The 57,177-nt window shown below is 61.0% G+C and carries 50 protein-coding genes and 2 pseudogenes (1 of these 52 only partly in view); 20 read left to right on the top strand and 32 right to left on the bottom strand.

What is annotated here, in order from left to right:
- From ggt to SM763_RS15035, 6 genes are all read left to right on the top strand, one after another.
- Window positions 1-1,011, top strand: partial view of a gamma-glutamyltransferase gene (gene ggt / locus SM763_RS15060; protein ID WP_368999029.1) — the 3' portion only. Its footprint begins 780 nt before the window's first position; 1,011 of the gene's 1,791 nt are visible here — the last part of the coding sequence; its start codon lies beyond the left edge, outside the window; its stop codon occupies window positions 1,009-1,011.
- Between the two features lie 130 nt (window positions 1,012-1,141).
- Window positions 1,142-2,545, top strand: coding sequence for an FAD-binding oxidoreductase (locus SM763_RS15055; protein WP_065271106.1), 1,404 nt, complete (start codon window positions 1,142-1,144; stop codon window positions 2,543-2,545).
- A 228-nt stretch (window positions 2,546-2,773) separates the two neighbouring features.
- Window positions 2,774-5,281 carry a GcvT family protein gene (locus SM763_RS15050; protein ID WP_368999028.1) on the top strand — a complete coding sequence of 836 codons (2,508 nt, stop codon included), beginning with the start codon at window positions 2,774-2,776 and terminating at the stop codon, window positions 5,279-5,281.
- 171 nt (window positions 5,282-5,452) lie between these two features.
- The gene (locus tag SM763_RS15045; protein ID WP_368999027.1) at window positions 5,453-6,691 is read left to right on the top strand and encodes a PQQ-dependent sugar dehydrogenase; all 1,239 of its coding nucleotides are present in this window, start codon (window positions 5,453-5,455) and stop codon (window positions 6,689-6,691) included.
- 95 nt (window positions 6,692-6,786) lie between these two features.
- Complete coding sequence (locus SM763_RS15040; protein WP_274830849.1) at window positions 6,787-7,134, top strand: CidA/LrgA family protein; 348 nt, start codon at window positions 6,787-6,789, stop codon at window positions 7,132-7,134.
- Complete coding sequence (locus SM763_RS15035; RefSeq protein WP_368999026.1) at window positions 7,127-7,858, top strand: LrgB family protein; 732 nt, start codon at window positions 7,127-7,129, stop codon at window positions 7,856-7,858. Before SM763_RS15040 ends, SM763_RS15035 begins: the two co-directional genes overlap by 8 nt.
- Window positions 7,859-7,864: 6 nt before the next feature.
- On the opposite strand, the gene SM763_RS15030 is transcribed toward SM763_RS15035, so the two are convergent.
- The 5 genes from SM763_RS15030 to SM763_RS15010 all read right to left on the bottom strand — a co-directional run bounded on the left by SM763_RS15030 (window position 7,865) and on the right by SM763_RS15010 (window position 11,638).
- On the bottom strand, window positions 7,865-8,455 hold the full coding sequence (locus SM763_RS15030; RefSeq protein ID WP_065271101.1) for an HD domain-containing protein: 591 nt from the start codon (window positions 8,453-8,455) through the stop codon (window positions 7,865-7,867).
- Window positions 8,456-8,540: 85 nt separating this feature from the next.
- Window positions 8,541-8,879 carry a carboxymuconolactone decarboxylase family protein gene (locus tag SM763_RS15025; RefSeq protein WP_368999025.1) on the bottom strand — a complete coding sequence of 113 codons (339 nt, stop codon included), beginning with the start codon at window positions 8,877-8,879 and terminating at the stop codon, window positions 8,541-8,543.
- 73 nt (window positions 8,880-8,952) lie between these two features.
- Window positions 8,953-9,609, bottom strand: a complete 657-nt coding sequence (locus tag SM763_RS15020) for a DUF938 domain-containing protein (protein WP_368999024.1) — start codon at window positions 9,607-9,609, stop codon at window positions 8,953-8,955.
- Window positions 9,609-10,685, bottom strand: coding sequence for an NAD(P)/FAD-dependent oxidoreductase (locus SM763_RS15015; RefSeq protein ID WP_368999023.1), 1,077 nt, complete (start codon window positions 10,683-10,685; stop codon window positions 9,609-9,611). The genes SM763_RS15020 and SM763_RS15015 overlap by 1 nt, the downstream gene beginning before the upstream one ends.
- Complete coding sequence (locus SM763_RS15010) at window positions 10,682-11,638, bottom strand: aldo/keto reductase (protein ID WP_368999022.1); 957 nt, start codon at window positions 11,636-11,638, stop codon at window positions 10,682-10,684. The genes SM763_RS15015 and SM763_RS15010 overlap by 4 nt, the downstream gene beginning before the upstream one ends.
- 129 nt (window positions 11,639-11,767) lie before the next feature.
- Here SM763_RS15010 and SM763_RS15005 point away from each other — a divergent pair, with 129 nt between their 5' ends.
- A complete protein-coding gene (locus SM763_RS15005) occupies window positions 11,768-12,382 on the top strand; it encodes a CDP-alcohol phosphatidyltransferase family protein (RefSeq protein ID WP_368999021.1) in 615 nt (204 codons plus the stop codon).
- Window positions 12,383-12,426: 44 nt separating this feature from the next.
- On the opposite strand, the gene SM763_RS15000 is transcribed toward SM763_RS15005, so the two are convergent.
- The 8 genes from SM763_RS15000 to xdhA form a co-directional block, all read right to left on the bottom strand.
- Window positions 12,427-12,744, bottom strand: coding sequence for a hypothetical protein (locus SM763_RS15000; protein ID WP_274832286.1), 318 nt, complete (start codon window positions 12,742-12,744; stop codon window positions 12,427-12,429).
- A 211-nt stretch (window positions 12,745-12,955) separates the two neighbouring features.
- Window positions 12,956-14,029: a BMP family ABC transporter substrate-binding protein gene (locus SM763_RS14995; RefSeq protein ID WP_065271094.1), complete on the bottom strand. Its 1,074-nt coding sequence runs from the start codon at window positions 14,027-14,029 to the stop codon at window positions 12,956-12,958.
- A gap of 71 nt (window positions 14,030-14,100) precedes the next feature.
- Window positions 14,101-15,021, bottom strand: a complete 921-nt coding sequence (locus SM763_RS14990) for an ABC transporter permease (protein ID WP_274832287.1) — start codon at window positions 15,019-15,021, stop codon at window positions 14,101-14,103.
- A gap of 1 nt (window position 15,022) precedes the next feature.
- Window positions 15,023-16,105 carry an ABC transporter permease gene (locus tag SM763_RS14985; protein ID WP_274837480.1) on the bottom strand — a complete coding sequence of 361 codons (1,083 nt, stop codon included), beginning with the start codon at window positions 16,103-16,105 and terminating at the stop codon, window positions 15,023-15,025.
- 39 nt (window positions 16,106-16,144) lie between these two features.
- Window positions 16,145-17,662 carry an ABC transporter ATP-binding protein gene (locus SM763_RS14980; protein ID WP_065271091.1) on the bottom strand — a complete coding sequence of 506 codons (1,518 nt, stop codon included), beginning with the start codon at window positions 17,660-17,662 and terminating at the stop codon, window positions 16,145-16,147.
- Window positions 17,659-18,621 (bottom strand): xanthine dehydrogenase accessory protein XdhC, encoded by a 963-nt coding sequence (xdhC, locus tag SM763_RS14975; RefSeq protein WP_368999020.1) that lies wholly within the window; start codon window positions 18,619-18,621, stop codon window positions 17,659-17,661. Before xdhC ends, SM763_RS14980 begins: the two co-directional genes overlap by 4 nt.
- Window positions 18,611-20,908: a xanthine dehydrogenase molybdopterin binding subunit gene (gene xdhB, locus SM763_RS14970; protein ID WP_368999019.1), complete on the bottom strand. Its 2,298-nt coding sequence runs from the start codon at window positions 20,906-20,908 to the stop codon at window positions 18,611-18,613. Before xdhB ends, xdhC begins: the two co-directional genes overlap by 11 nt.
- Complete coding sequence (xdhA, locus tag SM763_RS14965; protein WP_368999018.1) at window positions 20,905-22,266, bottom strand: xanthine dehydrogenase small subunit; 1,362 nt, start codon at window positions 22,264-22,266, stop codon at window positions 20,905-20,907. The genes xdhB and xdhA overlap by 4 nt, the downstream gene beginning before the upstream one ends.
- A 393-nt stretch (window positions 22,267-22,659) precedes the next feature.
- Between xdhA and dnaE the strand changes: the two genes are divergently transcribed.
- Complete coding sequence (dnaE, locus tag SM763_RS14960) at window positions 22,660-26,172, top strand: DNA polymerase III subunit alpha (protein ID WP_368999017.1); 3,513 nt, start codon at window positions 22,660-22,662, stop codon at window positions 26,170-26,172.
- Window positions 26,173-26,314: 142 nt separating this feature from the next.
- Window positions 26,315-27,913 (top strand): putative bifunctional diguanylate cyclase/phosphodiesterase, encoded by a 1,599-nt coding sequence (locus SM763_RS14955; RefSeq protein ID WP_368999016.1) that lies wholly within the window; start codon window positions 26,315-26,317, stop codon window positions 27,911-27,913.
- A gap of 95 nt (window positions 27,914-28,008) precedes the next feature.
- On the opposite strand, the gene SM763_RS14950 is transcribed toward SM763_RS14955, so the two are convergent.
- The gene (locus SM763_RS14950) at window positions 28,009-28,203 is read right to left on the bottom strand and encodes a SlyX family protein (protein ID WP_065271085.1); all 195 of its coding nucleotides are present in this window, start codon (window positions 28,201-28,203) and stop codon (window positions 28,009-28,011) included.
- Between the two features lie 132 nt (window positions 28,204-28,335).
- Between SM763_RS14950 and SM763_RS14945 the strand changes: the two genes are divergently transcribed.
- From SM763_RS14945 to hisG, 4 genes are all read left to right on the top strand, one after another.
- Window positions 28,336-29,139, top strand: coding sequence for a crotonase/enoyl-CoA hydratase family protein (locus SM763_RS14945; protein ID WP_368999015.1), 804 nt, complete (start codon window positions 28,336-28,338; stop codon window positions 29,137-29,139).
- A 140-nt stretch (window positions 29,140-29,279) separates the two neighbouring features.
- Window positions 29,280-30,767 carry a histidine--tRNA ligase gene (hisS, locus tag SM763_RS14940; protein WP_368999014.1) on the top strand — a complete coding sequence of 496 codons (1,488 nt, stop codon included), beginning with the start codon at window positions 29,280-29,282 and terminating at the stop codon, window positions 30,765-30,767.
- 4 nt (window positions 30,768-30,771) lie between these two features.
- A complete protein-coding gene (locus tag SM763_RS14935) occupies window positions 30,772-31,860 on the top strand; it encodes an ATP phosphoribosyltransferase regulatory subunit (RefSeq protein ID WP_368999013.1) in 1,089 nt (362 codons plus the stop codon).
- Window positions 31,857-32,546, top strand: coding sequence for an ATP phosphoribosyltransferase (gene hisG / locus SM763_RS14930; RefSeq protein ID WP_274830833.1), 690 nt, complete (start codon window positions 31,857-31,859; stop codon window positions 32,544-32,546). The genes SM763_RS14935 and hisG overlap by 4 nt, the downstream gene beginning before the upstream one ends.
- A 60-nt stretch (window positions 32,547-32,606) precedes the next feature.
- Here hisG and SM763_RS14925 read toward each other — a convergent pair whose 3' ends face one another.
- Window positions 32,607-33,038, bottom strand: a complete 432-nt coding sequence (locus SM763_RS14925) for a DUF1489 family protein (protein WP_065271080.1) — start codon at window positions 33,036-33,038, stop codon at window positions 32,607-32,609.
- Window positions 33,039-33,388: 350 nt separating this feature from the next.
- On the opposite strand from SM763_RS14925, the gene SM763_RS14920 reads away from it, so the two are divergent.
- The 4 genes from SM763_RS14920 (at window position 33,389) to SM763_RS14905 (ending at window position 37,989) form a co-directional block, all read left to right on the top strand.
- A complete protein-coding gene (locus SM763_RS14920) occupies window positions 33,389-35,683 on the top strand; it encodes an adenosylcobalamin-dependent ribonucleoside-diphosphate reductase (RefSeq protein ID WP_368999012.1) in 2,295 nt (764 codons plus the stop codon).
- 319 nt (window positions 35,684-36,002) lie between these two features.
- Entirely contained in the window at window positions 36,003-37,100 is a 1,098-nt protein-coding gene (locus tag SM763_RS14915) for an AAA family ATPase (protein ID WP_368999011.1), read from the top strand.
- Window positions 37,097-37,285, top strand: a complete 189-nt coding sequence (locus tag SM763_RS14910) for a hypothetical protein (RefSeq protein ID WP_368999010.1) — start codon at window positions 37,097-37,099, stop codon at window positions 37,283-37,285. The genes SM763_RS14915 and SM763_RS14910 overlap by 4 nt, the downstream gene beginning before the upstream one ends.
- 107 nt (window positions 37,286-37,392) lie before the next feature.
- Window positions 37,393-37,989, top strand: a complete 597-nt coding sequence (locus SM763_RS14905) for an RNA 2'-phosphotransferase (RefSeq protein WP_368999009.1) — start codon at window positions 37,393-37,395, stop codon at window positions 37,987-37,989.
- Window positions 37,990-38,030: 41 nt separating this feature from the next.
- Here the strand turns inward: SM763_RS14905 and SM763_RS14900 are convergent, their stop codons facing one another.
- From SM763_RS14900 to SM763_RS14890, 3 genes are all read right to left on the bottom strand, one after another.
- A complete protein-coding gene (locus SM763_RS14900) occupies window positions 38,031-38,207 on the bottom strand; it encodes a hypothetical protein (RefSeq protein WP_274831099.1) in 177 nt (58 codons plus the stop codon).
- Window positions 38,208-38,338: 131 nt separating this feature from the next.
- A complete protein-coding gene (locus tag SM763_RS14895) occupies window positions 38,339-38,569 on the bottom strand; it encodes a DUF982 domain-containing protein (protein WP_116560341.1) in 231 nt (76 codons plus the stop codon).
- 140 nt (window positions 38,570-38,709) lie between these two features.
- Window positions 38,710-38,916: a cold-shock protein gene (locus tag SM763_RS14890; protein WP_274831098.1), complete on the bottom strand. Its 207-nt coding sequence runs from the start codon at window positions 38,914-38,916 to the stop codon at window positions 38,710-38,712.
- 370 nt (window positions 38,917-39,286) lie between these two features.
- Here SM763_RS14890 and SM763_RS14885 point away from each other — a divergent pair, with 370 nt between their 5' ends.
- Window positions 39,287-40,027: an NYN domain-containing protein gene (locus SM763_RS14885; RefSeq protein ID WP_368999008.1), complete on the top strand. Its 741-nt coding sequence runs from the start codon at window positions 39,287-39,289 to the stop codon at window positions 40,025-40,027.
- A gap of 646 nt (window positions 40,028-40,673) precedes the next feature.
- Here SM763_RS14885 and istB read toward each other — a convergent pair.
- The 10 genes and pseudogenes from istB to SM763_RS14835 form a co-directional block, all read right to left on the bottom strand.
- On the bottom strand, window positions 40,674-41,402 hold the full coding sequence (gene istB, locus SM763_RS14880; protein ID WP_027244506.1) for an IS21-like element ISPkr1 family helper ATPase IstB: 729 nt from the start codon (window positions 41,400-41,402) through the stop codon (window positions 40,674-40,676).
- Entirely contained in the window at window positions 41,332-42,900 is a 1,569-nt protein-coding gene (gene istA / locus SM763_RS14875; RefSeq protein ID WP_368999007.1) for an IS21 family transposase, read from the bottom strand. The genes istB and istA overlap by 71 nt, the downstream gene beginning before the upstream one ends.
- Before the next feature lie 338 nt (window positions 42,901-43,238).
- A pseudogene (locus tag SM763_RS14870) lies at window positions 43,239-43,439 on the bottom strand (IS5/IS1182 family transposase); the annotation flags it as partial.
- Between the two features lie 69 nt (window positions 43,440-43,508).
- Window positions 43,509-44,792 (bottom strand): MSMEG_0569 family flavin-dependent oxidoreductase, encoded by a 1,284-nt coding sequence (locus tag SM763_RS14865; protein ID WP_368999006.1) that lies wholly within the window; start codon window positions 44,790-44,792, stop codon window positions 43,509-43,511.
- Window positions 44,793-44,803: 11 nt separating this feature from the next.
- Window positions 44,804-45,091, bottom strand: coding sequence for an MSMEG_0570 family nitrogen starvation response protein (locus tag SM763_RS14860; protein WP_368999005.1), 288 nt, complete (start codon window positions 45,089-45,091; stop codon window positions 44,804-44,806).
- The gene (locus SM763_RS14855; RefSeq protein ID WP_368999004.1) at window positions 45,084-46,046 is read right to left on the bottom strand and encodes a sll0787 family AIR synthase-like protein; all 963 of its coding nucleotides are present in this window, start codon (window positions 46,044-46,046) and stop codon (window positions 45,084-45,086) included. The genes SM763_RS14860 and SM763_RS14855 overlap by 8 nt, the downstream gene beginning before the upstream one ends.
- Window positions 46,043-46,594, bottom strand: coding sequence for an MSMEG_0567/Sll0786 family nitrogen starvation N-acetyltransferase (locus SM763_RS14850; RefSeq protein WP_368999003.1), 552 nt, complete (start codon window positions 46,592-46,594; stop codon window positions 46,043-46,045). The genes SM763_RS14855 and SM763_RS14850 overlap by 4 nt, the downstream gene beginning before the upstream one ends.
- Window positions 46,591-47,712: an MSMEG_0568 family radical SAM protein gene (locus tag SM763_RS14845; RefSeq protein WP_368999002.1), complete on the bottom strand. Its 1,122-nt coding sequence runs from the start codon at window positions 47,710-47,712 to the stop codon at window positions 46,591-46,593. The genes SM763_RS14850 and SM763_RS14845 overlap by 4 nt, the downstream gene beginning before the upstream one ends.
- On the bottom strand, window positions 47,705-48,673 hold the full coding sequence (locus SM763_RS14840; RefSeq protein WP_368999001.1) for a Nit6803 family nitrilase: 969 nt from the start codon (window positions 48,671-48,673) through the stop codon (window positions 47,705-47,707). Before SM763_RS14840 ends, SM763_RS14845 begins: the two co-directional genes overlap by 8 nt.
- An 89-nt stretch (window positions 48,674-48,762) precedes the next feature.
- Window positions 48,763-49,245, bottom strand: coding sequence for an MSMEG_0572/Sll0783 family nitrogen starvation response protein (locus tag SM763_RS14835; RefSeq protein WP_274830929.1), 483 nt, complete (start codon window positions 49,243-49,245; stop codon window positions 48,763-48,765).
- A gap of 292 nt (window positions 49,246-49,537) precedes the next feature.
- Between SM763_RS14835 and SM763_RS14830 the strand changes: the two genes are divergently transcribed.
- Window positions 49,538-50,905, top strand: coding sequence for an aminotransferase-like domain-containing protein (locus SM763_RS14830; RefSeq protein WP_368999000.1), 1,368 nt, complete (start codon window positions 49,538-49,540; stop codon window positions 50,903-50,905).
- 134 nt (window positions 50,906-51,039) lie between these two features.
- Here the strand turns inward: SM763_RS14830 and SM763_RS14825 are convergent.
- A pseudogene (locus SM763_RS14825) lies at window positions 51,040-51,387 on the bottom strand (transposase); the annotation flags it as partial.
- A 763-nt stretch (window positions 51,388-52,150) separates the two neighbouring features.
- Window positions 52,151-52,534 (bottom strand): hypothetical protein, encoded by a 384-nt coding sequence (locus tag SM763_RS14820; RefSeq protein ID WP_368998999.1) that lies wholly within the window; start codon window positions 52,532-52,534, stop codon window positions 52,151-52,153.
- 359 nt (window positions 52,535-52,893) lie between these two features.
- Here SM763_RS14820 and SM763_RS14815 point away from each other — a divergent pair, with 359 nt between their 5' ends.
- Window positions 52,894-53,718, top strand: coding sequence for a flagellin N-terminal helical domain-containing protein (locus SM763_RS14815; RefSeq protein ID WP_065271064.1), 825 nt, complete (start codon window positions 52,894-52,896; stop codon window positions 53,716-53,718).
- 449 nt (window positions 53,719-54,167) lie between these two features.
- Here SM763_RS14815 and SM763_RS14810 read toward each other — a convergent pair whose 3' ends face one another.
- Together SM763_RS14810 and SM763_RS14805 are read right to left on the bottom strand one after the other, a co-directional pair.
- Entirely contained in the window at window positions 54,168-55,691 is a 1,524-nt protein-coding gene (locus tag SM763_RS14810; protein ID WP_368998998.1) for an amidohydrolase family protein, read from the bottom strand.
- Window positions 55,692-56,068: 377 nt separating this feature from the next.
- Window positions 56,069-56,995 (bottom strand): ABC transporter transmembrane domain-containing protein, encoded by a 927-nt coding sequence (locus SM763_RS14805; RefSeq protein WP_368998997.1) that lies wholly within the window; start codon window positions 56,993-56,995, stop codon window positions 56,069-56,071.
- Between the last annotated feature and the right edge of the window lie 182 nt (window positions 56,996-57,177).

Raw genomic sequence — 57,177 nt, 5'->3', positions numbered from 1 at the left:
GCGGATATCGTGCGCACGGTGACCGGAGCCGTTGGCAATCCCGGCGTTCTCTCCGCTGTCGATCTGGCGCTTTATCAGGTCAAGGAACGCCCGGCGGTCTGCGCCGAATACCGCGCGTTTGAGGTCTGCGGCATGGGGCCACCGTCTTCTGGGGCGCTGACCGTGGGGCAGATCCTTGGCATGCTGGGGCAATACGATCTGGCGGCGCTGGGTGCCGAAAGCCCCGAGGCCTGGCGGTTGATCGGCGATGCCTCGCGTCTCGCCTTTGCCGACCGGGGACGCTACATGGCGGATAGTGATTTCGTGCCGATGCCCACCAAAGGTCTGGTCGATGCCGATTATCTGGCAGAGCGGGCGAAACTGCTGGCGGGAGACGATGCCTTGCCCGAGGTGGCGCCCGGCGCGCCCGCATTCGATCACGCGGGCCTGCCGCCGCAGTTGGCCGATGATGCCTCGATCGAGTTTCCCTCGACCTCGCATATCTCGATCGTGGATGGCTATGGCAATGTGCTGTCGATGACCACCACCATCGAAAACGGCTTTGGCTCGCGGCTGATGACCAACGGCTTCCTGCTCAACAATGAGCTGACCGATTTTTCCTTCCGCACCCACCGGGATGGTGTGCCGATTGCCAACCGGCTGGAGCCGGGCAAACGGCCGCGCTCCTCAATGGCGCCGACCATCGTGACCAAGGATGGCGCACCGGTGCTGGCCATCGGATCGCCGGGCGGCAGCCGGATCATTGGCTATGTCGCTTCCTCGATCATTGCCTGGGCTGATTGGGGCATGGATGTTCAAAAATCCGTGTCCCTGCCGCATGCCGTGAACCGGTTCGGCACCTATGATCTGGAAGAGGGCTCGGCAGCGGTTGGATTGGAAGCACCGCTCACGGACATGGGATATAAGGTCAATATCCGGGGGCTGAATTCAGGCCTGCACGCGATTGAGATCGGTGAACGCCTGAAAGGCGCTGCCGATCCCCGCCGCGAAGGCATTGCCCTGGGGGAGTAAATAATGCGGACCGGGGCGCGATTGGTCCATCACCGCGCCCCTTCAGCCCCACTTGCGTCTGCAGGTGTTGAGACTATATTGCCGCTCGTGTTGACGTGACAACACGAGCATGGAGGAGAAAGGACGACCCATGGTGCAAGCCACTTCACTGCCGCGGAACGAGCCGGGGATCAAAGCCGCCATAGGCGTTCTGAAACAGACATTCGGTGACCGGCTTCAGACCGGGCAGGCCATCCGTGAACAGCATGGCCACACCACCACCTGGATCGAAACCCAGGCGCCGGATGCGGTTGTCTTTCCCACCTCGACCGAAGAGGTCGCCGCCATCGTAAAGACCTGCGCCGAATATGGCGTGCCGGTCATTCCCTTTGGCACCGGCACCTCGCTGGAGGGCCATGTGAACGCTCCTGCAGGTGGCATTTCCGTGGATATGGCGCGTATGGACAAGATTTTGGCCGTGCATGCCGAGGATCTGGATGTGGTGGTGCAGCCGGGGGTGACGCGCGAGCAGCTCAACACCTTTCTGCGCGATCAGGGTCTGTTCTTTCCCATCGACCCCGGCGCCAATGCCTCGCTTGGCGGGATGGCTGCGACGCGGGCCTCGGGAACCAACGCGGTGCGCTATGGCACGATGAAAGACAACGTGCTCGCGCTTGAGGTCGTCATGGCTGACGGCGAGGTGATCCGTACCGCCCAGCGGGCCAAGAAATCCTCTGCCGGATACGATATGACCCGGCTGATGGTTGGCTCCGAAGGCACCCTTGGCCTGATCACCGAAATCACCCTGCGCCTGCAGGGCATCCCAGAGGCGATCCGCTCTGCCCGCTGCGCCTTCCGCTCGGTGGATGATGCCTGTCGCGCGGTGATGATGACCATCCAATACGGCATTCCCGTCGCCCGGATCGAAATGCTGGACGCGATGAGCGTCAAGGCCGCAAATACCTATTCCAAGCTGGACCTGCCCGAAGTGCCGCTGCTGCTGCTGGAATTCCACGGCTCCGAAGCGGGCGTAGTGGAGCAGGCCGAGATGTTCAGTTCCATCGCCGAAGAGTTCGGTGGTTTCGATTTCGAGGCGACCTCCACCGCGGAAGAGCGCAACAAGCTCTGGCAGGCGCGCCACGATATGTACTGGGCCTGCCTCGGCCTGCGCCCCGGTGCCAAGGGGATTTCAACCGATGTCTGCGTGCCGATCTCGCGGCTGGCCGAATGCGTCTCTACCGCCCGCGAAAAGGCAGAGGAAATGGGACTGATGGCGCCCATGGTCGGCCATGTAGGCGACGGCAACTTTCACGCGCTGCTGCTGATCGACATGGACAGCGCTGAGGAACGGGCCAAGGCGGATGAATACGTCGGCTGGCTCAACGATCTGGCGATTTCCATGGATGGCACCTGCACAGGTGAACATGGCATCGGGCAGGGTAAACGCCCCTATCTGACCAAGGAACTTGGCGCCGCGACCCGCTATATGGCGGCGGTCAAGGCAGCACTGGATCCGGACAATATCCTGAACCCGGGCAAGATCATTTCCGATTGATCAAAGGGATTAAAATCACGACCCTTGAAGGGCGGTGCGGGCGTGAACCTGCGCCGCCCTTTTGTGTTCGGCGCGGGGCAGGGATTCTGTCGCGTAGCGAAGATTCCGCACGGCAGGGCGCGAAAGGTCGGTTTTGTCGACTTTTGCGTCGGATGGATTTCGCGGTGATTTCCGGAATTCCGGCATACCATTGCCAAACCCTAGTCATTTCTTCCGGAGAAGCGGAATATGAAAACCCAAGTCAAAGCACTGGTTGTCGGCGGTGGCGCCGTCGGGACCTCGATCGCCTATCATCTGGCCAAGGCGGGCTGGGACGATGTGATGCTGATCGAACGGGACGAGCTGACCTCGGGCTCTACCTGGCACGCGGCCGGCCTGTTGCCGCTGTTCAACATGTCCTATGCGACCACCCACATCCACAAGTACTCGGTCGATTTTTACAAGACGCTGGAAGAAGAAACCGGGCTCAACGCCGGGTTTGCTGTGGTGGGCAACCTGCGTATGGCGCAGACGCAGGAGCGTATGGATGAATACATGCTCTATGCCTCGACCGCCGAGACCTGCGACGTCGATTACGAATGGCTGACCCCGGAGCAGATCAAGAAACGCTGGCCGCTGATCGAGACCGGCGACCTGAAGGGCGCGATCTACCACACTGAGGACGGTTACATTAACCCTGCCGATGTGACCCAGGCGATGGCCAAGGGCGCCCGGCAGCGCGGTGTCGAGATCGTGCGCAAACTGCAGGCCGATGCCTTCCACTGGAATGGCACCCACTGGGAAGTCACCTGCACCAAGATGGTCGAAAAGGGCGGCAACCTCGTCGAGAGCGACGAGCAGGTGGTGATCACAGCCGAGCACGTGGTGACCGCCTCCGGCAACCACGCGCAGCGCACCGCCAAGATGCTGGGCATCAAGATGCCCGCGATCCCGGTCGAGCACACCTTCATCGTCATGGACAAGGACCCCGAGCTGGTCAAATGGCGTGAAGCGGGCAACCCGGAGCACCCCGTCGTGCGTGATGCCGACAATGAATCCTACGCGCGTGAAGAGCGTGGCGGCTGGATCCTCGGCATCTATGAACATGGCGCGCCCGCGCGGTTCGAGCATGGCGTGCCGGATAGCTTCCGCGCTGATCTGTTCCCGTTGGATCTGGACCGGATCGCCGATCAATACATGGCGATGGCAGAGCGCGTGCCCTCCTGCGCCGAAAGCGGCCTCAAGGACGATTTCAACGGCCCGATCTGCTATACGCCCGACGGCAACCCGCTGGTCGGTCCGGCGCCCGGTCTGCGCAACATGTGGCTGGCCGAAGGCTTCTCCTTCGGCATCACTGCTGCGGGCGGCACCGGCTATTACCTGGCGCAGATGATGGTCGATGGCGAGGCCGAGATCGACATGGCGTCGCTCGACCCCAAGCGGTACTCCTCCAACTGGATGACGACCGAGTTCGCCGCGCGCAAGAACGAGGAAGCCTACGAGCACGTCTACATCCTGCACCACCCGGACGAAGAGCGCCCGGCCTGCCGCCCCCTGCGGACTTCGCCGGCCTATGACCGCCAGGCGGCCCGCGGTGCGCAATTCGGCTGGGTCAACGGCTGGGAACGCCCGAACTATTTCGGCCCGCTGGACGCGCCGGAGAACTTTGATCACGATGCACGTTCGTTCCGCCGTGGTGGCTGGTGGCAATACGCGGTCGAAGAGGCCAAGGCGATCCGTGAAGGCGTCGGCCTGATCGACGCGACCGCCTTTACCAAACACGTGGTCAAGGGCCCCGGTGCCACTCAGTTCCTCGACTGGTTCACCTGCAACAAGCTGCCCAAGGTAGGCCGTATCAACCTGACCTATGCGCTGACCTCGGCCGGGACCACCCGCACCGAATACACCATCGTGCGCAACGGCGAGAACAACTACTACCTCGTCTCTGCTGGCGCCTGGACCGAATATGACGCGGATTACCTGCGCAAGGCGGCCGAGGACAAGATGGAGGAGTTCGGCTATATCGAGATCCAGGACGTGACCACCCAGTGGGGCGTCTTCGCCATCGCCGGGCCGAAGTCCCGTGATGTGCTGAAAGAGGTGATCAAGGACGCTGATCCGGAGACCGCGCTCAGCAACAAACGTTTCCCCTGGCTGTCGGCCAAGCAGATCGAGCTGGGCATGTGCCCGGTGAACGCGATCCGCGTGGCCTATACGGGTGAGCTGGGCTGGGAGCTGCACCACCCGATCGAGATGCAGAACTACCTGTTCGACCTCTTGGAGAAGGCAGGCGAGAAACACGGTATGAAGCTGGTCGGCGCCCGCGCCCAGAACTGGCTGCGTCAGGAGAAGAGCTACCGCGCCTTTGGGCACGAGCTGGGCCGCGACGCGACCCCGCTTGAGGCAGACCTGCCGCGCTTTGTCGATTTGGAGAAGGACTTCTACGGCAAGGACGAAATGGTCGCCAAGGGCATCCGCTCCAAGTGCTGCACCATTCTGATCGACGGTCCGTCCGACACCGATCCCTGGGGCCGCGAGGCGCTTTATGCCGAGGATGGCACCCGCGTCGGGCGCCTGACCACAGGCGGCTATTCGGTGGCCTTTGAGAAGAGCATCGGTATGGGCTATGTGAAACCGGAATACGCGGTGGAAGGGACCAAGCTGAAGGTCAAGATGCTGGACCAGCTGTGGGATGCGGTCGTGACCTGCGACAGCCCCTATGATCCCAAGAACGAAAAGATCCGTGTGAACGGATAAAACAGCAAAGCCCCGGCCACCGTGCTGGGGCTTTTTTGTTGGAATGACGGACCGGTCGCGCTTTGCTGCCGGTTGTCCTGCTTCATTTTCCGACTACCCTTGGCGAGGTGCCGTGCATGGCTGTGGCGTCTGCGGGTTGTTGATCGAATTTGCGGTTTCAGGGAGAAGAGGATGAGACAGGTCTTTGGCAGTGCAGCTTTGTGCCTGATCTTTGCTGCGTCTGCACCTGCGCAGTCCGCCCCCGGAGATCCGGACGCGATCAGGATCACAGGATCCGCCGAACACACCTATATCGACCAAGACACGGCAGATGCCGATGCGTTGCGGCGCGTGTTGGAGGGCATCCGTTTGCCGACGGGGTTCAGGATCGAACTCTATGCGCTGGTTCCCGGTGCCCGCCACATGGCGCTTTCCCCTGGTGGCACAGTTCTGTTTGTCGGCACACGGCGGGACAAGGTTTGGGCAGTTCTGGACCCTGACCGCGACGGAGCTGTTGAGGAGGTCAAGAATTTCGCGCCCTCCCTGAGCCTTGATATCCCCAATGGCGTGGAGGTTTCTCCGGACGGTAATCTGTTCATCGCCGAACGCAACCGGGTGCTGATGGTTCCCGAGGCGGAGACCTTTGACCAGAACGCTGACATGGTCGCGGTGCCAATCGTGGCGCAGGGCAGCCTGATCCCCGTGGGGGAGGAAAGCTCTTATCACACGGCGCGGGTCATCAAGCTGGGGCCGGACAACAAGCTGTATATCTCGCTGGGGCAGCCCTATAACGTGGCGCCGCCAGAAAAGCTGGCGCTTTACAATGAGACGGGGATTGGCGGGATCATCCGCATGAACCGTGATGGCAGTGGGCGCGAAGTTTATACCTATGGCGCGCGAAATTCCGTGGGGCATGACTTTCATCCGGTAACCGGAGAGCTGTGGTGGACCGACAATCAGGTTGATGGCATGGGCGACGACATTCCACCCGGCGAAATTAACCGCCAGACCGAGAAGGGTCAGCATTTCGGCTTTCCCTGGTACGGTGGCGGCTCCACCCGGACGCGCGAGTATGCGGGGCAGGAGGTTCCGGTCGAGGTTGTCATGCCTGCGGTCGAAACCATCGCCCATGCGGCTGATCTGGGTATGAGTTTCTACACCGGGGACATGTTCCCCGAAAAATACCGCAACGCGATCTTTTCGGCCCAACATGGGTCCTGGAACCGCTCCGAGCGGGTCGGCGCACGGGTGATGGTAACCTTCATCGACGCGCAGGGGAACGCGGCCATCGAACCCTTTGCCGAAGGCTGGCTGAACCAAGACGGTGAATATGATGGTCGCCCGGTGGATGTTATCCAGCACCCGGATGGCTCCATTCTGGTGTCGGATGATTTTGCCGGTGCCGTCTACCGGATTTCCTATTCCCCGTAGGCCTGCTGCCTTGTCCGACCCGATGAGAGGGCACGCCGCTTGTTTGGATGCCAGAGGGATGCCACAGTCACCTCATCAGGTGCAGGAGGGATAAGATGTTGGGTTTCCTTACGCTTATACTGGTGTGTCAGCTGGCTGGGGAGTTCATCACCGGCGCCTTGGCGCTGCCCATACCGGGGCCGGTGCTGGGCATGGTGTTTCTGTTCATCATTCTGATGTTGCTGGGCCGGGTGCCCGCGCAGCTGGATCAGACGGCAAACGGCCTGTTGCGGTCGATGTCGCTGCTGTTCGTGCCGGCCGGGACCGGGGTGATCCTGCATTTCCAGCTGCTGGGACAGGCGCTGTTGCCGCTGGGGCTGGCGCTGGTGGTCTCGACTTTGGCGACCATCGCGGTGACCGGGCTGTTGATGCAGTGGCTGGGGGCGGGGTCTGCCGATGGATAACCTGCAGGACACCTGGGTCTATCTCAGCGCATCGCCGCTGTTTCATCTCACCCTGACGCTGGTTGCCTTTCAGGCGGCCAGTCTTCTCTTTGAGAAAACCGGCAGAAACCCTCTGCTGAACCCGGTGCTGGGGGCGGTGCTAATCGTCGTGGCGGTGCTGATGCTGACCGGGACGGATTATGGCAGTTATTTCGAGGGCGCCCAGTTCGTGCATTTCCTGCTGGGGCCTGCCACGGTTGCCCTTGCGGTGCCGCTCTATCGGCAATGGTACCGGGTGCGCCGGTCGGCCCTGGCCATCGTGGTGAGCCTTGTGGCCGGATCGCTGACCGCCATCCTGTCCGCTGTGGCGGTGGCCTGGCTTGCAGGCAGTTCCGAGGCAGTTCTTGCATCGGTGGCGCCGAAATCGGTGACGGCGCCCGTGGCAATGGGCATTGCCGAGAAACTGGGCGGCCTGCCGTCGCTGACCGCGGTTCTGGTGATCGTGACCGGGATCCTTGGCGCCATGCTGGGGCCGAAGGTTCTGGACGTGACCGGCGTGGTCGACTGGCGCGCGCGGGGGCTGGCGATTGGCACCGCCAGCCACGGGATCGGTACCGCCCGGGCGCTGCAGGTGAATGAAACCGCAGGCGCCTTTTCCGGCCTTGCAATGGGCCTCAACGCGCTCGCAACAGCGCTGCTGCTACCGATCGTCTGGAGCGGCATCCTGTGGATCATGGGCGGCTGAGCCGGATCAGCTGTCGCTGGTCTCGTTCAGCTCCATGTGGCCTTCGCCGCGCGCGAGCACCCGGCGCAGGATCGGTTCGAAGAATTCCAGCGGTTTCGTCGGGTAATCCGGGTCAAAGGCGCATTGATCATAGTCGTGACAGAACTTGCGGCAGTCCTCCCAATAGGGGCTGTCGCGGTATTTGTCCCGTGCGTGACGGTCGCCGCCAAGGTGGTGATTGTAGTAATACCCCTGAAAGACGCAGTGGTGTTTCAGGATCCACCAGGTGCGTTCGCTGACATAGGGTTTCATCATCGCGGCGGCCAGTTCGCCGTGGTTATAGGGCGACAGGATATCGCCCACATCATGCACCAGCGCCGCAACGACGATTTCGTCATCGGCGCCATCGGCATGGGCGCGGGTGGCGGCCTGAAGACAATGCTGGAAGCGGTTCACCGGGTAGGGCGTCCAGTCCTCGTCAAGCGAGCGGATCGCGTCCAGAATACGGTCGGGCAGGGCGGCGTTATAGGCCTCCTCATACTCCATGACCGCATCCCAGTCTGCCTTCCCAGCCTCTTCAAAGCTGGTCCAGGTGGGGGTGTGACGTTGATCTTTCATGGCAGGCTCCCGGTTGATCTTTTCCGGAAGCCTAGCCGCTGTTTTTCGAATGGAACAGGCCATTCTGTGTGTAGTGATCCACGCCTCAGGCGGCGGTCAGCTCGTCAAAGCAGGTCATCGCCTTGGCTGCGTACATCATCGCGGGTCCGCCGCCCATCTGGATCGACATCGCCAGTACGTCGGCCACTTCTTCGCGGGTGGCGCCGGCCTTGATCAGGGTTTCCACGTGCAGCCCGATACAGTCCTCACACCGCAGGGCGACCGCGATGCCAAGCGCCACGAATTCCTTCTGCTTGAACTCCAGCGTGCCACCCTGTTTCACCGCCTTGCCAAGGGCGCCAAAGGCCTGCGCGGTCTCGGGGGTCGCCCGGTTCAGATTGCGCAGCCCGTTGCGGGTTCCGTCCAGTTTCTCGTGCCAGCCCATGATCTGTCCTTCATCATCATATTCATTTTCCTGAAGGAGTAGGTTGGCTGCAGTACTGCGGCTTTGATCTGGGTCAGAAATCCGGTTTTTGCGCCACCAGGGCCAGATTGTTTGCTGGCATTTCGATCACCTCGGCCAGATCAAGGCCCGCCTCCTGCAGCCAGTCGATGGTGTCGAAATCGTCCTTGTAGCCGATGAGCGGATCATGGCCCGTCAGAGAGGCGTGGAACCTCTGATCGCCTTCGCTTGTCAGCTCACCAGCGCGCATAAAGGGTCCATAGATCGCGATCCTTCCGGCCGGGGCCAGCGCGCGTGCGGCTTCGCGGATCAGGGTCTTGGCGTCTTCCTCGGTGATAAGGTGCAGAAGATTCGACAGGATGATGAAATCGACTGGCCCGACCGTTGCGGCCCAGCCCGGCGCCGTCGCATCCAGTTCTGCGGCGGGGCGCAGGTTATCAAGGCCCGCCTCTGCGACATAGGCGTCGATGCTGGCGCGCCGGGCTGCGTCCACCTCGGTCGGTTGCCAGATCAACCCAGGCAGGCGCCGTGCATAGGCCACCACATGCTGGCCGGTGCCGCTGGCGACCTCCAGCGCGCTGCCGGTTTCAGGTGCGATGTCGGCCAAGAGATCGCACAGGGGATCGATATTGCGCTCGGCAGAGGGGGCGAAGAGCTTGCCATCCTGCGCAGCGGCGACAGAGGCGGTGCCGGGAACAGAGCGAACGGGCATCAGCGCAGCCTTTCCGGTGACAGGGCGGCGATGATATCACGGTCCAGTTCAGGCGTATTGCCGCCGATCAGATCGCGCAGCAGGCGCGATGCGGCTGGTGCGGTCTGAAAGCCATAGCCGCCCTGCGCCGCGCACCAGATGAAATCGGGGCGGTCAGGGGCCGCGCCCAGCACCAGCGCGCCATCGCTCACGAAACTGCGCAGACCGGCCCAGTTGCTTTCGACCCGTGTGACGGGTTCGGTCACCTTTTCCTCATAACGCGCCAGCCCCTCGGCCAGCACCATATCATCGGCAAAGGCATCGTGCGGCTCAACCGGGTCGGCATCCGCAGGGGAGACCAGCAGCTTGCCTGCATCGGGTTTGGCGTACCAACATTCCCCGACCCCCATCATCATCGGCCATTTTGTGACATCGTGACCGCCCGGCGCGGGCAGCCGTGCCATGGAGCGGCGTTTGGGAGTGATCCCGATGGGCGCAACCCCGGCAAGGGTGGCGATCCGATCAACCCAGGCCCCGGCGGCATTGATTAGTTGCTTGCCTTCATAGGCCCGACCGCCTGCCGTCACCTGCCAGCCTGACCCGCTATGCTGGATCGCGGTGACCTCGGCCCGTGTGATCACCTGTCCGCCTGCACCGCGCACCACGCGGGCAAAATCCTGGATCATCCGGTCGGTATCCAGATCCTGCGCGTCCTCGTGCAGGGCGGCCATGGTGACGGAGGCCGGATTTAGGATCGGCACCCGGGCATAGGCATCGTCGATATGGATCTTGTGCAGGTCCAGCTCAGCCACATCTGCTGCAAAACCGCCTTCTTCGCCGGGGCCTGCCACCAGCATGAAACCGCGCGGTGTCAGGTAACCGCCATTGGCATTGTAATGGTAGTCGGCGCTGGCCTTGTTGAGCGCGACAACCGCCGGGTTTCCATAGCTTTCCTCGAACATGGCGGCCGAGCGCCCGGAGGCGTGGTAGCCAAGCGCCTCTTCCGCCTCCAGTACCGTGACGCTGCCGAGCTCCGACAGCCGTGCGGCGGCGCTGATCCCTGCGATGCCGCCGCCAATGACGATAAAATCACTCATGCCGAAATACCTTCGTCCTGTTCTTCCAGCCGGTCTGTCGCCGGCGCCGGGCGCGGGCTGAGCGCTGAAATCCGCGCATAAAGATCGGCACTCACGTCAAAATCCATCGCCGCGAGCGACGGCGCAAGCTGTTCTGCGGTGCGCCCCGAGATGATCGGCATCGGACCGCTGGAATGGGCCGCCACCCAGGCCACGGCAAGGGTCGCCGTATCGGTGCCAAGCTCCTGCGCCAGCGCGGCCAGATCTGCGGCGGCGCGGTGCATCCAGTCCTGCCCATAGCGGCTTTTGTAGCGGGGATCTTCCTGCAGGCGCCCTTCGCCACTGCCCGCGGCGTATTTGCCGGTCAGCAGCCCGCCGCCTAGCGGAGAGTAGGGCGCGATGGCGATGTCCTGATCGGCGCACATAGGCAGGATCTCGACCTCGGCCTGGCGTTTCACCAGCGAATACATCGGCTGCAGGATATCAATCGACAGATCGAATTTGGCGCCGATCATCTGCGCCTTGACCACCTGCCAGGCGGCGAAATTCGACAGGCCCACATAGCGGATCAGCCCCTGTTGTTTCAGGGATGCAAAACATTCCAGCGTTTCGGTGAGGTCGGTTTCGGGATCGAACCGGTGCAGGTAAAGGACATCGACCATATCCAGATCCAGCCGCGCTCGGCAGGTGTCGAACTGCGCCCGCATGTTGGCTTCCCCTGCGCCGCCGGTATAGCCCACCTTGGTCGCGATCAGCAGCTTGTCGCGCTCCCCCTTGATCAGGCGGCCGAGGATCTTCTCGCTTTCGCCCTCGTTATAGACCCAGGCGGTGTCGAAATGGGTGATCCCGGCTGCGCGGCAGGCGTCATACATTTCGGCAGATTGCGTTTCGTTGGCGCGGCCTCCGAACTGCATGGTGCCAAAGGCAAAGCGGCTGACGGGGGCGTGGTCGGGGGTGGTCAGGATGCGTGTCATGGCGGCAACCTGCCACGTCGCGGGAACAGGGAAAAGAGCGAAGATGACGCAACAACAGGCTTCTGCCAAAAACGCCGCCGCGCGCAATTGTGACTGGAGCGCGCAGCGTTTGCAGGGCACAACAGAGCCATGTTTGATGCCCGTATCCGCCCGTTGATCGACCCTGCGTTGAACGCGCAGGGCAGGGTCATTGCGCGCTGGGGGATCAGTGCCAATCAGGTGACGCTGTTAGGGCTGGCGCTGGGGCTTCTGTCGGCTGCGCTGATTGCTCTCGGGATGTTTGGCTGGGCGCTGCTGCCGTTGTTACTGTCACGCCTTGCCGATGGGCTGGATGGGGCGGTGGCGCGGGCCAGCGCGCCGACGGGGTTTGGCGGTTATCTCGATATCACCTGCGATTTCCTGTTCTATGGCGCGGTGCCCTTGGCATTCGTGCTGGCGAACCCTGGGGCCAATGGCGCGGCAGGTGCCTTTCTGCTCATGTCTTTCTACGTGAACGGTGCCAGCTTCCTTGGTTATTCCGTCCTGGCCGAGCGGCACCAGATGTCCAGCACCGCGCGCGGCGTCAAAACGCTCTACTTTACCGGGGGGCTGCTGGAAGGGGCGGAGACGATCGGGTTCTTCGTGGCGCTGTGCCTGTTTCCGGGGGCCTTTGCCCTGATGGGCTGGGTGTTCGGCGCTTTGTGCTTCGTGACGGCTGCGTCGCGTGTGCTGTTGGCCTATCGGGTGTTCTCGCAGAAGCGCTAGGCCCCCAGTGATTACTGTCGAGGCTGCGCTGTCTATGCGCCAGCTTATCGGCGTCTGATCCGATCCCGTCGCGCGATAATGTGAGTGACCGCACAGACCGGAAGCCAGATCTGAGCAAGCAGACCCGCGCCCAGTACGTTCCAGAACAGCGCCTCGGCGCCGCCCGAAAAACCGAACCTGGTTCCGGAGAGCAGGAACGCCACGCAAAAGGCGATCAGGCAGGACAGGAAAAATGCGCGCCATGGCTGGTTCGGCAGACGCCGGATCGTGAGAATAGACGCTGCGCAAGCAACCACGGCAAGGGCGATGGAGTAGGGAAGCCAGTCGCCCGCCAAGAGATAGCCGTAATCGAAAAACTCCATCCTTTTCTAGGCCTCCCGGTCTAGCGCCCGCCGATGCTGGTGCGATGAGAATATTAGGAGAGTTGGTCGTGGTCTGCAAAAGGTTGCTTTACTGCAGAAGTTGGGGTCGCCCAAGATTTGCGGAGTGGCTGTGCAGAGGAGAACTGCAGCCACCAAAAGAAAAGGCCCGCCAATCTGGCGGGCCTTTCCGTAACTCGTCCGGGCAAGGCGCTTACTGCGGGATGTCGCCTTCGATGCCTTCAACAAAGAAGTTCATGCCGGCCAGGGTGCCGTCATCGGCGGTTTCACCCTCTGCCAGCCACGCCGAACCGTCCTGCTTGTTCAGCGGGCCGGTGAACGGGTGGTAGGAACCGTCCGCGATCGAGGCTTTCAGCGCCAGCGCGGCTTCTTTTACGTCGGCGGGAACCGCGTCGGAGATTTCACCGATGCCCACCATGCCCGGGCCGATGCCGTCCCAGGTGTCAACCGAGGTCCAGGTGCCGTCCATCACGGCCTTGGTACGGGCGATGTAATAGGGCGCCCAGTTGTCGATGATCGAGGAGACGCGCGGTTTCGGCGCATACTCGGCCATGTCGGAAGCCTGACCAAAGGTGATCACGTTGCCTGCGGCCTGTGCGGCCGCCTGCGGTGCGGTGGAGTCGGTGTGCTGCAGGATCACGTCGGCGCCCTGTTCGATCAGAACCTTGGCGGCGTCGGCCTCTTTCGCCGGGTCGAACCAGGTGAAGGCCCAGACGATCTTGAAGGTGACGTCGGGGTTCACTTTCTTGGCGTGGATATAGGCAGAGTTGATGCCGCGGATCACTTCGGGGATCGGGTAGGACCCGATGTAGCCGACGATGTTGCTCTCGGTCATGTTGCCCGCGATGGTGCCCTGAACGGCGCGGCCTTCATAAAAACGTGCGGAATAGGTCGAGACGTTGTCGGCTCGCTTGTAGCCGGTGGCGTGCTCGAACTTCACGTTCGGGAATTTCTTGGCGACGTTGATCGTGGGATCCATATAGCCAAAGGAGGTGGTGAAGATCAGGTCGGCGCCCTGCAGCGCCATCTGGGTAATCACGCGCTCGGCGTCGGGGCCTTCTGCGACGTTTTCAACATAGACGGTTTCGACCTTGTCGCCGAATTCCTCTTCTACGGCCAGGCGGCCCTGATTGTGCTCATAGGTCCAGCCACCGTCGCCGACGGGACCGACATAGACAAAGCCTACCTTGGTCTTGTCTTCGGCCATAGCGCCGGTCGCAAGGCCAAGCGCCATGGCGGCGCTGGTCAGAAGTGTCGTCAGTTTCATCAAAGGGATCCCCCGTGTTGTTTATAATATGCCCGGATGCCCGGGCAGGGTGTTTGGCCTGCCGTCAGATCCTAACGGGAGGCATGGAAATTGCGGCCAAGGGCAGCGGGTGCGCTGCTCTTATCCGCTGATAGAATGACAAGCACCACAATGGTGATCAGATAGGGCGACATTGCCAGATACTCGACCGGGATGGCAACGCCTGCTGCCTGAAGATTAAGCTGCACCACGGTAACACCGCCGAAAAGATAGGCGCCCAGCAGCACCCGCCAGGGTTTCCAGCTGGCAAAGACCACCAGCGCAAGGGCGATCCAGCCGATGCCGGCGGTCATGCCTTCGGTCCACTGGGGGACCCGGATCAGGCTGATATAGGCACCGCCCATGCCAGCGCAGGCGCCGCCGAACAGGATCGCCAGCACCCGGATGCGCAGCACCTTGTAGCCAAGCGCATGGGCCGCATCGTGGTTTTCCCCGACCGCGCGCAGGATCAGACCCACACGGGTGTATTTCAGTACCACCCAGACCACTGCCGTTAGGACAATGCCGAAATAGAGGATGATGTCATGGCCAAACAGGATCGGGCCGACAACGGGAAGATCGCTCAGCACCGGGATGTGGATGTCCTGCATCTGCGGCGGTTTGATGCCGACATAGCTTTGTCCCATCAGCGCCGAGATTCCGAGCCCGAAGAGCGTGAGTGACAGGCCCGATGCGACCTGGTTGGCCTTGGCAAACTGGGTGAGGATGGCGAAGAGGGTGGACAGCGTCGCCCCCGCCACTGCGGCGATGACAAAGCCGAAGAGCGGTGAGCCGCTTTCGACGGCGGTGGCAAAGCCGGCGATGGCGCCGGTGATCATCATGCCTTCGACGCCAAGGTTCAGAACGCCTGCCTTTTCCACCACCAGTTCGCCCACGGCGGCCAGCAGCAGCGGCGTAGCCGCCACCATGAGGGAGGCGATCAGCAGGACCGGGTTGATTGCGGATAGATCCATCTTACGCCACCTCCGGCTTGCCGATTGCGATACGGAAATTGGTGAGCAGGTCAAAGGCCAAGAGGAAGAAGAGTAGCATCCCCTGGAAGACCTGGATCGCTGCCGAGGGCAGGCCCATGTTCGATTGCGCGATATCGCCGCCAATATACGTCAGCGCCATCAGCCCTCCTGCCAGCAGGATCCCGACGGGATGCAGGCGACCAAGAAAGGCCACGATAATTGCGGTGAAGCCATAGCCTACGTTGAAATCGATCGAAACCTGACCCGACGGGCCGGAGACCTCGAACAGGCCCGCAAGGCCGGCCAGCATGCCGGAGGTGCCAAGGCAGAACAGCACCAGCCGCGCCGGGTTCACGCCGGCAAAACGCGCGGCGCGCGGGGCTTCGCCGGTCAGGCGGATCTGATAGCCCAGCATGTGCCGGTTCAGCAGCACATAGGCAAAGATCACCGCGATCAATGCTGCCACAACGCCCCAGTGCATACCGGTTCCGGCGATCAGATCGGCGTTATGGGCGCTTTCGTATTGCTGCAGGTTGCGGCTGCCCGGAAAGCCAAAGCCTTCGGGGTTCTTGAGCAATCCCAGCGACATGGAGGCAAGGAACTGCTCGGCCACATAGACCAGCATCAGGGAGACAAGGATTTCATTGGTGCCGAAGCGAACCTTCAGAAAGGCCGGGATCATCGCCCAGATCCAGCCGCCAAAGGCGCCTGCGAGGACCATGAGCGGGAAGATGTACCAGGCCTCGAGTGGGTAAAAGGCCAGCCCCATCCCGGCGCCGAACAGCGCGCCCATGATATACTGTCCCTCGGCACCGATGTTCCAGATCCCGGCGCGAAAGCCCAAGGACAGGCCGATGGCGATCAAGACCAGCGGCGCGCCTTTGATCAGCAGCTGCGGGCGGTAGTAGAAGGCGAACTCGCCAAACAGCGGTTCCCAGAAGATGGTGCGGATCGCCTCGACCGGGTCCTTGCCCAGGATGGCGAACAACAGCCCGCCCGCGATCATCGTTGCCAGCACCGCCACCAGCGGCGTGGCCATCGACCAGGCGCGCGACGGCTGTGGCCGTTTCTCAAGCCGGATCATGCGTCGGCTCCTTCATTGATAGTCAAATACTGGCAGGGATCAGACATGCGCCACCTCCATGCCGTGGGCGCCGCCCATCATCAGGCCGATTTCATCCACCGTCAGCCCCGCAGCCGGGCGCGGCGCGCTCAGGCGGCCTTCGTTGAGAGCGGCGAAACTGTCGGAAATCTCCATCAGCTCGTCCAGATCCTGACTGATGCAGATGACGGCGGTGCCACCTGCGGCCAGATCCAGCAGCGATTGCCGGATCGCGGCGGCGGCAGAGGCATCGACGCCCCATGTGGGCTGGTTCACCACCAGCACCTCGGGGCGTTGCAGCACCTCGCGGCCGATGACGAATTTCTGCAGGTTGCCCCCGGACAGGGAGCGCGCCGCGTTTTCCGGTCCCGGCGTGCGCACGTCGAATTCGGAAATCACGCGTTTGGCAAACGCCTTGGCAGCGGGCCAATTGAGGAACCCACGGCTGACCAGACCTTCGCGTACGGCGGCGGTCAGCATGGCATTTTCCGTGAGGCTCATGTCCGGCGCTGCCGCATGGCCAAGGCGTTCTTCGGGGGCCGACAGCAGCCCAAGGCGGCGCCGCGCAACCGGACCCAGCTTGCCGATGGGCTTCCCGTGAAGTTTCACAGCATCCGGAACCGACAGGGTCTCGCCCGACAGAACTGCAAGGAGTTCATCCTGCCCGTTGCCGGCCACACCGCCGATGCCAAGGATCTCTCCCTTGCGCACGCTCAGGTGGACATTTTTCAGCGCGGTGCCAAAGGCCGAAGGTGCGGGAACCGACAAGCCGCTGATGTCCATCGCCACGTCGCCGAGATCACGGCCAGCGCGTTCCGGGGTCTTGAGTGCGGTACCCACCATCATCTCGGCCATATCGCGGGCCGAGGTTTCGGATGGGGTGCATTCGCCGACATTCTTGCCCAGCCGCAGGATCGTGGCGTGATCGCACAGGGTGCGGATCTCTTCCAGCTTGTGACTGATATAAAGGATCGAGGTGCCTTCGCTGCGCAGTTTCTGCAGGGTCTCGAACAGGATCTCGACTTCCTGCGGGGTCAGCACCGAGGTTGGCTCGTCCATAATCAGCAGTTTCGGGTCCTGCAGCAGGCAGCGGATGATCTCGACCCGCTGGCGTTCCCCGGCAGAGAGATCGCCTACGGTGCGGAACGGATCGAGCGGCAGCCCATAGGTTTCAGAGACTTCGCGGATGCGGCTGGCCAGATCGCGCAGCGGCGGCGGGTTTTCCATGCCAAGGGCGATGTTTTCCGCCACGTTCAGCGCATCGAACAGGGAAAAATGCTGGAATACCATGGCGATGCCATCAGCGCGGGCGGCGCGCGGTTCGGCCGGGGCAAAGGGCGCTCCGCGCAGCAGCATCTGGCCGCTGTCCGGCTTCACCAGCCCGTAGATCATTTTCACAAGGGTGGATTTGCCGGCGCCGTTTTCGCCCAGAAGGGCGTGGACCTCGCCTTCGCCGATGTCGAAGGATACCTGATCATTGGCAACGACGCCCGGGTAGGCCTTGGTCAGGCCCTGGAGGCTCAGAAGGGGTACAGTCACGCGTGCCGGTCCTTTCTTAGTTCCTGTTCTGCGCTGCCTCTTGCATCCAGCGCCAGCAGCTGCGCCGTCACACCGACCGCGATTGCCTGCGGGTGCTTGCCCAGGGCCGGATCCCCGATTGGGCAGGTGATCCGGTCGATCCGCGCGGGGGCGTGGCCTAGGGCTGCAAGCCGGGAGCGGAAGCGCGCCCATTTGGTCGCGGAGCCGATCAGCCCGGCAAAGGCAAAGTCATGTTTCAGTAGGGCGTGGCATAGCGCCAGATCTAGCTCATGGGAATAGGTCAGAACCAGATGTCGGGCAGTTGACGGCGCGTGAGCCACCAAAAGCGACGGATTTTCAGCCCATACGGGGGTTATGGTGTCCGAAATATGCTCAGGAAACCGGTTTCGGGCGGTGTCGACCCAGGTGATGTCGTGATCGGGCAGGGGCGCCAAAACATCGACCAGCGCGCGCCCGACATGGCCCGCGCCCCAGATCCACAACGGGTGCTCTGGCCGGTGCCTGGCTTCGATCATCCAGCCGTCGATCAGCTGTGGGGCCGGGCGCTGGCCCTGATTGCGCTGCCGGGTCAGCAGACGCCGCACCGTGAGCGGCATCGGGCTGTCCTGCCCTGCAGGGCGCGCGATCACCTCGGTGTCGAGGCGGTCGAGGTCATCTGCCTCATAGACCTCGCTCAGCAGCGTTACCGATCCGCCGCAGCACTGGCCCAGATCCGGGCCAAGCGCGTGGGTGCTTAGGCGGGAAGGTGTGTCTTGCCCGGCGGCCCTTTGCGCTGCTTCATACTCAAGCGCGCCTCCGCCGATGGTGCCGGACTGGGCAAAACCGTCCTCCATGCGCCAGACCAGCATGGCGGCGCCCACTTCGCGCGGGGAGGAGCCGTGGATGGCGGCGATCACTACGCGGGTGACGCGACCGTGTGCTGTTACTGCGGCCTTGAGCCCGTCCAGATCAAGCCCCATCACTGGTCCTCCGTGCCGCGCGCCAGATCTCTTCGGCGGTGGCCGGTGCATCAAGGGCAGGATAGGTCGCGCCAAAGGCGGACACCGCATCCGACAGCGCCAGCCAGGCCGAAATCCCCAGCATGAAGGGCGGCTCGCCCACCGCCTTGGATCGGTAGATGGTCTCTTCGCGGTTCTGCCCGTCATAAAGCGCCACGTTGAAGACATCCGGGCGGTCAGAGCAGGCGGGGATCTTGTAGGTTGAGGGCGCATGGGTGCGCAAAGCGCCCTTGTCGTCCCAGACCAGTTCCTCGGTGGTGAGCCATCCGGCGCCCTGCACATAGCCGCCTTCGACCTGGCCGATGTCCAGCGCCGGGTTCAGCGAGGCGCCTGCGTCATGCAGGATATCGGCGCGCAGGATGCGGTTTTCGCCGGTCAGCCGGTCCACCACAACCTCGGTCAGGGCGGCGCCATAGGCAAAGTAGAAGAAGGGGCGTCCCTGTCCCTTGATCCGGTCCCACTCCAGTTTTGGGGTTTTGTAGAACCCGGTCGACGACAGGCTGATCCGCCCCTCGTAGCATAGTTTCGCCGCCGCATCGAAGCTGAGCTCCAGAGCATCGCCGATCCGAACCACGCCATCTGCAAAGACCACATCCGCAGGCGCTGCCTGATGCAGGTTAGCCAGATGTTCGGCCATACGGGCACTGATGGTGTCGCAGGCGGCCTTGACCGCCATCCCGTTGAGGTCCGATCCAGAGGAGGCCGCAGTGGCAGAGGTATTCGGCACCTTGGCGGTGTCGGTGGCGGTGATTTTCACCTTCTCCAGTGGGATGCCAAACCGGCTGGCGGCCACCTGCGCGACCTTCTGGAACAATCCTTGTCCCATCTCGGTGCCGCCGTGGTTCAGGTGGACCGAGCCATCCTGATAGACATGAACCAGTGCCCCAGCCTGGTTGAGGTGGGTCAGGGTGAAGGAAATGCCGAATTTGACCGGAGAGAAGGCAAGCCCCCGTTTGAGGTGTGTCTGCCCCTGGTTCCAGGCAGCGATTTCTGCCTTGCGGGCGGCATAATCCGCGCTCTCCAGCAATTGCGCGGTCATCTCGTGCAATTCGAAATCGCTGACCTCCATGCCATAGGGGGTCGTGTTGTCGCCCGTTGCGGTGCCGGGGGCGGCGTAGTAGTTGCGTTGCCGCAATTCGACCGGGTCCAGCTTCAGATCATGGGCGATATGATCCATCACCCGTTCGATCCCGACCATGCCCTGAGGGCCGCCAAAGCCGCGATAGGCGGTGGCGCTTTGCCGGTTGGTCTTGAGGCGATGACTTACGATGCGGATCGCGGGGATCGCATAGGCGTTGTCAGCGTGCAGCATGGCACGGTCGGCCACCGGCAGCGACAGATCCTGCGCCCAGCCGCAATCCACCAGATGGGTGAACTCCACCCCCAATAGGCGGCCGTCCGTGTCAAACCCCGCCCGGTAGGAAATGCGGAAGGCGTGACGTTTGCCGGTGATGACCATGTCGTCATCGCGGTCATAACGCATCTTGCACGGGCGCCCGGTGTGGCGCGCGGCCACGGCGCAGGCGACGGCCAGCGCGTTGCCCTGGCTTTCCTTGCCGCCAAATCCGCCACCCATGCGCCGGGTCTCCACCCGCACCGCATGCATTGGCAGGCCGATGGCCTCGGCCACTTTGTGCTGGATCTCGGTCGGGTGCTGGGTCGATGAATTGACCAGCATGCCGCCATCCTCTTGTGGCTGGGCCAGCGCAGCCTGTCCTTCGAGATAGAAATGTTCCTGCCCGCCAAGATCAAAGCTGCCTTCGACCATATGAGGGGCGGCGGAGATGGCTGCGGCGGCATCGCCCTTTTGATAGATGCGCGGGCCTTCCTCGAACCGGCTGTCGGCGGCCAATGCGGCCTCCAGCGTCAGCAGGGGTGTTTCCTCGGCGTAGTCGATCACGGCCTTGCGGGCGGCGATGCGCGCGGCCCGGTGGCTGGTTGCCACCACCAGAAACACCGGCTGGCCGACATAGTTGACCGCGCCGGATGTCAGCAGTGGCTCATCATGGTTCGACGGGGAGACATCATTGTCAAAGGGCAGATCACCGGCGCTCAGCACCGCGACCACGCCGGAGCTTTGGCGGGCGGGCTCCAGATCCATCTTGGTGATGCGCCCCTTGGCGATGGGCGACAAGCCGAAGGCCAGATGCAGCGTGCCGCGCGGCGTCGGGGTGTCGTCCACATAGCGGGCGGCGCCGGTCACATGCAGGCGGGCGGCGTCGTGGGGCAGGGGTTTTGCAACGCTCATTGGCCCACCTCCAGCACGCTGACGGTTTCGCCCGCGAGATCCGCGAAACAGCGTTGCAGCATGTTGCGGGCGCAGTCGAGACGGTATTCATCCGAGGCGCGCATGTCCCGCATCGGGGTGAAGTCCTTGTCGAATTCCGCTTGGGCAAGGGCAATGGTTGCCGGTGTCCAGGGTTGCCCGATAAGAGCGGCCTCAACATTGGACGCGCTCTTGGGAATGCCTGCCATGCCGCCAAAGGCGATGCGCGCCGCGCGCACGATGCCATCTTCGACCGTGACATTGAAAGCGCCGAGCACGGCCGAGATGTCCTGGTCAAAGCGTTTGGAGAGCTTGTAGACGCGCAGGGTATCGGGCTGGCGCGGGAAAGAAACTGCCTCGACGAATTCGCCCGGCTGACGGTCCTGTTTGCCGTATTCAAGGAAGAAGTCTTCAAGCGGCAGATCGCGCCGGGTATCGCCCTTGCGAAGGTGCAGCGTGGCGCCAAGCGCGATGAGCGCTGGCGGGTTGTCCCCGATGGGGGAGCCATTGGCGATATTGCCGCCGACCGTGGCGGCTGCGCGCACCTGCTGCGAGGCATAGCGGCGGATCATTTCGCCATAAGAGGGATGCAGGGGCGCAATGGCAGCCCGCATCCGGTTCATGTCGACCATGGCGCCGACGCGCACGGTCTCTTCGCTGATCTCGATCTGTTTCAGGTCGGTGCAGCGGTCTAGGAAAATCATATGCTCCAGATCGCGCAGGCCCTTGGTCACCCAGAGACCGACATCGGTCGCCCCGGCCACCAGCGTTGCCTCGGGGTTAGCGGCGAAGAGCGCGGCGAGATCGTCGGATGAAGTCGGCATGTTATCAAGGGGTGTGGCCGCAGGTGGGGCCTCGGACGCGATCCAGTCGGGCACCGGTTGATCGGCTGCCGCCTTGGCCGCGCGAATGATGGGGGCATAGCCGGTGCAGCGGCACAGGTTCCCGGCCAATTGGTCGTCGAAATCGCGGGCGCCGTTCTTGTGTGCGGTGACCATCGACATGACGAAGCCGGGGGTGCAGAACCCGCACTGGCTGCCGTGATGTTTGATCATTGCGTCCTGGACCGGGTGCAGGCTGCCGTCCGGCCCGGCAGCGCCTTCGACGGTGCGCACCGATTTGCCGTTCAGCTGTGGCAGGAACAGAATGCAGGCATTCAGCGGCTTTGCGCCCTGTTCATCGGTCACCATCACCGTGCAGGCGCCGCAGTCGCCCTCGTTGCAGCCTTCCTTGGTGCCGGTCAGGCCGCGCTCTTCGCGCAGCCAATCGAGCAGCGTCGCCGACGAATTCGCATCGCTCAGCGTTACCTCCTCACCGTTCAGATGAAAGGTGATTGTCATCTTGTGAAACCCGTCGCCTTACCCTGTTTTCCCGTACTGCCAACCCTTCGATGCGACGTAGAAGAGCCAGCGGGATATATGCATGCTTGTTAAGCATAGCCTAGAAAGCCCAAGCGGATTCTGGCAAGAAAAAGCGACACTACGGGCGGCAAAAGCTTTTGGCCGTGAAATCGTCCGGTCGAATGATTTCCATTTGTTATTAGTGCGGTAGCGGGAATTTTGGTGCGCTGGCTTGCCGCGCCTGTTGAAAACACTTTCAAAAAGAGGCGAAGAATGCAGCCCATTATTCAGGCGAAAAGACAGAATCTGCGGTGACAGGCGGCAGCGCGCAAACTGTCGGGCGCGGCACGAATGCGCTTTTCTCCTGCGCGTGGGATCGGATAGCTTGCAGCCATGACCAACGCTCCCCGATTCATTCACCTGCGCACCCACACCGAATACTCTTTGCTGGAGGGGGCGCTGCGGCTGAAGAAGCTGCCGGATCTGTGCAAGGCAAACGATATGCCTGCCATTGCGGTGACGGATACCAATGCGATGTTTTCCGCGTTGGAATTCTCGGTCACCCTGTCCGGCGCCGGGATCCAGCCCATCATCGGCTGTCAGGTGGATCTGACTTTCGAGAAGACCGAACCGGGAGAGCGCCCCAAGGCGCCGGCCCCCATCGTTTTGCTGGCCCAGAACGAGGAGGGGTACGAGCATCTGATGAAGCTGTCCTCCTGTCTTTACGTGGACAAGGGCGGGCAGCTGCCGCAGGTCACGCTGGAGGATCTGGAGGTCAATTCGGCGGGTCTGATCTGTCTGTCCGGCGGGCCGGACGGGCCGGTGGGACAGCTTTTGCAGCAGGGACAGCGCCCGGCAGCCGAGGCGCTGATGCAGCGGTTGAAGGCGATCTACCCGGATCGGCTGTATGTAGAATTGCAGCGCCATCCGGGCGAGGACGGGCAGCCCGATGCGGAAAAGCTGACCGAACGCGGCCATGTGGAAATGGCCTATGCGATGGAACTGCCGCTGGTCGCCACCAATGACGTCTATTTCCCCAAGACCGAGATGTATGAGGCGCATGATGCCATGATCTGCATCGCGGAAGGCGCCTATGTGGACCAGTCCGAGCCGCGCCGCCGCCTGACCGCACAGCATTATTTCAAAAGCCAGCAGGAGATGGTCACGCTGTTTGCCGATCTGCCCGAGGCGGTCGAGAACACGGTGGAAATCGCCAAACGTTGCGCTTTCATGGCCTATCGGCGCGACCCGATCCTACCGAAATTTGCCGATGACGAGGTGCAGGAACTCAGGCGACAAGCGAACGAGGGCCTGCAGAACCGGCTTGCGGTGATCCCGCATGCGGTCAGCGTGGAAGAATACCAGAAACGGCTCGATTTCGAGTTGGACATCATCGAGGGCATGGGCTTCCCCGGCTACTTCCTGATCGTTGCGGACTTCATCAAATGGTCCAAGGACAACAATATCCCTGTCGGGCCTGGCCGTGGCTCGGGTGCGGGCTCGTTGGTGGCCTATGCGCTGACCATCACCGACCTTGACCCGCTGCGCTACAGCCTGCTGTTCGAACGCTTCCTCAACCCGGAACGGGTGTCGATGCCCGACTTCGACATCGACTTTTGTATGGACCGGCGTGAAGAGACGATCCGCTACGTGCAGCAAAAATATGGCCGCGACAAAGTAGGCCAGATCATCACCTTCGGTGCATTGCTATCCAAGGCGGCGGTGCGCGATATCGGACGCGTCTTGCAGATGCCCTATGGTCAGGTGGACCGCCTGTCAAAGATGATCCCGGTGGAAGGGGTGAAACCTGTCTCCATCGAAAAGGCCTTGCAGGACGAACCTCGCTTGAAGGAAGAAGCCCGCAATGAGCCTGTGGTGGACCGGCTTCTGACATACGGTCAACAGGTCGAAGGTCTGCTCAGGAATGCCTCGACCCACGCGGCGGGGGTGGTGATTGGCGACCGGCCACTGGATGCGCTGGTGCCGCTTTATCAGGATCCGCGGTCGGACATGCCTGCGACCCAGTTCAATATGAAATGGGTGGAGCAGGCCGGTCTGGTGAAATTCGACTTTCTGGGCCTGAAGACGCTGACCGTCATTCAAAACGCGGTGGATCTTATCAACCAGTCCGGGCGCGATCTGCACATCGCTGCCGATGGCACCCAGCTTTATGAGCCGCCCGAAGGCGCGGTGAACGAGATCAACGCCATCCCGCTGGATGACGAGGCCTCTTATAAGCTTTATTCCTCGGCCAAGACGGTTGCCGTGTTCCAGGTGGAATCCACCGGCATGATGGATGCGCTGAAGCGCATGAAGCCGAACTGCATCGAGGATATCGTTGCGCTGGTGGCGCTCTATCGTCCCGGTCCGATGGAGAATATTCCAACCTATTGCGAGGTGAAGAACGGCCAGCGCAAGATCACCTCGGTACATCCGCTGATCGACCATATCCTTGAGGAAACCCAAGGCATCATCGTCTATCAGGAACAGGTGATGCAGATCGCCCAGGTCATGGCGGGCTATTCGCTTGGCGGCGCGGACCTGTTGCGCCGCGCGATGGGTAAGAAGATCAAGGCGGCGATGGACGCCGAGCGCCCGAAATTCGAAAAGGGTGCGGCGGAGAATGGCGTCGACAAGAAGAAAGCCTCGGAGGTTTTCGACCTTCTGGAGAAATTCGCCAACTACGGCTTCAACAAATCGCACGCGGCGGCCTATGCGGTGGTTTCCTACCAGACGGCCTGGTTAAAGGCGAACCACCCGGTGGAGTTCATGGCCGGGGTCATGAACTGCGATATTCACCTCACGGATAAGCTGGCGATCTATTTCGAAGAGGTCCGAAAAGGTCTAAGCCTGCCCTACGTGCCGCCCTGCGTGAACCGCTCCGAGGCGACCTTCAACGTGGTGAACGGCGAACTGGTCTATGCGCTGGGCGCGCTCAAGAACGTCGGCGTCGATGTCATGCGGCTGGTGACAGCGGCGCGGCGCGAGGATGGCACGGAACGGCCCTTTGTCAGTATTTTCGACTTTGCCCGCCGGGTGAATCTGAAGAAGGTCGGCAAGCGCCCGCTGGAAATGCTGGTGCGGGCCGGAGCCTTTGATCAGCTCGACAGCAACCGCCGCCGCCTGTTCGAAAGCCTTGAGGGGCTGGTCAATTATTCTGCCGCGATCCACGAACAGAAGAATTCAAATCAGGTCTCGCTATTCGGCGAGGCGGGGGATGACCTGCCCGAGCCGCGCCTTGCTGGTACCCCGGACTGGCTGCCTGCCGAACGTCTGGGCGAGGAGTTCAAGGCGATCGGTTTCTACCTGTCCGGTCACCCGCTGGACGACTATATGCCCGCCCTGAAACGCAAGGACGTGATGACCCTAGATGAGGTCACCGCCAAGGCCGAGCGCGGTCCCTTCATGGCCAAGATGGCCGGGGTTGTCGCCGGGCGGCAGGAGCGCAAATCGGCGCGCGGCAACCGGTTTGCCTTTGCCCAGCTCAGCGATACGAGCGGCGCCTATGAGGTGACCCTGTTCTCCGAAGTTCTGGAAAAATCGCGCGAGTTCCTTGAGACCGGTGCCAAGGTGGTGATCACCGCCGAGGCGACCATGGAAAGCGACCAGCTGAAACTGTTGGTGCGCTCGGTCGGGCCAGTGGATGCGGCCATTGCCGATGCCGGAAAAAGCTCGCTCAGGGTCTATGTCAGTGATGCCAGCGCCATCGGCACTGTGGCCCGCGTGCTGGAGGATGCAAAATCCGCCGCCCGCAACGCCAGCCGGGGCGAGGTGCTGATGTATCTGCAGGATCCCGGTCTTCCGGGCGATGTGGAAATGGATCTAGGGCAGATCTTTCCGATCAACCCGCAGATCAAGGGCGCGCTGAAGTCGCTGGAAGGTGTTTTGGACGTCGAGGAAATCTAACCCCAGACCCGGCGGGAAACCACCGCGCCGGGATGTGGGGAGTGAACCGTTAAAGCTTTAGATAAACGTCTTCTTCTTGCTGAACGTGTTTTTAGGATAACTGGCATAGTCAAAGGGAAACCTTTTGCACTAGGGCTGCTTCGTGTCATCGTTTTTCGCCAGATTGAAAGACTACTGGGTCTACCTGCTGATCTGTGCAGGGACGATGGTAACCTTTGTGATCAGCGTTGAAATCGATGCATTCGATACCTTCTACGAGTACAGTCGCGCGCATGAGGACTGGGAGCTGGACGAGATCGCCATTCTGGTGCTCAACCTGGCCTTCGGGTCGTTTGTTGCGCTGATCGTAAGGTCCCGCCAGTTGGCCCGCGTTGCAGGGGAACGGGACCGGGCCGAGAAAGAGGCGCAGCAGTTCGCGTGGCATGATCCCCTGACGGGCCTGCCGAACCGGCGTGCGTTCGTCGATCACCTGGCTGCGCTCGACAGCGCAGACGGGGCATCGGGCGGGGTTGTGCTGATGCTGGATCTTGATCGGTTCAAGGCGGTCAATGACATCCACGGACATGCCTATGGCGATCTGGTCCTGATGGAGTGTGCAGCGCGGCTGAGGGCAGAACTCACTGCGGATGATCTTGTTGCGCGTCTGGGCGGAGATGAATTTGCAATCGCGCTGGATCCGGAGACCACCGCGACGCGCGCTGAAAGCGTCGCCCGACGTTTGCTGACTGCGATTTCACAGCCGATTCTGGTGGATGGTATCCGGCTGTCCGTCGGCACCAGTGTCGGACTGGCCTTGCTGACACCCCGGCATAAGGCGTCAGACGCCCTGCAATACGCAGATCAGGCGCTCTATTCGGCCAAGAAAGGCGGCCGTGGGCAATTTGCCTGGTTCGACGCAGAGTTGGAACAGGAGGCGCGGGAGCGGCGCGCATTGGAGCTGGATCTGAAAGAGGCCGTAGCGAATGACGAAATCGCACCCTTCTTTCAGCCCGTCTTTGACATTGCCACCGACAGGCTGCGCGGCTTTGAGGTGCTTGCGCGCTGGACCCACGCCACCCGCGGCGTGGTGCCGCCTGATCTGTTCATTGAAATCGCCGAGGATGTCGGGCTGATTGCCCCGCTGGGCTGGAGCGTCCTGCGCCAGGCCTGCCTTGTGGCGCGCAGCTGGGATCCGCGGGTGCGGCTGGCGGTGAATGTGTCGCCGACCCAGTTCCGCGACGGTCATCTGGTCGAGCGGATGAAAGAGGTGTTCGAGGAAACGGGCTTTGATCCCCGCCGGTTGGAAATCGAACTGACGGAAACCGCAATCATGTCGGATTTTGCCATGGCGCAATCCACCCTAAGACAGCTGCATGCACTGGGCGTCACAGTGGCGCTGGATGATTTCGGGGCGGGTTTCTCGTCGCTGTCCAACTTGCGGCAATTGCCGTTCGACAGTATCAAGATCGATGGCAGCTTCATTTCCGACATCAAGGATCGGCCCGAAAACCAGCGAATCGTATCGGGGATCCTGGCCCTGGCGCATGGGCTGGATCTGGAGGTGACGGCGGAAGGAGTGGAAACCGATGCGGATTTCGACTTCTTGCAGTCGGTGAAATGCGAAATGGGGCAAGGGTATCATTTCGCCCGCCCCATGTCGGGGGAAGACGTGGCTTGGATGCTGGAAACAAAGTGGTCATCGCTGCGGCGCATGCGCTCCAGTTCTGATCCGGAGCAGGACCGGTTCTCCAAGGCAGGCTAGCGCCGCGTGCCTGAAACGCCGCAGCGGCGGGGCGGAAACGGGGGACCGTGGCCGAGGAAGGGGCTTTCAAGCCTTGCCTGCAATCCTAGACCCGCTCAGTAATGCGGCGGCCGTTCATCTCCGAAAATCACCCCGCCGGTGCCTTCCTGAGACCGGGTTGCCTCGCGCTCGAACAGCATCTGAACCCGGTGGGTCAGGCGGTCCAGTTCGGTTTGCTGACGGGCAATCACATCGCTCAGCTCGTCAACGGTGCGGGTAAGATGCGCGATCTGTTCTTCCAGGTGCTGCATGATGTGTCTCCTTGGCTGCGCAACGTCATACGCGCGCCGGGCTTGCCGGTCCATGGGGGAAACGCCAACCTGCTACCGCGGTAGGCCGACGGGAGACGGCAGACAGGCACAGGATCGGCGGGAGGAGATGCCATGACAATCAGCAGTGAAACACAGGATGGGGTCACCACCATCTCCATCTGCCGCCTCGAGGTGCGCAATGCGGTGGATCCGGATACGGCCCGCGCGCTGTTCGAGGCGTTTCTGGCGTTTGACGCAGATCCGGGCGCTCGGGTTGCTGTGCTGACCGGGCAGGGCGGCTATTTCTGTGCGGGCTTTGACCTGAAATCCGCAGGATCGGGCGCTGCGGATGCCTGGATCGCCGGGCTGGATATTCCTGAAGGGTGGTCTGATCCCATGGCCGATCCGCTGCCCGGACCGATGGGGCCCTCGCGGCTGATGCTGCGCAAACCGGTGATCGCCGCCATCGAAGGCCCTGCCGTCGCCGGGGGGCTGGAACTTGCCGCCTGGTGCGATCTGCGCGTGATGGCTGACGACGCGACCGCAGGTGTATTCTGCCGCCGCTGGGGGGTGCCGCTGATCGATGGCGGCACGGTGCGCCTGCCGCGCATTCTGGGGCAGGGGCGCGCAAATGATCTGATCCTGACCGGACGCCCGGTGCAGGCATCGGAAGCCCTGTCGATGGGGCTGACAAGTCGGGTCTGCGCCCCAGGGGCCGCGTTGGAGGAGGCTCAGGCGCTGGCGGCTGATCTGGTGCGCTATCCGCAGGCCTGCATGTTGGCCGATCATCTCTCCGCCCGCATGGCGCCAGCGGAACTGGCGGCGGCACTGAAACGCGAATGGCAATCGCGCGCAAGTTTCGTGGCCGAAGGGCGCGACGGCGCGGCGCGCTTTGCCGCAGGCAAGGGGCGTGGCGGAGACTTTGCCAATATCTGACAGGCTGTCGTACTCAATCGCAGCTGAGGCGCAAAGGCCGCGACGTCACCTCAGCGCGTATCGTTACCTTGCCGTTGTTACATGCATCGGCTAGACCCCGCGGCACGTATCAGACCAACGACACCCGTGAGGAGGCCACAATGGCCAAAGTCAAGAAACAACCCCGCCCCAAGGCCATCACGCCCAAGGGTTTCCGCGATTATTTCGGCGCCGAGGTCACCCAGCGCACCGAGATGCTGCATGCGATCGCCGGGGTTTACCATCGATACGGGTTTGATGCGCTGGAATCCTCGGCCGTGGAAACGGTGGAGGCGCTGGGCAAGTTCCTGCCGGATGTGGACCGCCCGAACGAGGGTGTCTTTGCCTGGCAGGAAACCGACGAGAGCGGCCAGGGCGACTGGATGGCGCTGCGCTATGATCTGACGGCGCCGCTGGCGCGGGTTTATGCCCAGCACCGCAACGATCTGCCCACCCCCTATCGCCGCTACGCGATGGGGCCGGTCTGGCGCAACGAAAAACCGGGACCGGGCCGCTATCGCCAGTTCTACCAATGCGATGCCGATACCGTTGGTACCGCTTCGATGGCGGCGGACGCTGAAATCTGCGCCATGCTGTCTGACACGCTGGAAACCGTCGGCATTCCGCGTGGCGACTATCTGGTGCGAGTCAACAACCGCAAGGTTCTGAACGGTGTGCTTGAGGCCATGGGACTTGAGGAAGACGCTGCCTCCCGCGATGACGTGCTGCGTACCATCGACAAGTTTGACAAGGTCGGCGAAGAGGGCGTGCGCCAGCTGCTGACCAAGGGACGGCTTGATGCCTCCGGTGCCTATATCGACGGTGTTGGCCTTAGCGAAGAACAGGCTGCGCCGGTTCTGGCCTTCCTGACCTCCAAGGCTGCCGACACCGCTGGAACGCTGGAAAACCTGCGCGCTGCCGTGGGCGACAGCAAGATCGGCGCCGAAGGCATTGCCGAGCTGGAGCAGATTGGCGCGTTGCTGGCGGCGGGTGGCTATGGCCCCGACCGGATCGAAATTGACCCCTCTGTTGTGCGGGGGCTTGGTTATTACACCGGTCCGGTGTTCGAGGCCGAGCTGACCTTTGAAATCCTAGATGAAAAGGGCCGTAAACGACAGTTCGGCTCGGTTGCGGGCGGCGGTCGTTATGACGGGCTGGTGAAACGGTTCACCGGGCAGGAAGTGCCGGCCGTTGGGGTCTCCATCGGTGTCGACCGTCTGCTGGCAGCGCTGCGCGAAAAGGGACGTCTTGCCACCCAGCCGACCGGGCCCGTGGTGGTCACCGTGATGGACCGCGACCGCATGGCCGATTATCAGGCGATGGTAACCGAACTGCGCAACGCAGGCATCCGGGCCGAGGTCTATCTGGGCAATCCCAAGAATTTCGGCAACCAGCTGAAATACGCGGACAAACGCCATTCCCCCGTCGCCGTGATCGAAGGCGGCGACGAAAAGGAAAACGGTGTGGTGCAGATCAAGGACCTGATCCTTGGGGCAAAGATTGCCGAAAACGCCACGCTGGAAGAATGGAAAGAACGGCCCAGCCAGTTCGAAGTGCCGCGCACGGATCTTGTCGCGAAGGTGCGCGAGATCCTCGAAAGTCAGGGATAGTCCGATGCCCACACGTTCAGAAATATTGGCCCGCGCCGCACGGTTGCGGATGAATTTCGAGGCGGCCGGTGCCCAGGCAGTCGAGCCGCCGCTGTTGCAGCCTGCTGAAACGCTGCTGGATCTTTACGGCGAGGACATCCGCGCCCGCGCCTATATCACCTCGGATGCGCTGCGCGGCGAACAGATGCTGCGCCCCGATTTCACCGTGCCCGTCGTGCAGATGCATATGCGCCAAGGCGCCGATCCGGCCCGCTATACCTACTCGGGCGAGGTGTTTCGCCGTCAGGAACATGACCCGGACCGCGCCAATGAATATGTGCAGGTCGGCTATGAGGTCTTTGACCGCGCCGATCCCGCCGGGGCCGATGCTGAGGTTTTTGCCCTGATCGCCCTGCAGCTCCGCGGCCTGCCGCTGCGCGCCGCGACTGGCGATATCGGCATCCTGATGGCTGCGGTAGAGGGGCTCAACACCACCGACAAGCGTAAATCCGCGCTGATGCGGCATATCTGGCGGCCGCGCCGGTTCCGCAGTCTGCTGGAACGCTATGCCGGGCGGGGCACCGTGCCGGAAAGCCGTAAGAAGCTCTTGTCCACCGAAGGTCCCCTGAGCGGATCCGCCCCCGCGATTGGCAAACGCCGCGCCGCCGAGGTTGACGCACGGGTTGAGCTGCTGCGCGCCGATGCCGCCATGCCGCCGATTTCCGAGCATGAGCTGTTGGCGTTGGAAGCGCTGATGGCCGTGCGCGAAACCATCCCCTATGCCATCGAGCAGATGCGCGATATCGCGGTGGATCTGCCACAGATCCTGCCCGCGCTGGACCGGCTGGAGGCGCGCAGCGCCGCGATGAAGGCGCGTGGCATCGATGTCGACAGTCTCGATTTCGAAGCCTCCTACGGGCGCACCTCGATGGAATATTACGACGGCTTCGTCTTTGGCTTTTATGCCGAAACCCAGCCCGGACTGCCGCCGGTGGCCAGTGGCGGACGCTACGATGCGCTGACCCGGCAGTTGGGGCAGGGCGATGAAATCCCGGCGGTTGGCGGGGTATTGCGCCCTGATCTGATGCTGATGCTCGAGGAGGCGCAGTCATGAGCCTGAAGCTTGGCGTGCCGTCCAAGGGGCGGCTGATGGAAAAGACCTTTGACTGGTTTGCGAAACGCGGCGTGACCCTGTCGCGCACCGGGTCAGAGCGTGAATATGCCGGGGCCATCGAAGGCGTGCCGGGGATGGAACTGGTGCTGCTGTCCGCCGGAGAGATCCCGCGCGAACTGGCGGCGGGGCGGATTCACCTTGGGGTGACGGGCACCGATCTGGTGCAGGAAAAACTGCCCCGCTGGGAACAGCAGGTCGAAGAGCTGGAGCCGCTGGGGTTCGGGTTTGCCGATCTGGTGCTGGCGGTGCCGCAGTTCTGGATCGACGTGGATACGCTTGATGATCTGGACGCGGTTGCGGCGGCGTTTCGCCAGACCCATGGACACCGGCTGCGGATCGCCACGAAATACCACCGGCTGGTGCGTGAATTCCTGACCGAGGCCGGTGTAGCCGATTACCAGCTGGTCGACAGCCAGGGTGCCACCGAAGGCACGGTGAAGAACGAGACCGCTGAAATGGTCGCCGATATCACCTCGACCGGAGAAACCCTCAGGGCCAACCACCTGAAGCTGCTGAGCGACGGTTTGGTGCTGAAGTCCCAGGCCACCCTGTGGCGCAGCCGCGAGGCAAAATACAGCGCCGATGAAAAGGTCGCGCTGAATACTCTGTTGGACATGATTGGATAAACTCTCACGTCGGCCTGCGGCTCCCGCATTTGCGGGGGCCGGGTTCCGCGGCAGGGCGCGTTACAGGACGCCGATCTCCGCCAGTGCCTGCGACAGTTCAGCGGGCAGGGGCTGTTCCTCTTCGCGCCCCTCTGGCAGGTCTGCGGGGCTGTCCTCGGGCTTCAGATAGCGCCAGCCCTGAAACGGACGTTTGGGCGCGGTGTTGGTGCGATGCAGGTCGCGGTCCAGCACGATAGCGCAGCGGCGGATACCGTCCTCGCCGGTGACCTCGTCCAGCCGCAGAATGCGCTGGCGGCATTGGATCAGCCCCTTGATCACCCAGAAGATCGAGCCGCCATTCAGCAGCTCTGCCTCGCGTTTCGGCCACATGCGGGTCACGTGGCGGGGCAGGCCTTCGGGCAGCGTCTGGCGGTACTGCTCCTGCCAGGCCTGAAGGGTTTCCACACTTTCGGTTCCGACCGAGAGTTTGACCAGATTGATGTGTTTTTCCAAGGTCGTCCCCCAAGTGCCCAGTCATAGTGACCAGGTTCGTTATCCTAGGCCTTTTGCCGCGCTCGGCAAGCGACTGCAAATCGCTTTTGCGTGGGAGACACCTGCGCTGCTGTCGTGTGCAGGTCCGGGCGAGGCGTTCGAAAACTCTCCCACAGTTATCCACAGGCTGCCCACAGGTTTCTCCCCGCAGGCAACAGCATCTAGTGTTTCGTTTGGGGGTAGGCGTCAATATGTGGTAGGGTCAAGGGTAAAAATCTATGTCGAAATCGTAAATTTGCGTTGAGGCTTCTCTAAACCGTGTAGTATCGAGAGCGCCACGCCGTAACGACCAGCCACGAGGGATTCGCTGTATGAGCCGCTTTGCCGCCCCCATTGCCGAGCAGATCTGGGACATGAAATACCGCTTTAAACAGGCGGATGGGACCCCGATTGACGTCACTGTCGAAGACAGCTGGCGCCGGATTGCACGCGATCTGGCACGGGCCGAGGACAAGCCCGATGTCTGGGAGGAAAAGTTCTTCGAGGCGCTGGAAGATTTCAAATATCTGCCCGCAGGCCGCATCACCGCAGGGGCGGGGACTGCGCGTCAGGTGACCCTGTTCAACTGTTTTGTCATGGGCACCGTGCCCGACAGCATGGCGGGTATCTTCGACATGCTGAAAGAGGCAGCCCTGACCATGCAGCAGGGCGGTGGCATCGGCTATGATTTCTCGACCATCCGCCCGCGCGGCGCCGACGTAAAAGGCGTGGCGGCAGATGCATCCGGCCCCCTGTCCTTTATGGATGTCTGGGACGCCATGTGCCGCACCATCATGTCCGCAGGCAGCCGCCGCGGCGCCATGATGGCGACCATGCGCTGCGATCACCCGGATATCGAACAGTTCATCACCGCCAAATCCGACCCGGCGCGGCTGCGTATGTTCAACATGTCCGTGCTGGTCACCGATGACTTCATGGATGCGGTCAAGGCAGACGGCTCCTGGGATCTGGTCTTTGGCGACAAGGTCTATCACACGGTCGAGGCACGTGATCTGTGGAATAAGATTATGCAGGCGACCTATGACTATGCCGAACCGGGCGTGATCTTTATCGACCGGATCAACAAGGCCAACAACCTCTCCTACGTCGAGGAAATCTGCGCCACCAACCCCTGCGGCGAGCAGCCCCTGCCGCCCTATGGGGCCTGCCTTCTGGGCTCCGTCAACATGGCGCGGCTGGTGTCGAACCCGTTTGAAGCCAATGCCGAGCTGAATCTTGATGCGATGCAGGAGCTGGTCGCCACCGCGGTGCGGATGATGGACAACGTCGTCGACGTCTCCAAATTCCCGCTGGAGGCGCAGGCGGCCGAAGCCCAGAACAAGCGCCGGATCGGCCTTGGTGTCACCGGGCTGGCCGATGCGCTGCTGATGCTGGGCCTGCGCTATGGCTCGGACGAGGCGGCGCGTCAGACCGACGAGTGGCTGCACCAGATCGCCCGCGCCGCCTATCTGGCCTCGGTGGATCTGGCCAAGGAAAAAGGCGCCTTCCCGCTGTTCGATGCAGAGAAATATCTGGCGTCGGGCAACATGATGAACATGGACGAGGACGTGCGCGACGCGATCCGCGAACATGGCATCCGCAACGCGCTGCTGACCTCGATCGCGCCCACCGGCACCATCAGCCTTTATGCGGGCAATGTTTCCTCGGGGATCGAGCCGGTCTTTGCCTATGCCTATACCCGCAAGGTGCTGCAAAAGGACGGCTCGCGCACCGAAGAGGAAGTGGTGGACTACGCTGTCAAGATGTACCGCGACAAGTTCGGCGCCGATGCGGAACTGCCCGACTATTTCGTCAACGCCCAGACCCTGGCGCCTGCGGATCACGTCAAGATGCAGGCAGCGGCGCAGAAGTGGATCGACAGTTCCATTTCCAAGACCATCAACTGCCCGGAAGACATCTCATTCGATGACTTCAAGGATGTCTACATGCAGGCCTGGGATCAGGGCTGCAAGGGCTGCACCACCTACCGCCCCAATGATGTCACCGGATCTGTCCTGTCAGTCAGCGAAAGCGCCGATACCGCGCCGGGTGAAACTGCGGATGCACCGCACGAAAGCGACACGGAGAACGGCGCAGAAGTGGTCTATATGTCCGAACCGCTGGACCGTCCGCAAAGCCTGGAAGGCCATACCTACAAGCTGAAATGGCCCGACAGCGAGCACGCGATTTACCTGACCATCAACGACATCATCATTGGCGGCCACCGCCGCCCGTTCGAGGTCTTCATCAACTCCAAGAACATGGAGCATTACGCCTGGACGCTGGCGCTGACGCGGATGATCTCGGCCGTATTCCGCCGTGGTGGCAACGTATCCTTCGTGGTGGAGGAACTGAAAGCCGTCTTTGACCCACGTGGGGGGGCCTGGGTGCAGGGCAAATATATCCCCTCGATCCTGGCGGCCATCGGCGGCGTGATCGAAACCCACATGGTAGCAACCGGGTTCCTCGAAGGGGAGGGTATGGGGCTGAAGTCGGATCCTAAGGCGGAAGTCGTCACCCTGAACACCCCGCGCGGCAAGGCCTGCCCAAGCTGCGGCCAGTTTGAAATGCAGATGGTCGAAGGCTGCATGACCTGCCGCAGTTGTGGCCATTCCAAATGCGGCTGAACGCGGGGTGACCCATCTGTCGGGACCACTAATAAACTGCCATTGATGGGGGTTTTTTGCCATTCCCGCACGAGATAAATTGCCACCGGCTGCGCTGCAGTCGGTGGTTTTGTTTGTAAACAATGGCTTAGGTGAGGTCCTCGATTTGCCTGCTGAAGGAGGCCCTACTTCCTTGAGCAACAAAGGCACCTGTTGACCGAGGCGACCGTATTGAGCAGGACTGAACTCAATACCTGGCCAGGTTCTTCCCCAAACTTCCTGAACGCACTTCCTTGCATTCGGGAACCAAACGGCGCGGTGCGTCGGGAAAGGACCAATGATGTCTAAGATCAAATTCATCGAGGCGGAGTTTTATGATGCCAATGCAGACAAGCGAGCAATTCGGTGGCGCCTGGAACGGTTCCTGAAAGTACGCCGCGCTCCAGAGCGCGGGATCGTGCCGCCCGATCCGGATGCTCCGAGTGATCTCCTGCGTTGGGAAAGCGATTTGGCCCTTGTTGAGCTCGGGCGCGAAGTTGAGGGGCGGATAGATCGCCGGGCTGGTAGGGTGGTGGAAACGCGGGCTGCGCTCGCAGGTCTCTCCCATCTCAAGCACGAGGACTTAAAGGCCCTGAAGGTTTTGCGCAACGGTGCGGAGCTGATCCGGATCCGGTCGGAGCAGCAGGCAGATGAAATCGCTGCCGGGATCCACGCAAACATGCCGTGGATGGCCCCCGCGACAGATTTTCTCTGGAAGTCGATGCGGCGCTCGGTCCGCACTGGAGACGCGGGCTTCCGGCTGCCACCATTGCTCTTGGACGGACCTCCGGGGATCGGCAAAAGTATGTGGGCCCGGCAGTTGAGCATTGCACTTGGTGTGCCCCGCTGTGGCGTGGAGGCGACGGCAGAGCAGGCGTCGTTTAGCATCGTGGGGGCGCAGCGCGGCTGGGCTAGCGCACTTCCGGGACGCCCATTGACGACAATCCTGAAACATCTGATTGCCAACCCGGTGGTCGTTGTGGATGAAGTTGAAAAGGCCGGGGTTGCCAACTCGACCAAAGGGACCAGCTTTGGCCTGACCGAGGGGTTGTTGTCCCTCTTGGAGCCATCTTCCGCGATCTCGTGGCAGTGCCCCTTTTACCAGGTGGGGTTCGACATGTCCTGGATTAGCTGGGTGCTGACCTCCAACACATTGGCGACTTTGCCTGCTCCATTGCTGAGCCGCCTGGAGGTTATGCGCCTGCCAGCGATTCCTGTTACTGAGCTGACCGATTTTGCCCACCGCGAGGGCAGGAGGCGTGGATTAACGCAAACTTCGGTAGAGGCCGTGGTCGAGGCGTTGGACATTGCTGGGCGAGGTGCTGAGTTGAACCTGAGGCATGTGATCCGAATGCTGACACGGGGGGAAGCGATGGAGGCGGTTGGAATTCGTCATTGAGCACACAGTTCTGCGCCCACTTCATCCACAGAAAAGGAGCCGCATATCCGAAGCCCGCGCGGAGAGATCCAGGTTTCCTGGCGTGGTATCGTTTCTTCGATCTCCTGACTTTGGATGCATTGAAGGTCACCGAAGAAACCTACGACTTCCTGATCGAGATCATGAACAAGGCGGTTGGCGAGTAACCCACACCCGGATCCGCGATCCTTTCTGTAGAACGTACATATTTACAGGGGCATTGATGAAATCGTCCCCATCTTGGAATGAAGTGAGATGAGGTACCACAAAGACCATGTCGAGACAGAGCAAGCTTTTATCACGCATCCTCCGGCATGAACCGGACCTGGTCGGGCTGACACTTGGCAGGGGCGGCTGGATCCAGGTGGATGACCTGCTGCGCGCCTTGAAAAGGGCAGGACATCGGGTCACGCGCGACGCTCTCCGTCAGATCGTAGCGGAAAATGACAAGCAGCGCTTCACGCTGTCCGGCGACGGGCGTCGCATCCGGGCGGCGCAAGGTCACAGTATTCCGGTCGAACTGGAATTGGCTCCCTCCGAGCCCCCGACCATACTGTTCCACGGTACCGCAAGCGCTAACCTTGATGCGATCTTTGCATCGGGCCTCATCCCTGGCCGCCGACAGCACGTCCACCTGTCACCCGATCAGGACACTGCGTTGAAGGTCGGCACGCGGCACGGCCGCCCAGTCGTCCTGCGGGTCAACACTGCGGCCATGCACGCTGATGGCCTTATCTTCTGGAGGGCCGATAACGGCTGCACTTACGACACGCACTCCCCCAAAATACCGCAGGAAACATTGGCGATAGAAAACCGCTCTCTCGGCAATTTCGGCTTGCGGGTGGAGCTCCCCTGCCGTCTGGAGACATAGAAACGGCAATATCTCGGTCCGGCTGTCAGAAGGGATTTGTCCTACCTATCTCCGCGTTCATATTGCAGTCGGGATCGTCTAAGGCGCTCATTCTTGGCTCGGCGCATTTCGTTTTCGTCATCCAGAATTTCACGCGCTGCACGGGTGGTTTTCTCCATCGCTGTTTCCTTGCGGCGAACACCGACGAGTTTCAGCGCCTCAGTATCAAGCTTGGTCATGGTCTTGCTCCGTTGAGATCGATTGTGCGGCAGGGCGGTATTGCGTAAAAATTCAATCCGTTTTCTATCGGGTGGGCTATGGGATGGATGGAAACGGCTGCGCGGCCATGGCGCCAACTAGCAGTGGCTGCCTAAGCAGCCGCAGGAACATCCGCCTGAAATCCAGCGGTGTCCACTGCCAGAAGGAAAGCGGCGCGCGCAGCTCCGACAGGAGCAAGACAGTCCATGGCCGCATCGATCTGCTCGAGTGCGACGTCTCTGTTTCTGTCAGAAACAGGCCATGCTTTCTGCAGCCAAAAATGGGCTTGTTCGATTGTGGAGATTTTACGCGTTCGCCCTTCGGACGGCAGGAAAATGGTCATGGGGGTGCCCCAAGAGAGTTCTATCAAGTGTATTCTTTCGGTACTTTGGGAAAAACCGCATCTGGAACATGATCACTGAAGATGCGGGAAGCGAGAGCATTGCAGAATGCTCCCGTTGAGTGCTTGAAACCTGTAAAGGTTTAGGCGAGTGCAAGATTGCTGGCGGACTCGCGTCCGTCGCGACCGGCCTCGACATCAAAGGTCACGGCTTGACCATCGTCCAACTGCTGGATGCCAGAGCGTTCCAGAGCGGAAATATGGACAAAGATGTCCTTCGATCCGTGCTCGGGCGCGATAAAACCAAAACCTTTTTGAGAGTTGAACCATTTCACGGTGCCATTGGCCATCGTGTCGTCTCCTTGAAAAAATGCCATCCGCAACATGCGATAGCCCGGCCCAGTGTCGACATAAGAACAACTGGGGCCGTTAGGAAACAGAAGAACGTAGGAAGAAGCTTTGCCCAACCTACATGGGGGAGGTCCCCGGCAATTGCAAGGATTTTCAAGTGTTTTGCAATAAACCGCATGCTCGCGCCGGAGCCCAATCCCTTTGCGACGGCATGTTTCCGGTTCGATTGCATCGCCGATCAAGATCGGGTCTAAAGAACTTTAGCTGGCTCCGCAGGCAATCATAGCAAGGCTGAAGACAGCCGTATCATTTCGCATACCCATGGGTTTGTCCTCGTGGGACAGGTCAACACGACAGAGAGTTTACCCCATGCTGAGCACATCCAAGCCACCGCTCCTGGCCGTCCTTATTGACGCAGACAACATATCTGCCAAACACGCCGAGATCATGTTTGAGGAGATCGCATCCCTGGGAGAGGCGAGCATTCGCCGTATTTACGGCGATTTCTCGGGGTCCGGCGCTCAAGGCTGGACCAAGGAAAAGCTTGCCTCGTTGGCAATCGTGCCGCATCAGCAGTTTTCCAATACCACAGGCAAGAATGCCTCTGATATCGCGCTGGTCATTGATGCCATGGATATTCTTCATTCCGGTCGCTTCGACGGGTTTGTTCTGATCTCCTCGGACAGCGATTTCACGCGGCTGGCCAGCCGCATACGCGAGCAGGGATTGGATGTTTTCGGCATGGGGATGCGCAAGACCCCAACTGCGTTCGTGAAGGCCTGCAAACGGTTCATTTATGTTGAAAACCTCATCTCAGAGCCAACAAAGACAACACCTAAATCAACGGCCCCAAAAGAGGACAGCCAGGACGGTGCTGCGACGCATCTGGAAGATCCAAGCAAGCTTGTGAAGCGGGCAATGGATGCGATCAATCAGGACGATGAGTGGATTCCGCTTGGGCAGATCGGGCAATATCTCTCCACTGCTGCTCCTGATTTTGACACGCGCAGCTATGGAAAGCGAAAGCTCAGCGAGCTGATCGCCACATTGAAAACGCTCGAGACCAAACGCGGCGAAGGCAATCAGATTATGGTGCGTCGTCTCGACTAGGGGTTAAGCTCGCCTTTGCCTAACGTCGTTTGACCGCTTCCCGCTGTAAGACCCGTCGTGCTGCGCATGGCTCAAATGCACCACGGCCAAGGTCTGCTTGTGGGTGCGGCGTCACAGCGGTGAGGACCTATTGAACTGGCCCGAAGGTCAGACTTTGCAAATGTCGCTACCTGCGCTTCGCGGATCCAAGCGCCCAGATCCGCGCCCTTCCAGTCTTGGGTCGATTACTTCCAGCCCCACTGAAGACACTGTCCGAACTTGCACCAGGCCAAGACTGCCTTGTGAAATAGCACAATGCGCCAATTCCCTTTAGGTTCGCCTTATTCTCCGGCCATACCAAATGTGGGTACTTTAGTGTTGGAGCGGCGCCCAAATCCGACGAAAATCGACGAAACGGATCGACGTTCTCAGCGAACGCTGCGTTTACGACTTAAAGTAAATATCCTTAGCCAACTGCAGAATCTCACTTCTCACGCGTTGGCCCTCTTCTTGCACACGGGTTTTGTTGACTAAGCCTGTCAATCGGCACGCAATCTTGACCCTCTATCGGCGTGCAAAAATGACCCCCTGCTGTGCCCTCGGGTAGCTGGCCCGATGCGGTGTAGCCACCACACAGCGCAACCGTATTTGGCCAGCGGGGCTTGGATTATTCCCTGGTCTTGAAGCGCCAGCTCTCATTGCCGGTTTCGACGATCTCACAATGGTGGGTAAGGCGGTCGAGGAGCGCAGTGGTCATCTTGGCGTCGCCAAAGACGGAGGGCCATTCACCGAAGTCGAGATTGGTAGTCACGATGACCGAGGTGCGCTCGTAGAGGCGACTGATGAGGTGGAACAGCAACTGGCCGCCGGTCTGCGCGAAAGGAAGGTAGCCAAGCTCGTCAAGGATTAAGAAGTCGAGGCGGCACAGCAGGTCAGCCGTGCGCCCCTGCCGATCAGCACGAGCTTCGGCATCAAGCTTGTTCACCAAGTCCACGGCGTTGAAGAACCGTCCTCGTTTGCCTCGCCGGATGCACGCCCGAGCGATGCTCACAGCAAGGTGGGATTTGCCGGTCCCGGTGCCGCCGATGAGCACAACATTGCGCTGCTGCTCAAGGAAATCCCCGGCGGCCAGGTCGCGCACCAGCGTCTCGTTGACAGGCGTGCCCTCGAAGCTGAACTCGTCGATCTCTTTCGCCAGAGGCAGCTTGGCGATGGTCATCTGGTATTTGATCGAGCGCGCCTGCTTCTCGCTGATCTCGGCGTTCAGCAGGTCACCGACGATCTGCTGCGGTTCATGCTGCCTCTTCACCGCAGCGGTGATGATCTCATCGTAGGCGGCCTTCATGCCGTAGAGTTTTAGCTGGCTCATCGCGTCCAGCACCTGCGATCTTTCCATGGTTGGGTCTCCTGAGGCTGTCGTAACGTTGGCAATCGGCCACGGGCTGGCAGGTCAGTCGCAACGCGTCCGGCGTATCAATGGTCAACGGCGGCGGCGGTTCACGATGCCGGGCCAAGATGTTGATGACGACTGAGGCGGCGGGGGCCCCTTCGTTCAGGGCTTCGGCACAGGCAGCATCCACGGCATCCAGCCCGTCGGTTGGGATCATGCTCAGGATCTGAACCATCTGGCGGTCACCATTCGGCACCTTGCCAAGCTTGCGCTGCACTCGCCTGATCGCGGGCGGCAACTCCCAGTCCTTGAACGGCGCTCCGTTCCTGAGGGCCCCGGGTTTGCGGGCCAGCACCGGAATGTAGTGCAGCGGGTCGTAGATGGCTTTGTCGCGGCCGAAGGACCGGGCATGTTGCCCCACGATCTTGCCGTCCTGCCAGAACTCGACCCACCCGGCATAGGCGCGGATCTCGACAGGGCGACCAACAGCGCGGCCATCCACAGAGTAGCGGTTCTTGTCGAAGCGAACGAGACAGGCCTTCGACACGGACGCCGGCACGGCATGGAAGCCGTCGAAAGGCCCGACATAGGGCACCAGGCTCGCGCGCTCTTCCTCGAATAATTCCCAGATTGTCCTGTCACGCAGTTCCGGATGCGGATGGGACTTGGCCCAAGCCACACAGCGGTCCTCGAGCCAGGCGTTGAGCTCGGCATAGCTCTTGAACTTCGGTCTGGGCACGAGGAACCGTCGCCTGACAACCCCAACCTGGTTCTCGACTTGTCCCTTCTCCCAGCCAGAGGCAGGTGTGCAGGCGACCGGGTCGACCAAGTAGTGCCCGCACATCTGCTGGAACCGGCGGTTGTAGGCGCGCTCGCGGCCGACGAAGATCGTGTTCACCGCGGTCTTCATGTTGTCGTAGATGCCCCGCGCGCAGGCTCCGCCGAAGAAGGCGAAGGCCTTGTCGTGGGCGTCGAAGACCATCTCCTGCGTCTCGCGCGGGTAGGCACGGGCGAACAACATCCGGCTGTGGCAAAGCCGGACATGCGCCACCTTCACGGTTGTCGTCGCTCCATCGATCACCACAATCTCGTGGCTCCAGTCGAACTGGTAGGCCTCGCCTGGGTCGAAGATCAGCGGCACATAGGCAGCGGCCGAGGCCTCCTGTTCCTCCTTGGACCACGTGGCCGCGTATCGCCGGACCGCATCATAGCCGCCATCATATCCTTGGGCCCGGAGTTCCTCGAAGATGCGGATGCGGGTCAGCCGCTCGCGCTTGGGCTTTCGGGCGTTGGCCGCCAGCATCTCGTCGAGCATGCCTTTCCAAGGCCCGATCTTCGGCTGAGGCTGGATCGTGCGTTCATACGTCATCTTCGTCACGCCGGATCGGATCACCTTCCGCACCGTATTCCGCGAAACCCGTAGTTCCCGGCAGATCTGCTTGATTGACTTCTTGTCCTGAAAATACGCCCGACGGATCTTCGCAATCGTCTCCACAACCAACATCCCACACTGTGCTCCCCGATGACCTCGGGGGCATCATCCACATCAGTGTAAGGGGGTCATTTTTGGACGCCGATCACCCCGCTACGGGGTCAATTTTGCATGCCTGTTCACACTCATCAGGGCCAGTGGCAATAGCCACGCAAACAGGCCGGACATACGACTGTACTGACAGACCATCGCAATCGCAAAAATCGCTTGCAATGCAGGAGCCATCCACACAGGACATACGCACCTTGCAAGCCTTTGCGATTAGAATACTTTCTGTGATGTAGTCCGTTCAAGTGGGCGTTGTTGCATTACCCACGCGTGAGATGTGACTTCCCCTTACTCCGTTGTCGTTATGACACGCGTTGGATCTCGGAGGTGACGAGGGCCGAGAAGCGGTTCATGAGGGAAATGCGGATGTGGACTTCGTCGGTCTGGCGGTCGGGGTCTCCGGCGTCGATGCGTTCTCCGAAGGCTTTCAGGCAGCGCATCTTCGCTTCGACCCGACTTCGGGCGTGATAGCCCGTCCAGCGCTTCCAGAAGGCCCGGCCATAGTAGTGGAGGCCCCTCCCCAGGCCCAAGCCGGAGTACCCGATGCAGGTGCTCCAGCCGGGGGACGTAATTTACGCATACTCAGAATGCTTGACGCCGGTGTGGACCTGCGCCGCGATCTGATCTGCCAGATAGCGGCTGTCTTCTTCGATGCCGAGGAACCGGCCTGACCCCCCCCAGGTGTTAAGCCAGCCAAGACCGATGAAATGCAGCCCTGGTTGCGCAGTCACGCCGCGGTCAAAGACAGGCTTGCCGCGCGCGTCGAACACATCGGCTTCGATCCAGGAATAATCGGGCCGGAACCCGATGGCCCAGAGCACGGAAGAAATTCCCGCCTCCGCCAGATCAATCTCGGTGCGTTCCTCTGCGGGCTCCCAGACTTTTTCGAAGGGCGGTTCGACCGGGGCATCGATGCTTTCCCATTGGATATGGGCGTCGATCTGATTGCGGATGCCGACGTAGGAGCGGTCGGCGTCATCAAGGTTTTTGGTGAGGTCCGGCAGGAACTTGACCGATGTACCGTCCATGTCCGCAAGGGAGCCATAAAGTTCCACACCGTGATCGACATGGAACTTGCGCAGGTCGATCTCCTTGCCGCCATCGCGCCCGGACATGTAGTGATTGGTCTGGGTCAGCGCCTTGTGCGGGTCCGGGTGTTGGGCAATGGTGAGGTTGTAATGCCCCGCGTCATAAAGCCAGTCGGTCGCATCACGGCCCCGGTATTTGCGGGGGCTGCGCGGCGCAGGGCCGACCGCCAGATGGACGTCGCGGCCCGCACGGGTGAAATCCTCCATTAGCTGCACGCCGGATTGGCCGGTGCCGACGATCAGAACGCCACCCTCGGGGAACTGCTCGACGTTGCGATAGTCGACTGAGTGCATCTGAAAAATCTCGGGAGACAGGTTCTTGGCATAGGCCGGTTCGATGGGCGTGTCGTATCCGCCAGTGGCGATCACCACCTGCTCGCAGGTCCATGTGCCCACCGAGGTCTCGACGGTAAAGCCGCCATCACGCGGCACGACTCGGGTGACATCCACGCCTTCGCGCAGGTTCGGCTGGGTCATCTCTGCAAAGGCATCGACATAGGCGGTGATTTCGTCCTTCAGCATGAAACCGTCAGGATCGGTGCCACCATATTCGCGATCATAGTGGAAATCGGGCAGGCGACATTGCCAGTTGGGGGTGACAAGGCAAAAGCTGTCCCAGCGGTTGTTACGCCAGGAGTGGAATTTCTCATGACGCTCGAAGATGGTGCTCTCGATGCCTTTCTGTTTGAGGCAATAGGCCGTCGAAAGCCCGGCTTGACCGCCGCCGACGATGACCACCGGAATATGGGGGATCTGGGTATCTTTCATGGTGGTGTTCCTCATTGCGTGATGTTCAGGCATGTGATGCTGGCGCCATCCTGGTGCGGAAGGGCGTCTATCTTCGCCTCGATCCGGTCTAGCTGGGCCATGGCAGAGCTGCAGGCGTAGCCGAATTTCCGCTCCACCCGGTTGGAGGCGCGTTGCAGCGCGATGCGGGAGCGGTGCAGGAAGTCTGGGACCGGATAGGTCTGACCGGCTTCAAACAGCTCTGCCACCACGCTGGAGGGGGAATAAAGTTTCTCTTCGCTGCCGTCCGGCCAGCGGACGGTCCAGAATGTTTCAGGCATGGTGGTCTCCAAGATCCAGATAGGGGGTTTGGGCGTGGTCCCAGAACAGCGCAGTCTCGTCTGTGTTGCTCATTGTGACGGTGGGCCCTTCGGTGACGCGACCCATCACGCCTGTGGTGATGTTGCGGCTTTCAAACCGCTCGCAAACCTCCTTTGCCTGATCGGCGGGCGCGGTGAGGAGGAAGCCGAAACTCGGGAAGCTGCGCAGCCAGCGCTCCGGCGGCACACCAGCGGGTGGGTTGATCGCGGTCAGGTCGATGTCGAGGCCGACGCCCGAGCATTCCGCCAGCATCAGCGCGGTGCCGACGATGCCGCCCTGGCTGATGTCCTTGCCTGCGCGCACCAGCCCGTCTTCGGCGAGTGCAGGCAGAAGCGCCAAGTCCGCGCGCAGCCGGTCGGAGGGGGCTTCCAAAGCGGCGCAGAAATTGTCGAAATTGCGGTAGGCGCCGCGTTGATCGATTGCGGCGATCAGCACATCGCCGGGCATTGCGTCGAAGCTGGTGATCAGGCGCTGCGCCTTGCCGAGCACCGAGGCCGCAAGGCCAAGGGCGGGGGCGGCGAGATTGGTGTGCCCCCCAACCAGAGGCACGCCATAGACAGCTGAGGCGTCGCGCAGACCTTTAAGCAGCGGTTTCACCGCCTCAGCATCCGGGGCCCAGACCTGATCGATCACTGCGGTGCCGCGCCCGCCCATGGCAGCGATGTCCGAAAGGTTCACCATCACCGCGCACCAGCCGGCAAACCACGGATCATCCGCGATAAAGGCGGGGATGAAGCCCTCACCCGCGAAGAGGTCATAGCCGCCGTCGCAGGGCAGGGCGGCGGCATCGTCGCCAGGCCGCCCGGCGGTCTGCGACGTCAGCTCCAGCACCCGCGTGGCATGGGCGATGCCCAGCTTGGAGCGGATGGAGGGATGGCTGCGCAACCGTTCGACAAGCTCTGCGGGCGTTGTCATGACAGATGCTCCCGCACAGGGGCGCGGTGATACCAGCCAGAAACCGGATCCGGACAGGGCGGATAGTGAATGAGATCGGCGGCCATTTTCATATGGGGTGTCCCGTGAATGGTGACCTCTTCCAAAGACTTCCAGTGCATCCGGTGAAACAGAGGCACATTCTGCATCTGCACATGGGCCAGGAAACGATCACAGCCCCGCGCATTGGCGCAGCAGACCGCAAGACGGATCAACTCTGCCCCAAGATGCCCGACGGCGCGGAAATCCCGGTCCACAGCTAGGCGCGAACCCCACCAAAGACCCGGTGCCTCTTCGTGAATGCGCACGGTTCCGACCACCTGATCGGCTTCGTGGGCATAGGTAGAGAGCGCCACCAGATGGGTGGCAATCAGGTCGATATCATCCCGGTCGTGATCCGGGAAAATTCCCTGCTCCTTGACGAACACCCGGTGACGCAGTGCGGTTGCGCCCTCGGCCTCGAACGCCTTTGAGGCGGCGCGGATGTAGTAGCCTGGGCATTGAAAATGACGTGGTTCAAGTTCGATCATGCCGGGGCTCCCTTTACGGGTACCTTCAGCTTTTCATAACTGGATAGTGCCGAGCAGGCACCGCATTTGCCGCAGCCGGCCTTCATCTCGGACGAACGAATCCCGGCCAGGGTGATCATCTGGCCTAGCGGACGCAGGATCGACGCCATGAATTCGGATGTCGGGGTGGGATGGCTTTCCAACGGTGTGCCGGAGATCGGCACGAAGGGCACCACGAAGGGATAGACGCCCATCGCGCAGAGCTTTTCGCCCATATCGAGGATCGCCTCGCGGCTGTCGCCCAGTCCCGCCAGAATATAGGTGGAGACCTGCCCGCGGCCGAAGACCTTCACTGCCGCCTCGAAACTGGAGAAGTATTTCTCCAGCGGTACCGATGCCTTGCCCGGCATGATCCGCTGGCGCACCTCGGGCGTCACCGCTTCAAGATGCATGCCCAGCGTGTCGATCCCCGCATTGAACATGCGCTGGTGCCAGGCGTCATCCTCGGGCGGCTCGCATTGGCCCTGCAGCGGCAGATCCACCGCCGCCTTGATGGCCTCAGCACTTTCACACAGCACCTTGGCGCCGCGATCCTTGCCCGCAGGTGTACCGGTGGTGAGCACCATATGCGTCACGCCATCGAGTTCGACTGCAGCCTTTGCGACCTCGGCCAGTTGCTGAGGCGTCTTATGCGCGATGGTGCGCCCGGCGGCGAGGCTCTGGCCGATGGAGCAGAACTGACAGGTCTTCTTGCGGCTCTCGTAGCGAATACAGGTCTGCAGGACGGTGGTGGCAAGCACATCCTTGGAATGCAGCGTTGCGATATGGCTATAGGGAATGCCGTCCGCTGTTTTCAGCTGGTAGAACTTTGCGGCCGTCGGAAAACGGACCTTTGCGATTTCAGTCCCGGCGCGGGTGACGCGGGCGGCGCCAGTGGGGTCTGGCGCCTCGACGAGGTAGGGGCTGTCGAAGCTGGGTGCGGTATGCACCGGGATCATGACGGTGCGCTCACCGATAGTGATGGCCTTGTGATCCGATGGCCCTGCGCCGCCGCGGCGGCTTTCCTGTCCGGCGCTGGGGTCGACCAGTCGCATTCCGTGAGTCTGCAACTCGGTGATGAGTTCGGCGTGATCAAGCATCCTGACAATCCTCCTGCAGGTCCGGTGTGGGTTCGGTGACGTGGCGCGTCTGGGCAGCGCTTGCGTTGTGGTTCAGCGACAAAAGCTCGGGGCGGGCGTAATGGCCAACGCTGTCCATCATCCGCTTGCGCTTGGCGACGAGCTTCATGTCGAGATCCGCGATCAGGATGCCTTCACCAGAGGTCAGAGGTTCGGCCAGATGGCGCCCTTCGGGAGAGATGATGCAGGTCATGCAGCCGCTGTGCATGGCCTTTTGCAGCGCCGGATCCGGGTGAATTTGGCTGATCTGTTCTTCGCTGAGCCAGCCGGTGGAGTGGACAACAAAGCATCCCGATTCCAGCGCGTGATGGCGCATCGTCACTTCGATCTGATCGCGGAAGATATCTCCGACCAGAGAGCCGGGATAATGGCCGGCGTGAATTTCCTCGTGCTGGGTCATCAGCGCATAGCGCGCCAGCGGGTTGTAATGTTCCCAGCAAGCCAGAGCGCCGACACGGCCGACCTTCGTCTCCACCACCTTCAGACCAGCGCCGTCGCCCTGCCCCCAGACCATGCGTTCATGGTAGGTCGGCGTGATCTTGCGGCGCTTCAGGGCAAGCGTGCCGTCGGCGTCAAAAATGAGCTGTGTATTATAAAGCGAGCCGTGATCGCGCTCGTTTACGCCAAGCACCACCACGACCCCGCGCTTGCGGGCGGCATCTGCCACCGCCTCGGTTTCCGGTGAGGGCACGACGACCGCTTCCTGCATCAGGTCCAGGTGCGGGGCACCCTGCTGGACCGGTGGCAGCACAAAGCTGAAATAGGGGTAATAGGGCACGAAGGTTTCGGGAAAGACGATGAACTGCGCGCCCTTGTCGGCGGCGTCGGCAAGGGCGTTGAGCACGCGTTCTATGGTGCCTGCGCGACCGGACAGGTCCGGTGCGATTTGGACGGCGGCGGCGCGGATGGTGTCGGTTCGCATGGCTGTGCCTCTGGTTTCGGGAGGAGCCGAGCCGCCGGAATAGACGGCTCGGGGCAGGGGACCGAACAAGGCCCCCGTGGTGTCGTGGATTAAACCGTCCAGGTGTCGAGGATGACCGCGTCGGCGTTCTTGTGCAGCAGGATGCAGTCGAGCACGTCCTGCGGAGCGATCGGGGTAATGCCGGGCAGCAGCGAGGGTTCGCCGTGGCCGTAGAGCGCTTGCAGAGCAAACCGGCAGGCATAGACCTTGCCGCCTTCGCTCATGAATTTCTTCATGTTCGCGGCATAGTTCTGATGGCCCGGGAAGGCCTCGTCACCCAGCGTCGGGAAACCGCGCTGAATCCCCAGGGTCACGCCGGGACCGTAAAGCAGGATCGAGGTCTCGTAGCCTTTGCGGTTCAAGCGGATGGCATTGAGAATGTTGACCAGGCCGATGGAGCCTTCGAAGGCGACGGTGTGGAAGGTGACAAGGGCCTTCTCGCCTTCTTTTGCTTTGACGTCTTCAAAGACTTTTTCTTCGTAGTTGACGAAGAAATCTCCGTCCTTGTGCGCTTCCTTGGTGACTTCAGGCATTTTGGCCTCCTTGTTGATGGTGTCTACAGGGATGGCGCGGCCAAATTGATTGCATCAATAGACAGTGTAATCTGCATACAATAAAAGACGCAAAGCGGGTACATCTTCAGGCATTATGCTGGAATTTTGAGCGATTACGCTCCAGGAATCCACGAATTTGACCGAAATAAGGTTCAAACGCAGCGCGGGAGTTGCGCTCATCCGGTCAATGATTCCATGAAGGCATACAATTGTCCCATCAATTTTGCAGGGGCATCGCATATGACCTCATACCCCTAATGGCAGGACACAGATGATCGACTGGATTCCCGACGCTCTCGAAAGCGGCAAACCCCGTTACCAGGCCATTGCAGACGCGATCGCAGAGGACATCCGGAGCGGGCGGCTGGGGGATGGCAAGCGGCTGCCGCCGCAGCGACGGCTGGCGGCGGCGCTGGGGATCGACTTTACCACGGTGTCGCGCGCTTATGCCGAGGCCCAGGCGCGTGGACTGGTGGAAAGCCATGTTGGACGCGGTACCTTCGTCAAAAACCATGTGATCACCGACCGCCCTGATCCGTCCCGCGCCGGTGAGGCGGATCTGCTGATGAACATGCCGCCCGAACCCGACGATCCCGGCCTGCGCCGCCGGATGCAGGAGGGGCTGGGATATGTATCGGCCAATCTCATCGATCTGCTGCGCTATCAAAGCGCGACCGGGTCGGAGCGCGACCGGGTGGCTGCCTCAAGCTGGCTCAGCATGCGGGGCATGGTGCCAGCGCTGGAACGTGTTGCGGTCACTCCTGGCGCCCATGCAACAATGGCTGCAATCCTGTCGATTAATACCCAGCCCGGCGATACGGTGTTGTGCGAGGCCATTACCTATCCGGGTTTCCGCAGCGTAGCGGGGCGGTTCGGGTTGCGTCTGGTCGGGATCGAGATGGATGAGGACGGCATTCTGCCGGATGCGCTGGATGCGGCCATCCGCGAACATGGGCCCAAAATGCTGTACCTCAACCCGACGCTTCAGAACCCCACTACGCTGACCATGCCCGAGACCCGGCGCCTGGATGTGGCCGCGGTCTTGCGGCGGCACCAGCTTATGCTGATCGAAGATGATGCCTACGGCTTTATCCCGGCCAAAGGGCCTGCGCCCATCGCGCTGTCAGCGCCGGAGCTGACCTGGCATATCGGAGGGCTTGCGAAATGCATCGGGGCAGGTTTGCGCCTCGCATTTACGATCGCGCCGACGCCGCGCTGTGCCTACCATCTGGCGCAGGCGATCCGCGCGCTGTCGGTGATGCCCTCACCCCTGTCTATGGCGCTGGTGACCCAGTGGATCGAGGACGGTACCGCAGATGGCATTCGCCGCTTTATCCGGTACGAAAGCGCTGCGCGGCAGGCGATTGCGGCCGAGGTTCTGACAAGTGTCCAATATCGCAGTGCTGACAATGCCTTCAATCTGTGGCTTGAACTGCCTGAGGGCCTGAACCGCGCCGAAGTGGTCGCTCGAATGGCCCGGCGCCAGATCGGGGTGATGCCCTCGGATGCCTTTACCGTTTTGGGCAGTCCGGGCGAACAGCTGCGTGTTTCTCTTGGTGGGCCTGCATCGCGTGACAGCCTGCGGGAGAACCTGCACTTTCTGGCAAATGCTCTCTCTCCCAATAGCTTTATGGGATGAGCGGGGCGCCCATCAGGAATAATCAGCCCGTTCGTGTTGTTGCTGGCGCGACTGGGGGCGTCGAACTCTGGCTGTCGGCGGGCGTTGTTGCATTACCCACGCGTGAGAGGTGACTTCTCCTTACTCCGTTGTCGTTATGACACGCGTTGGACCTCGGCGGTGCCGAGGGCCGAGAAGCGGTTCATAAGGGCAATGCGGATGTGGACTTTGGCGGTCTGGCAGTCGGGGTCTCTGGCGTCGATGCGTTCTCCGAAGGCTTTCAGGCAGCGCATCTTCGCTTCGACCCGACTTCGGGCGTGATAGCCCGTCCAGCGCTTCCAGAAGTCCCGGCCATAGTATCGGATGGCGCGCAGGGTTTCGTTGCGGACGCATGCTGCCGGGCAGTCTTCCTTCCACAATCGACCATTCTTGCGGATCGGAATGATCGGCACCGCGTCGCGCGCGAGGATCGCGCTGTGGCACCGGCGCGTGTCTGAGCTCCCCCCCGAAATTCGGACACTGACATAAGCTACGACTTGCAGTCTGCAGATCTTCGACGAGAAAGAGATCAGAGATGTCGAAACTGAAACAGCACGCACCCAAGTTCAAGGCGAAGGTCGCGCTGAACAAGGCCATCCACAAGTTCGGCCCGCTCGAGATAATGAATACCGATCAAGGATCTCAGTTTGCCTCCTTTGCTTGGACGGACCGGCTTCGCCGATCCGGCGTGCGGATCTCAATGGGCGGAAAGGGGGGGGGCTCCCCTCTCGGGACATTGCTGCGCAATGCCCTGCCGGGCAGCGGACCAACATCTTCATCAAGAGATTATGGCGGACACTGGAATACGAATGCGTCTACCTGCACGCTTGGGAGACCGGTTCGGAAACGAAAGCGGCCATCCGGAAATAGATGACCTTCTACAACCACCAGCGCTCTCATTCAGCCCTTGGCGGCAAGCCTCCGGCGCTGGTCTACTGGCAGAGAAATGATATCTACCAACCCGATCAGCAGGTGCAACGGGTAGCTTAAATTACACCAGATCATGTCCAAGAGATGGGGAGTAGCTCAGCTGCCCGTCAACGTATCCTGCACGACCGTCGGCTAAGCGCTGGTAGCGACCTTTGCAAAGCCGGCGGATCTGGCGACATGGCGAGCGATCCATGCCGCAGGCGCACAAGGAAGAGCTGACCTTCGCCGCAGGCGCAGCCGCCGACCACCTTCGAACGGCGGGAATGCGGGAAAAGCGGTGATTTGAACTCAAGGCCCTTACTCCAGTTCGTTGGCTAGATACTGGATTTCCTCGCTTGAGCAAACAGAACCGCTGGCGAGGCGAATGACTGCTTCCGAAACAAGTTTAGGATCAACGTTTAGGGCTCTTTCGGAATTGGCTATTACGGAGAAGTCCTTTGGTTCACAGGAAAAAATACTCCTTCGCCCAAAGTCATCAATAAATTCTGTGAAGCCCGCAAGGTTCAGAACTGTCGCAGATTTTTCAAGGTCGCCACTGCACATATTGTCAAAGACCTTCATCGGCCCGCTTTCGCGTGGGTTTTCTATGCAGAAGTGCATGTCAAAGATGCAGCGGGCGATCGCAAGAATTCTGCCTGCGTGTGTGTTTTCCGGGGCTGGCAACCAAGGCGGATATTCCATGTTTCAAACTATGACGACGCAATTTCTGGGAGGCAAGCACCGCTCCGGGCTCGACACCGGACCTGCGGCGCTGCGGCAAGGGGCGCGTAGCAATATCGCACCTGGTCCCCGCCATCAAATGCCAGCCAGCCCTTATGTATGTGCAAGGTCACAAAGCCCTTGAGGGATTTCACATAAGCTTGGCCTCCCATTTAGCACTTCCTTAGCAAACCTCACGGTAATGTTCCCTCGCGCCTTGGGAAACGGGGGGGCGCGGAAGCCGGATGGCTTAACGCATCGTCAGAAAGACGTCAGAGACGCCCTTCGGGGCATCAAACACGCGAGACGAAACGTCTCATATTGCTAAAGGAATGAAAGCTATGACCAGCATTCTGACGAACAACGGCGCAATGGTCGCTCTGCAGACTCTGAACTCCATCAACATGAACCTGGAGAGCACCCAGAACGCGATTTCCACCGGTAAGGATGTCGCAACGGCCAAGGACAACTCGGCCATCTGGGCGATCTCGAAAGTCATGGAGTCGGATGTTGCCGGCTTCAACGCCGTGGGCGACTCGCTGGCTCTGGGGGAATCCACGGTGGCGGTTGCAACGGCCGGGGCCGAACAGATCACCGACCTTCTGAAGGAAATGAAGGAAAAAGTGGTCAATGCAACTGGGGAGAACGTGGACAACGGGAAACTCGAAGCTGAAGTCACCGAGCTGAAAAACCAGATCACCTCGATCATCACAGGGTCGCAGTTTAATGGTGCGAACCTGCTGAACACCGCTGGCGGCGATCTGACCGTTCTGTCCTCGCTGGACCGCGATTCCACGGGTACAGTCACCGCGTCGAACATCACCGTAAGCTCGGTCGATTTTGAAGCCAGCCTGGACCTGACAACCGTAGTGGTCGACACTGCCGCAAACGCTGAAGCTTCCATCGACGACATTGAGGCTCTGATTCAGACTGCGGTTGACGGCGCCGCCGCCCTGGGGGCTTCGGCAGCCCGCATCGAGAAGCAGTCCGAATTCGTCTCAAAGGTGTCCGACGCGATGAAGAGCGGCATCGGTGCGCTGGTGGATACTGATATGGAAGAAGCATCCGCCCGATTGAAGGCGTTGCAAACCCAGCAACAGCTGGGTGTACAGGCGCTCTCGATTGCCAACTCGGCGCCACAGACCCTACAGCAGCTGTTCCGTTAAACGGCCTGATCCGGGGCGCGCCAAGCGCGTCCCGGTCTTTACCCCAACCCCTCCCCGATGACTTGGGCTGTTCATAGCAGCCCTTATCAGAGTTTAGGCGCTGGAATAGTTTCTGCCAGTCTCGTGGGGCGGCCCTCCAGCCCCAATCACGGCATTCATGCGAGGCGCAGCGAAGGCACTGTTGCGTGCGCGAAAGGCTTCCTGAAAGCGGGTCTTCAAGTCTGCTCAGTTGACCCAGGGGATGCTGCGCCCGGCATCAAGGTCAGCGAAGCGCAGGAAGCGGATTTGCAAAGTATGTAATGAGTGCCATGCAGTAGGCATAGCGACCGAAAGCTACCGTTCAGCCAGAGGTCTACGCATCGGCTGACTCGACCGACGTGGTCGCTTGAATTGACCACTTTAGACCGTCGTTTCAGATACCGGGCACGACCTATTCAGTGATCCATCGCTCACTGCCCGGCGCGAATTGCCTCCCCGGGATGAACATCCGCGTTCAATTCTCCATCACGGATCACCGGATGTTCGTTGACGATAACATGTACGAAGCCTTTGGAGGCGAGGCTGTTCGTCCCAGCATCGTACCCTGCCATTCCATTCACTTCGTCTGGATCGAAGATAGTGATATCAGCGAATGTTCCCGCTTGAAGCCGACCACGTTTTGCCATTGACGGGGCGAAAGGCTCAAGGAATTCAGCTTGCAAATAGGCTGTTTTGGCGATGATCTGCGGCATGGTCAGGGTGCCATCGTCGATCGCGATCCTGAGGTATTTGCCAAACGTGCCTGCGCTGCGTGGGTGGCCAAGACCAGCTCCGAATGGTGCGTCAAAAGGCAATGAATGCCCGTCATCATCAACCAGCGGCATACCATCGCTGCCGATGATGATGTCCGGGTGCAAGATGGCGGCCATCATGTCGGGTTCTTTTATGTGCTCCATCACGAAGAAGCCATCGGGACGTTCGGCGCGATATTTGTTGAAAGTCTCCTCGGTCAGCGTTTCCCCGGTTTCGACCCAAATCAAGTCCGAATAGTCCATGCCGGTCCGTTCCTGCCACCCCGGAGAGAGGATCTCGGCGGCGATGAAGCTTGAACCTTTCACATAGGGAAAGGCTTCTCCCAGGATCGTCGCGCCATTCGCGTTGCCCCGGTCAACCATGGCAAGCGCGGCTTTTGTATCGGATAGGGCGTTTGTCGGAATGTGGTGCAATACCAGTGGCACGTCATATGCCATCGACAAGGCAATGAATTCTTGCTGCCCTAACACTCCACTAGGGGCAATGTTGCTAAGGTAGCGGGGATGAGTGGTTAGGAAACTGTGGTTGTCAGACGCAACGCGCGCCATCCGAGCGATGCCTTCACTGCGGGCGGATGGATAGTATCCGACCATGACGCCAATCCCGAGTCCACCATTATGAATTCCGTCTGTAACCAAATCATCGATCTGATCCAGTTGTTCATCCGTGGCTTGGTTGACGGACCATTGATTGCCAGTCTTACCCGCCTTTTGCAGAGCGTGGGTCATCATTGGGCTGCCGTGGGACTCTACGCCATCCATCAACAATAGACGGGCAGAAGCATGGCCAACCGACGCTCCATAATTCGCCAGCGAGATTCCGGCCTTGGCTTCATAGTAGTCCGAAAGCGGCAGGGCGCCCGCTTCAAGGTCCATTTGTGTCGTGCGACCGTCGAAGATGGAAACCTTCTCGCTGTAGGGGTCCTGGCCATGGGCATGAAAATCGATGAAACCCGGAGCGGCGATCAACCCGCTGGCGTCAATCACGTCAGCACCGCTGATCGCTTCTGGTGTGACGATGGCGATCTCTTCGCCAGAAATGCCGATATTGCGAACTTGGTCCAGCATCGTTTCGGGATCGACGACGCGCGCGCCGGTGATGACCAGATCGTAACGTTCCTCTGCTGAAACAATATTGGACATCAATCCGATGGCGACGGCCATGGTGATCGTACGTATCATATCAAATCTCCAAGCTTGTAGAAAAATGGGCGGACTACCGACAGGCGAAGTCCAGCAAATCTGTATGCGAACGAGCAGCAGCCACCGTGCAGAATCCAAACACTGGACCGCACCCCAAAAGGGCGATGTGAGTTTTGTTCGCTTCAACATTAGACTGTGGTACTGAGGCGGGACTTTGACCGAGATCAAACCGCTTGATCAGCAACAGGACCGATGTGGGATCCAGTCAGCTCGGCGCGCCATGTTCACTGCCACGCATGATCTCGCTTCGTTCCACCTTTCTTGACCCTTTTGCCTCAACAAGGATGCTAAACACCAGCTGCGTAAGGGCGCTGGCTGAATGGTTGCTTTGGGCTGTTCCCCGCAGCCCACAATGCTCATGTGCTTGCTGCAGCCTGTCCTAAAGGCAGCGTACGAAGCAGTTCGAACTTCACGCGATTAGCGCTGACCTGGCGATAAAAGGCGATCAGAAATGCCGTCGGCGCTTGCAGTCGACTCAATCCTAGGGTCGCGGCCACGACCGTGCCGACATCCGTTCTACCCTCAAGAACAAGCACTCCGCCCAGCATGAAGACAAAGACCGTGCCTGCACCGTTGATGGCGCTCAGAATAAACTTCGTCGACAGCTTCCAGTGAAACATGGTGCGTCTGGTTTCATAGATACGGTCGAAGTCTTCCTTCACCGAAGTCACGGCAGCGCGCAGCTCAGTCTCTGTCAGCTGGTCAGCCGCGCGCCGCAGAATCTTCACCCGCTTGGCTAGCAACATGTTCATCTTGCTCTGAGAGAAGACCACGATCCCGATCTGCGGAACCAGCATCGAAAGCGCTACGACACCCAGCACGGGTTGCGTTGATGCGATGAAGCCGATCACGCTGATCAAGGTCCCCAACTGCATCACCGGTTCCGAGATGGCGGACCCGGTGAACTTGCCAAGCTCTTCGGCTTCGGCCGAAATCGCGGTCGACAGTGCGCCGGTGCGAACACGACCGTTTATTCCTTGTTCACTGACGGCCCCATCCAGCAGTCTGCTGCGAAGTAGACGAATGACGTCCTCCCCAAGGATCTGAGATCGGTATCCCATAAGCCACTTCAGGCCAAGGCTGAGCAGGACCACGCCCATCATGCCGCCCCCGAGAATGAAGAGCTCCGACGTGTCAAAAGAGCCTTCGGTCAGAAGGTTCACGATGTCCTGCTGAAACTTGAGCGGCGCGGCCGCGAGTGCGGCTATGGACAGAGAAAGCAGGATCAGTACAATTTGGCGCGGACCGCTTACGCGCCAAATCGCGGAATAAAGCTGAAGCATCTTGCCCCCCTTTGCGTGGTCGGCCAGAGACACAGTCGCGCCAAGGTCGGCATAGCACAACGGCCTTGTTGCGCAAATCGGGTGAGGGATTCACTGCGTGAATCCAGCGTGATAGCTGGAAGGTATGAGCAGTTGGGCCCCTACGAAGTATAAGACCACGAACTGGTCGGCTTACAATGAAG

Source organism: Pseudophaeobacter sp. C1-32P7 (assembly GCF_041008775.1).
Taxonomy (GTDB): domain Bacteria; phylum Pseudomonadota; class Alphaproteobacteria; order Rhodobacterales; family Rhodobacteraceae; genus Phycobacter; species Phycobacter gallaeciensis_A.
Note: the sequence above shows the minus strand (reverse complement) of the source record. Positions and strands in the feature narration are given on the sequence as shown.

Excerpts from the sequence above, each read along its gene's own strand:
- SM763_RS14855 (WP_368999004.1), bottom strand. The coding sequence starts at position 46,046 with ATGACAACGCCCGCAGAGCTTGTCGAACGGTTGCGCAGCCATCCCTCC.
- SM763_RS14805 (WP_368998997.1), bottom strand. The coding sequence starts at position 56,995 with ATGCTTCAGCTTTATTCCGCGATTTGGCGCGTAAGCGGTCCGCGCCAA.
- SM763_RS14895 (WP_116560341.1), bottom strand. The coding sequence starts at position 38,569 with ATGACCATTTTCCTGCCGTCCGAAGGGCGAACGCGTAAAATCTCCACA.
- SM763_RS15050 (WP_368999028.1), top strand. The coding sequence starts at position 2,774 with ATGAAAACCCAAGTCAAAGCACTGGTTGTCGGCGGTGGCGCCGTCGGG.
- SM763_RS15040 (WP_274830849.1), top strand. The coding sequence starts at position 6,787 with ATGTTGGGTTTCCTTACGCTTATACTGGTGTGTCAGCTGGCTGGGGAG.
- istA (WP_368999007.1), bottom strand. The coding sequence starts at position 42,900 with ATGTTGGTTGTGGAGACGATTGCGAAGATCCGTCGGGCGTATTTTCAG.
- SM763_RS15010 (WP_368999022.1), bottom strand. The coding sequence starts at position 11,638 with ATGACACGCATCCTGACCACCCCCGACCACGCCCCCGTCAGCCGCTTT.
- SM763_RS14885 (WP_368999008.1), top strand. The coding sequence starts at position 39,287 with ATGCTGAGCACATCCAAGCCACCGCTCCTGGCCGTCCTTATTGACGCA.
- SM763_RS14865 (WP_368999006.1), bottom strand. The coding sequence starts at position 44,792 with ATGAAAGATACCCAGATCCCCCATATTCCGGTGGTCATCGTCGGCGGC.
- SM763_RS14985 (WP_274837480.1), bottom strand. The coding sequence starts at position 16,105 with ATGATCCGGCTTGAGAAACGGCCACAGCCGTCGCGCGCCTGGTCGATG.
- hisS (WP_368999014.1), top strand. The coding sequence starts at position 29,280 with ATGGCCAAAGTCAAGAAACAACCCCGCCCCAAGGCCATCACGCCCAAG.
- istB (WP_027244506.1), bottom strand. The coding sequence starts at position 41,402 with ATGGAAAGATCGCAGGTGCTGGACGCGATGAGCCAGCTAAAACTCTAC.
- SM763_RS14900 (WP_274831099.1), bottom strand. The coding sequence starts at position 38,207 with ATGACCAAGCTTGATACTGAGGCGCTGAAACTCGTCGGTGTTCGCCGC.
- SM763_RS14890 (WP_274831098.1), bottom strand. The coding sequence starts at position 38,916 with ATGGCCAATGGCACCGTGAAATGGTTCAACTCTCAAAAAGGTTTTGGT.
- SM763_RS14820 (WP_368998999.1), bottom strand. The coding sequence starts at position 52,534 with ATGGAATATCCGCCTTGGTTGCCAGCCCCGGAAAACACACACGCAGGC.
- SM763_RS14995 (WP_065271094.1), bottom strand. The coding sequence starts at position 14,029 with ATGAAACTGACGACACTTCTGACCAGCGCCGCCATGGCGCTTGGCCTT.
- SM763_RS14840 (WP_368999001.1), bottom strand. The coding sequence starts at position 48,673 with ATGCGAACCGACACCATCCGCGCCGCCGCCGTCCAAATCGCACCGGAC.
- hisG (WP_274830833.1), top strand. The coding sequence starts at position 31,857 with ATGAGCCTGAAGCTTGGCGTGCCGTCCAAGGGGCGGCTGATGGAAAAG.
- SM763_RS14905 (WP_368999009.1), top strand. The coding sequence starts at position 37,393 with ATGTCGAGACAGAGCAAGCTTTTATCACGCATCCTCCGGCATGAACCG.
- xdhC (WP_368999020.1), bottom strand. The coding sequence starts at position 18,621 with ATGGGGCTTGATCTGGACGGGCTCAAGGCCGCAGTAACAGCACACGGT.
- SM763_RS15045 (WP_368999027.1), top strand. The coding sequence starts at position 5,453 with ATGAGACAGGTCTTTGGCAGTGCAGCTTTGTGCCTGATCTTTGCTGCG.
- SM763_RS14860 (WP_368999005.1), bottom strand. The coding sequence starts at position 45,091 with ATGCCTGAAACATTCTGGACCGTCCGCTGGCCGGACGGCAGCGAAGAG.
- SM763_RS15015 (WP_368999023.1), bottom strand. The coding sequence starts at position 10,685 with ATGAGTGATTTTATCGTCATTGGCGGCGGCATCGCAGGGATCAGCGCC.
- SM763_RS14920 (WP_368999012.1), top strand. The coding sequence starts at position 33,389 with ATGAGCCGCTTTGCCGCCCCCATTGCCGAGCAGATCTGGGACATGAAA.
- SM763_RS14915 (WP_368999011.1), top strand. The coding sequence starts at position 36,003 with ATGTCTAAGATCAAATTCATCGAGGCGGAGTTTTATGATGCCAATGCA.
- SM763_RS14810 (WP_368998998.1), bottom strand. The coding sequence starts at position 55,691 with ATGATACGTACGATCACCATGGCCGTCGCCATCGGATTGATGTCCAAT.
- SM763_RS14990 (WP_274832287.1), bottom strand. The coding sequence starts at position 15,021 with ATGGATCTATCCGCAATCAACCCGGTCCTGCTGATCGCCTCCCTCATG.
- SM763_RS14835 (WP_274830929.1), bottom strand. The coding sequence starts at position 49,245 with ATGCCTGAAGTCACCAAGGAAGCGCACAAGGACGGAGATTTCTTCGTC.
- SM763_RS14815 (WP_065271064.1), top strand. The coding sequence starts at position 52,894 with ATGACCAGCATTCTGACGAACAACGGCGCAATGGTCGCTCTGCAGACT.
- SM763_RS15020 (WP_368999024.1), bottom strand. The coding sequence starts at position 9,609 with ATGCCCGTTCGCTCTGTTCCCGGCACCGCCTCTGTCGCCGCTGCGCAG.
- SM763_RS14850 (WP_368999003.1), bottom strand. The coding sequence starts at position 46,594 with ATGATCGAACTTGAACCACGTCATTTTCAATGCCCAGGCTACTACATC.
- SM763_RS15055 (WP_065271106.1), top strand. The coding sequence starts at position 1,142 with ATGGTGCAAGCCACTTCACTGCCGCGGAACGAGCCGGGGATCAAAGCC.
- SM763_RS15030 (WP_065271101.1), bottom strand. The coding sequence starts at position 8,455 with ATGAAAGATCAACGTCACACCCCCACCTGGACCAGCTTTGAAGAGGCT.
- SM763_RS15005 (WP_368999021.1), top strand. The coding sequence starts at position 11,768 with ATGTTTGATGCCCGTATCCGCCCGTTGATCGACCCTGCGTTGAACGCG.
- SM763_RS14950 (WP_065271085.1), bottom strand. The coding sequence starts at position 28,203 with ATGCAGCACCTGGAAGAACAGATCGCGCATCTTACCCGCACCGTTGAC.
- SM763_RS15000 (WP_274832286.1), bottom strand. The coding sequence starts at position 12,744 with ATGGAGTTTTTCGATTACGGCTATCTCTTGGCGGGCGACTGGCTTCCC.
- SM763_RS14845 (WP_368999002.1), bottom strand. The coding sequence starts at position 47,712 with ATGCTTGATCACGCCGAACTCATCACCGAGTTGCAGACTCACGGAATG.
- xdhB (WP_368999019.1), bottom strand. The coding sequence starts at position 20,908 with ATGAGCGTTGCAAAACCCCTGCCCCACGACGCCGCCCGCCTGCATGTG.
- SM763_RS15035 (WP_368999026.1), top strand. The coding sequence starts at position 7,127 with ATGGATAACCTGCAGGACACCTGGGTCTATCTCAGCGCATCGCCGCTG.
- SM763_RS14830 (WP_368999000.1), top strand. The coding sequence starts at position 49,538 with ATGATCGACTGGATTCCCGACGCTCTCGAAAGCGGCAAACCCCGTTAC.
- SM763_RS14935 (WP_368999013.1), top strand. The coding sequence starts at position 30,772 with ATGCCCACACGTTCAGAAATATTGGCCCGCGCCGCACGGTTGCGGATG.
- SM763_RS14945 (WP_368999015.1), top strand. The coding sequence starts at position 28,336 with ATGACAATCAGCAGTGAAACACAGGATGGGGTCACCACCATCTCCATC.
- SM763_RS15025 (WP_368999025.1), bottom strand. The coding sequence starts at position 8,879 with ATGGGCTGGCACGAGAAACTGGACGGAACCCGCAACGGGCTGCGCAAT.
- xdhA (WP_368999018.1), bottom strand. The coding sequence starts at position 22,266 with ATGACAATCACCTTTCATCTGAACGGTGAGGAGGTAACGCTGAGCGAT.
- dnaE (WP_368999017.1), top strand. The coding sequence starts at position 22,660 with ATGACCAACGCTCCCCGATTCATTCACCTGCGCACCCACACCGAATAC.